Source organism: Streptomyces sp. NPDC079020 (genome assembly GCF_044542225.1).
Classification (GTDB): Bacteria; Actinomycetota; Actinomycetes; order Streptomycetales; family Streptomycetaceae; genus Streptomyces.
The window spans coordinates 110665-168335 of the sequence record NZ_JBITUB010000013.1; the positions used below are offsets into that span (position 1 = coordinate 110665).

At 71.8% G+C, this 57671-nt stretch carries 45 protein-coding genes and 1 tRNA gene (1 of these 46 running past the window's edge); 25 read left to right on the forward strand and 21 right to left on the reverse strand.

The genetic code is table 11. The features are described 5' to 3' along the window. The 5 genes from ACIGJO_RS25925 to ACIGJO_RS25945 form a co-directional block, all read left to right on the forward strand. Positions 1–1620, forward strand: a 1620-nt coding sequence (locus ACIGJO_RS25925) for an Ig-like domain repeat protein (RefSeq protein ID WP_399961890.1), incomplete at its 5' end; no start/stop codon positions are given. A 420-nt stretch (positions 1621–2040) separates the two neighbouring features. Beyond that, positions 2041–2225, forward strand: a tRNA-Ser gene (locus ACIGJO_RS25930). Between the two features lie 297 nt (positions 2226–2522). Then, entirely contained in the window at positions 2523–3509 is a 987-nt protein-coding gene (locus ACIGJO_RS25935) for a hypothetical protein (RefSeq protein ID WP_399961892.1), read from the forward strand. A 60-nt stretch (positions 3510–3569) separates the two neighbouring features. Further along, the gene (locus tag ACIGJO_RS25940; protein ID WP_399961894.1) at positions 3570–5417 is read left to right on the forward strand and encodes an HSP90 family protein; all 1848 of its coding nucleotides are present in this window, start codon (positions 3570–3572) and stop codon (positions 5415–5417) included. 2 nt (positions 5418–5419) lie between these two features. Then, a complete protein-coding gene (locus ACIGJO_RS25945; protein ID WP_399961896.1) occupies positions 5420–8356 on the forward strand; it encodes a hypothetical protein in 2937 nt (978 codons plus the stop codon). Positions 8357–8472: 116 nt separating this feature from the next. On the opposite strand, the gene ACIGJO_RS25950 is transcribed toward ACIGJO_RS25945, so the two are convergent. The 8 genes from ACIGJO_RS25950 to ACIGJO_RS25985 all read right to left on the reverse strand — a co-directional run bounded on the left by ACIGJO_RS25950 (position 8473) and on the right by ACIGJO_RS25985 (position 19236). Beyond that, complete coding sequence (locus ACIGJO_RS25950; protein ID WP_399961898.1) at positions 8473–9837, reverse strand: cryptochrome/photolyase family protein; 1365 nt, start codon at positions 9835–9837, stop codon at positions 8473–8475. A gap of 126 nt (positions 9838–9963) precedes the next feature. Then, the gene (locus ACIGJO_RS25955) at positions 9964–10368 is read right to left on the reverse strand and encodes a GntR family transcriptional regulator (RefSeq protein WP_399962091.1); all 405 of its coding nucleotides are present in this window, start codon (positions 10366–10368) and stop codon (positions 9964–9966) included. A gap of 45 nt (positions 10369–10413) precedes the next feature. Continuing rightward, the gene (locus ACIGJO_RS25960) at positions 10414–11382 is read right to left on the reverse strand and encodes an ABC transporter permease subunit (protein ID WP_399961900.1); all 969 of its coding nucleotides are present in this window, start codon (positions 11380–11382) and stop codon (positions 10414–10416) included. Next, positions 11379–12323, reverse strand: a complete 945-nt coding sequence (locus tag ACIGJO_RS25965; RefSeq protein WP_399961902.1) for an ABC transporter ATP-binding protein — start codon at positions 12321–12323, stop codon at positions 11379–11381. The genes ACIGJO_RS25960 and ACIGJO_RS25965 overlap by 4 nt, the downstream gene beginning before the upstream one ends. 294 nt (positions 12324–12617) lie before the next feature. Continuing rightward, positions 12618–16058, reverse strand: a complete 3441-nt coding sequence (locus ACIGJO_RS25970) for a M28 family peptidase (RefSeq protein ID WP_399962093.1) — start codon at positions 16056–16058, stop codon at positions 12618–12620. Positions 16059–16470: 412 nt separating this feature from the next. Further along, positions 16471–17115 carry a LuxR C-terminal-related transcriptional regulator gene (locus ACIGJO_RS25975; protein WP_399961904.1) on the reverse strand — a complete coding sequence of 215 codons (645 nt, stop codon included), beginning with the start codon at positions 17113–17115 and terminating at the stop codon, positions 16471–16473. Beyond that, complete coding sequence (locus ACIGJO_RS25980; protein ID WP_399961906.1) at positions 17115–18401, reverse strand: sensor histidine kinase; 1287 nt, start codon at positions 18399–18401, stop codon at positions 17115–17117. Before ACIGJO_RS25980 ends, ACIGJO_RS25975 begins: the two co-directional genes overlap by 1 nt. A gap of 73 nt (positions 18402–18474) precedes the next feature. Further along, positions 18475–19236 (reverse strand): thioesterase II family protein, encoded by a 762-nt coding sequence (locus ACIGJO_RS25985; protein WP_399961908.1) that lies wholly within the window; start codon positions 19234–19236, stop codon positions 18475–18477. Between the two features lie 242 nt (positions 19237–19478). Between ACIGJO_RS25985 and ACIGJO_RS25990 the strand changes: the two genes are divergently transcribed. Next, complete coding sequence (locus ACIGJO_RS25990) at positions 19479–20213, forward strand: ABC transporter ATP-binding protein (RefSeq protein WP_399961910.1); 735 nt, start codon at positions 19479–19481, stop codon at positions 20211–20213. Beyond that, positions 20207–22708, forward strand: coding sequence for an FtsX-like permease family protein (locus ACIGJO_RS25995; protein WP_399961912.1), 2502 nt, complete (start codon positions 20207–20209; stop codon positions 22706–22708). The genes ACIGJO_RS25990 and ACIGJO_RS25995 overlap by 7 nt, the downstream gene beginning before the upstream one ends. A gap of 619 nt (positions 22709–23327) precedes the next feature. On the opposite strand, the gene ACIGJO_RS26000 is transcribed toward ACIGJO_RS25995, so the two are convergent. Continuing rightward, the gene (locus ACIGJO_RS26000; RefSeq protein WP_399961914.1) at positions 23328–23537 is read right to left on the reverse strand and encodes a DUF397 domain-containing protein; all 210 of its coding nucleotides are present in this window, start codon (positions 23535–23537) and stop codon (positions 23328–23330) included. A 29-nt stretch (positions 23538–23566) separates the two neighbouring features. Further along, complete coding sequence (locus ACIGJO_RS26005) at positions 23567–24430, reverse strand: helix-turn-helix domain-containing protein (protein WP_399961916.1); 864 nt, start codon at positions 24428–24430, stop codon at positions 23567–23569. A gap of 4 nt (positions 24431–24434) precedes the next feature. On the opposite strand from ACIGJO_RS26005, the gene ACIGJO_RS26010 reads away from it, so the two are divergent. The 5 genes from ACIGJO_RS26010 (at position 24435) to ACIGJO_RS26030 (ending at position 30904) form a co-directional block, all read left to right on the forward strand. Beyond that, complete coding sequence (locus ACIGJO_RS26010; RefSeq protein ID WP_399961918.1) at positions 24435–24830, forward strand: ATP-binding protein; 396 nt, start codon at positions 24435–24437, stop codon at positions 24828–24830. Between the two features lie 654 nt (positions 24831–25484). After that, entirely contained in the window at positions 25485–26408 is a 924-nt protein-coding gene (locus ACIGJO_RS26015; protein ID WP_399961920.1) for a TauD/TfdA family dioxygenase, read from the forward strand. Continuing rightward, the gene (locus ACIGJO_RS26020) at positions 26405–28585 is read left to right on the forward strand and encodes a B12-binding domain-containing radical SAM protein (RefSeq protein ID WP_399961922.1); all 2181 of its coding nucleotides are present in this window, start codon (positions 26405–26407) and stop codon (positions 28583–28585) included. The genes ACIGJO_RS26015 and ACIGJO_RS26020 overlap by 4 nt, the downstream gene beginning before the upstream one ends. 50 nt (positions 28586–28635) lie before the next feature. Continuing rightward, complete coding sequence (locus ACIGJO_RS26025) at positions 28636–29790, forward strand: UDP-N-acetylglucosamine--N-acetylmuramyl-(pentapeptide) pyrophosphoryl-undecaprenol N-acetylglucosamine transferase (RefSeq protein WP_399962095.1); 1155 nt, start codon at positions 28636–28638, stop codon at positions 29788–29790. 277 nt (positions 29791–30067) lie between these two features. Then, positions 30068–30904: a sulfurtransferase gene (locus tag ACIGJO_RS26030; protein ID WP_399962097.1), complete on the forward strand. Its 837-nt coding sequence runs from the start codon at positions 30068–30070 to the stop codon at positions 30902–30904. Between the two features lie 58 nt (positions 30905–30962). Here ACIGJO_RS26030 and ACIGJO_RS26035 read toward each other — a convergent pair whose 3' ends face one another. Both ACIGJO_RS26035 and ACIGJO_RS26040 read right to left on the reverse strand, forming a co-directional pair. Beyond that, positions 30963–31763, reverse strand: a complete 801-nt coding sequence (locus ACIGJO_RS26035) for a DUF899 family protein (protein WP_399961924.1) — start codon at positions 31761–31763, stop codon at positions 30963–30965. Between the two features lie 303 nt (positions 31764–32066). Further along, positions 32067–32843, reverse strand: coding sequence for a phosphotransferase (locus tag ACIGJO_RS26040; RefSeq protein WP_399961926.1), 777 nt, complete (start codon positions 32841–32843; stop codon positions 32067–32069). Between the two features lie 296 nt (positions 32844–33139). On the opposite strand from ACIGJO_RS26040, the gene ACIGJO_RS26045 reads away from it, so the two are divergent. Both ACIGJO_RS26045 and ACIGJO_RS26050 read left to right on the forward strand, forming a co-directional pair. After that, a complete protein-coding gene (locus tag ACIGJO_RS26045; RefSeq protein ID WP_399962099.1) occupies positions 33140–34504 on the forward strand; it encodes a carbohydrate-binding protein in 1365 nt (454 codons plus the stop codon). A 98-nt stretch (positions 34505–34602) separates the two neighbouring features. Next, the gene (locus ACIGJO_RS26050) at positions 34603–35433 is read left to right on the forward strand and encodes a carbohydrate-binding protein (protein WP_399961929.1); all 831 of its coding nucleotides are present in this window, start codon (positions 34603–34605) and stop codon (positions 35431–35433) included. A 198-nt stretch (positions 35434–35631) separates the two neighbouring features. Here ACIGJO_RS26050 and ACIGJO_RS26055 read toward each other — a convergent pair whose 3' ends face one another. Further along, a complete protein-coding gene (locus ACIGJO_RS26055) occupies positions 35632–37356 on the reverse strand; it encodes a bifunctional 3'-5' exonuclease/DNA polymerase (protein WP_399961931.1) in 1725 nt (574 codons plus the stop codon). 179 nt (positions 37357–37535) lie between these two features. Between ACIGJO_RS26055 and ACIGJO_RS26060 the strand changes: the two genes are divergently transcribed. From ACIGJO_RS26060 to ACIGJO_RS26070, 3 genes are all read left to right on the forward strand, one after another. Next, entirely contained in the window at positions 37536–38459 is a 924-nt protein-coding gene (locus ACIGJO_RS26060; protein WP_399961934.1) for an NADP-dependent oxidoreductase, read from the forward strand. 72 nt (positions 38460–38531) lie between these two features. Continuing rightward, the gene (locus ACIGJO_RS26065) at positions 38532–39719 is read left to right on the forward strand and encodes a DUF2786 domain-containing protein (RefSeq protein ID WP_399961936.1); all 1188 of its coding nucleotides are present in this window, start codon (positions 38532–38534) and stop codon (positions 39717–39719) included. Between the two features lie 36 nt (positions 39720–39755). Next, on the forward strand, positions 39756–41954 hold the full coding sequence (locus ACIGJO_RS26070; RefSeq protein ID WP_399961938.1) for an FUSC family protein: 2199 nt from the start codon (positions 39756–39758) through the stop codon (positions 41952–41954). 9 nt (positions 41955–41963) lie between these two features. On the opposite strand, the gene ACIGJO_RS26075 is transcribed toward ACIGJO_RS26070, so the two are convergent. Beyond that, positions 41964–42455 (reverse strand): hypothetical protein, encoded by a 492-nt coding sequence (locus ACIGJO_RS26075; RefSeq protein ID WP_399961940.1) that lies wholly within the window; start codon positions 42453–42455, stop codon positions 41964–41966. 265 nt (positions 42456–42720) lie between these two features. On the opposite strand from ACIGJO_RS26075, the gene ACIGJO_RS26080 reads away from it, so the two are divergent. Then, complete coding sequence (locus ACIGJO_RS26080; RefSeq protein ID WP_014155487.1) at positions 42721–42963, forward strand: DUF397 domain-containing protein; 243 nt, start codon at positions 42721–42723, stop codon at positions 42961–42963. 89 nt (positions 42964–43052) lie between these two features. Here ACIGJO_RS26080 and ACIGJO_RS26085 read toward each other — a convergent pair whose 3' ends face one another. Continuing rightward, entirely contained in the window at positions 43053–43595 is a 543-nt protein-coding gene (locus ACIGJO_RS26085) for an ATP-binding protein (protein ID WP_399961942.1), read from the reverse strand. Positions 43596–43933: 338 nt separating this feature from the next. Between ACIGJO_RS26085 and ACIGJO_RS26090 the strand changes: the two genes are divergently transcribed. The 5 genes from ACIGJO_RS26090 to ACIGJO_RS26110 all read left to right on the forward strand — a co-directional run bounded on the left by ACIGJO_RS26090 (position 43934) and on the right by ACIGJO_RS26110 (position 49028). Then, a complete protein-coding gene (locus tag ACIGJO_RS26090) occupies positions 43934–44815 on the forward strand; it encodes a helix-turn-helix domain-containing protein (RefSeq protein WP_399961944.1) in 882 nt (293 codons plus the stop codon). Positions 44816–44873: 58 nt separating this feature from the next. After that, entirely contained in the window at positions 44874–46331 is a 1458-nt protein-coding gene (locus ACIGJO_RS26095; protein ID WP_399961946.1) for an aldehyde dehydrogenase family protein, read from the forward strand. Between the two features lie 169 nt (positions 46332–46500). Continuing rightward, positions 46501–47142 carry a PadR family transcriptional regulator gene (locus ACIGJO_RS26100; protein ID WP_399961948.1) on the forward strand — a complete coding sequence of 214 codons (642 nt, stop codon included), beginning with the start codon at positions 46501–46503 and terminating at the stop codon, positions 47140–47142. A 72-nt stretch (positions 47143–47214) separates the two neighbouring features. Continuing rightward, complete coding sequence (locus tag ACIGJO_RS26105; RefSeq protein WP_399961950.1) at positions 47215–48165, forward strand: ATP-binding cassette domain-containing protein; 951 nt, start codon at positions 47215–47217, stop codon at positions 48163–48165. Next, the gene (locus tag ACIGJO_RS26110) at positions 48162–49028 is read left to right on the forward strand and encodes an ABC transporter permease (protein ID WP_399961952.1); all 867 of its coding nucleotides are present in this window, start codon (positions 48162–48164) and stop codon (positions 49026–49028) included. Before ACIGJO_RS26105 ends, ACIGJO_RS26110 begins: the two co-directional genes overlap by 4 nt. Before the next feature lie 61 nt (positions 49029–49089). Here ACIGJO_RS26110 and ACIGJO_RS26115 read toward each other — a convergent pair whose 3' ends face one another. The 4 genes from ACIGJO_RS26115 to ACIGJO_RS26130 form a co-directional block, all read right to left on the reverse strand. After that, positions 49090–50514, reverse strand: a complete 1425-nt coding sequence (locus ACIGJO_RS26115; protein ID WP_399961954.1) for a glutamate decarboxylase — start codon at positions 50512–50514, stop codon at positions 49090–49092. A 16-nt stretch (positions 50515–50530) separates the two neighbouring features. Further along, positions 50531–51154 carry an NAD(P)H:quinone oxidoreductase gene (wrbA, locus tag ACIGJO_RS26120; RefSeq protein WP_399961956.1) on the reverse strand — a complete coding sequence of 208 codons (624 nt, stop codon included), beginning with the start codon at positions 51152–51154 and terminating at the stop codon, positions 50531–50533. Positions 51155–51355: 201 nt separating this feature from the next. Next, positions 51356–52651 (reverse strand): ion channel protein, encoded by a 1296-nt coding sequence (locus tag ACIGJO_RS26125; protein WP_399961958.1) that lies wholly within the window; start codon positions 52649–52651, stop codon positions 51356–51358. Between the two features lie 70 nt (positions 52652–52721). Beyond that, entirely contained in the window at positions 52722–53087 is a 366-nt protein-coding gene (locus tag ACIGJO_RS26130) for a YbjQ family protein (protein ID WP_399961960.1), read from the reverse strand. A gap of 145 nt (positions 53088–53232) precedes the next feature. Between ACIGJO_RS26130 and ACIGJO_RS26135 the strand changes: the two genes are divergently transcribed. Continuing rightward, positions 53233–53949: a DedA family protein gene (locus ACIGJO_RS26135; protein WP_399961962.1), complete on the forward strand. Its 717-nt coding sequence runs from the start codon at positions 53233–53235 to the stop codon at positions 53947–53949. Positions 53950–54079: 130 nt separating this feature from the next. Here the strand turns inward: ACIGJO_RS26135 and ACIGJO_RS26140 are convergent, their stop codons facing one another. Further along, positions 54080–55810, reverse strand: a complete 1731-nt coding sequence (locus ACIGJO_RS26140; protein ID WP_399962102.1) for a threonine/serine exporter family protein — start codon at positions 55808–55810, stop codon at positions 54080–54082. 203 nt (positions 55811–56013) lie between these two features. After that, positions 56014–56508 (reverse strand): inorganic diphosphatase, encoded by a 495-nt coding sequence (locus ACIGJO_RS26145; RefSeq protein WP_003968257.1) that lies wholly within the window; start codon positions 56506–56508, stop codon positions 56014–56016. 86 nt (positions 56509–56594) lie between these two features. Between ACIGJO_RS26145 and dacB the strand changes: the two genes are divergently transcribed. Further along, positions 56595–57671, forward strand: partial view of a D-alanyl-D-alanine carboxypeptidase/D-alanyl-D-alanine-endopeptidase gene (gene dacB, locus ACIGJO_RS26150; RefSeq protein WP_399961964.1) — the 5' portion only. It continues 432 nt past the right edge of the window; only the first 1077 of its 1509 coding nucleotides appear in the window; the start codon lies at positions 56595–56597; its stop codon lies off the right edge, out of view.

Here is a 57671-nt window from a genome sequence, read left to right on the forward strand (position 1 = left end):
ACCTTCACCATCGACGGAGCCGCCCCCGTCAGCGCGACGCTGAACGGCTCCGGACAGGCCACGGTCACGACCAGCACGCTGGCGGCCGGCAGTCATTCTGTGACGGCGGTCTACGGCGGTGACGCGAACTTCGCGTCCTCGACCGGGACCGACACGCAGACGGTCAATCCGTCCGCGACCACCACGACGGTCACCTCTGCGCCCGACCCTTCCGTGGTGGGGCAGACGGTGACCCTCAGCGCGGCGGTCGCGGTGGTTTCGCCCGGCGTGGGCGTCCCCAGCGGCTCCGTCACCTTCACCATCGACGGAGCCGCCCCCGTCAGCGCGACGCTGAACGGCTCCGGACAGGCCACGGTCACGACCAGCACGCTGGCGGCCGGCAGTCATTCCGTGACGGCGGTCTACGGCGGTGACGCGAACTTCGCGTCCTCGACCGGGACCGACACGCAGACCGTCAACGGGACAGCTCCCACGGTGAGCTCACTCGCCCCCACCTCCGGCACCAGCGCGGGTGGCACCGCTTTCACCCTGACCGGAACCAACCTCACCGGCGCCGCTGTCACCTTCGGCGGCACCCCCGTCATCCCCGTCACCGTCAATGCCGCGGGAACCGTCCTCACCGGCACCACGCCCGCCCATGCCGCTGGCAACTCCATCGTCCGGGTCACCACCCTCGCCGGAACCACAACTGTCCCCGGCGGGTACACCTACACCCTGCAACGCGTCTATGTCACCAACCAGAACTCCAACAGCGTGTCGGTCATCAACGCACTCACCAACCTGGTGATCGCCACCCCCATCACCGTCGGCACCAGTCCGCAGGGGGTGGCGATCACCCCGAACGGCGCCACCGCCTACGTCGCCAACTTCGCCTCGAACAGCGTGTCGGTGATCGACACGGGCAGCAACACCGTCATCAAGACCATCGTTCTGGGCGCCGGCCACGGCCCGCAGGGGATGGCGGTCACCCCGAACGGAACCGCGGTCTACCTCACCAACCAAAGCTCGAACACCGTGTCGGTGATCGACACGGCCACCAACGCCCTCATCGGCTCCGCCATCACTGTGGGCACCACCCCGAGCGGTGTGGCGATCACCGCGGACGGCACCCGCGCCTACGTCACCAACTTCAACTCGGCCAACGTGTCCGTGATCGACACGGCCACCAACACGGTCATCGGCACCCCCATCACCGTCGGTACGAGCCCGTACGGTGTGGCGGTCGCCCCGGACCGCCCCCGTGCCTACGTCACCAACCAGAACTCGAACAGTGTCTCGGTGATCAACACGTCCGCCAACACGGTGATCGGCGCCCCCATCACCGTCGGCGCCAACCCGCGTGGTGTGGCGATCACCCCGGACGGCACCCGGGCTTATGTCGCCAACTTCAACTCGGGCACGGTGTCCGTGATCGACACGGGCCCCAACACGGTCATCGGCGCCCCTATCGCCGTCGGCGCCAACCCGCGTGGTGTAGCGATCACCCCGGACGGCACCCGCGCCTACGTCACCAACAACGGCTCGAACACCGTGTCGGTGATCAGCACGGCCACCAACCTGGTCATCGGCACCGTTACCACCGGCACCGCCCCGGCCGGCGTGGCGATCACTGCTTTCTGACGACTTGCCGATCGGGGAGGACGACCCGCAGCCGGTACTGAGGCCGAGGCCTTGGTACCGGCAAGCCCTCACCATCGACCGAAGCCCTTGCAACCGCCACGACATGGCCAGCGCCTACGGACAGCTCGGCCTCCTGGCCGGAGCCCGCAAACAGCCGACCCTCGCCCTTGAACGGGTCGTCCGGAGTGCAGCCCCTTTTCACGCAGTACTCCCCGTCCCCCTCACAGCGACAGAGGCAGACCCGCGCCCGGAAGTACATTTCCCCGAGTTCCCTTGGAGCGCTGGTCTCGGCGACGGGATGCTGAGGGAGATATTTGTGGGAGCTCGACAAGTACCTTTGCTTGCTGTTTCGGCGTCTGTCGGCCTCGACCACAGCTGAACCGGTTGCTCGGCTCACGTTCGCGTACTCCTCTTGGAGACGCCGCCGGTGGACAGCCGGTGGACAGACGCCTTTGGACAGTGCATCCCGAGGCAACACGGGATATCGAGGCACACCTGTTCTGATCAGGCAGAACATCACCGGACAACATGACTCGGCACCACGCAACACGATCGCTCATGGTCTCGTAATGCGTAGGTCTCGGGTTCGAATCCCGAAGGCGGCTCTTTGAAAGCCCCAGGTATCACTCACCGTGACCTGGGGCTTCTTCGTGTCCGGGGGCGGGACGGGGCGCGTGGCGGGACGCGGGACGGGGCGCGTGGCGGGGGTGCCGGGCGTCGGGCGTTCAGTGGCTCCGGCCCGACCACGATCCCGGCGCGCGGCCGCCGAGGAGTGGGGGCGTCAGCCGCGGCAGGCCGGGAAGGCGAGGTGTGAAGTACCCGTGAAAACCCTGTGGAAGCGATGTCGGCAGAGCCGCTTATGCTGCACCCGACGATCATGCGGGACCAGGGGAGGGCGCAGTATGTTCGGCAAGTTGTTCGGTGGGCGTGAGGAGAGACCGGAGACGGATCCGTACGCCCTTCCTGTTCCGCGCAGGCAGAGGAACGGGATGTACACGCTGCGCGCGCTCGGGGACCGGCGGGTGCTCGCGCTGGTGGAGGCGGCCGATGCGGGGGACTGGGAGGCGGTCAAGGCCGCGCTGGCTCCCTTCGATCTCGGCCGCGACCATCAGGTCCTGGGCGAGTTCGCCGACCTGGACGGGGTGCAGGACTGGATCGGCCGGGCCGTCGAGGAGGACAAGGAGCACCGGGCGGAGGCGCTGCTGATATCCGGGACGCGCTACATCAGCTGGGGCTGGGAGGCGCGTACCGACGACCGTGCCGTCAACGTCAGCAAGGAGCAGTGGCGGGTCTTCCACGAGCGCCTCCGTATCGCCGAGGAACAGCTCCTCGAAGCGGCCGAGCTGCGGCCGGAGTGGATCACGCCGTGGCGCCGTCTCCTCACCTCCGGCCGGGGCATGTCGCTGGGGCCCGCCGTCAACAGGACCCGGCTCGACGCCGCGCTGCGCCGTGACCCGCTGGACCTGGAGACCCACCTCGAATGGCTGTCGCAGTCGCAGCCCCGCTGGGGCGGCGAGCCGGGCGAGGCCCTGGCGTTCGCCCGCGACGCGCTCGCCCGCGCCCCGCAGGGGCACCGGCTCGGCTGTGTGGTCGCCATGGCGCACATCGAGGAATGGGTCGAGTCGGACGGCGAGGACTGCCTGCGTACTCCCGAGATCCAGGCGGAGCTGCGGGCCGTGGCCGACCACAGCATCCTCCACCCCGCCCATGTGCGGCGTCCGGGATGGCAGCACGACTTCAACACCTTCGCCATGGCCTTGTCGCTGGCCGGTGAGCGCCATACGGTCAGGCGCGTCTTCCAGGCGCTCGACGGCGCCTACACCAGCTGGCCCTGGGTCTATTTCGCGGAGCCCGAGAAGCAGTTCGCGCGCCGCCACCGCCGCGGCTGAGCGCATGCCGGTCCCGGTCCCGCCCCGCCATCCGCCGTTCCTACTGCCCCGGACTGCCCGATGACTCTGCCCGACACCGCCGCGAACCCGCCCGGCGCCGATCGCACCTTCCAGGTGGATCTGCGCGGCCTGGTCGACCTCCTCTCCCACCACCTCTACTCCAGCCCCCGTGTCTATCTGCGCGAACTCCTGCAGAACGCGGTGGACGCGCTGACCGCCCGGCGCGGCCTCGAACCGGACGCCCCCGCCGACGCCTTCGGCATCCGCCTGTACGCCGACGGCTCGGCCGTACGCGTCAAGGACGACGGGGTCGGTCTCACCGAGGCCGACGTGCACACCTTCCTCGCCACGATCGGCCGCAGCAGCAAGCGCGCAGAACGGATCGCCGAGCAACGCGGCGACTTCATCGGCCAGTTCGGGATCGGGCTGCTGTCCTGCTTCCTGGTCGCGGACGAGATCCACGTCCTGAGCCGGTCCGCCCGCACGCCCGGCGCGCCCGCCGTGGAGTGGCGGGGGCGCGGCGACGGCAGCTACACCGTCCGCACGCTGCCCGCGTCCGCCCGCCCCCGGCCCGGTACGACCGTCACGCTGACACCGCGCGCCGACGCGGGCGAGTGGACCCGGCCGGCCCAGGTGCACGCGCTGGCACGGCACTTCGGCTCCCTGCTGCGCCACCCGGTGACCTTCGACGACGGCGCGGGCGGTCCGGGGGCGTCCGTCAACCCCGAGCCCGCACCCTGGGCGCGTACGTACCCCACCCCGGGCACCCGGTCCCGGGCGCTGGCCGCGTACGGCGAGGAGGTCTTCGGGTTCACGCCGCTGGACGTCATCGAGCTGGACCTGCCGGCCGTGGGTCTGAAGGGCATCGCGTGCGTGCTGCCCGAGGCGGTGCCGGCCGGGCGCCGCCACGGCCACCGCGTGCACGTCAAGGGCATGCTGCTGTCCGAGAAGGCCGAGGAGATCCTGCCCGAGTGGGCGTTCTTCGTCCGCTGCGTGGTCGACGCCGAGAGCCTGCGCCCGACGGCCTCCCGCGAGTCCCTGTACGAGGACGACACGCTCGCCGCGGTCCGCGACGCCCTCACCGAGCGGCTGCGCGCGTGGATCGCCCGTGCCGCCGCCAGCGATCCGGACCTGCTCGCCCGCTTCCTCCAGGCCCATCACCTGGCCGTGAAGTCGCTCGCGGTGCACGACGACGAGATCCTGCGGATGCTGCTGCCCTGGCTGCCGTTCGAGACCACCGACGGGCACACCACCCTCGACGAGTTCGCGCGTACCCACCGCACCGTGCTGGTGACGTCGAGCGTGGAGGAGTTCCGGCAGGTCGCGGCCATCGCCTCGGCCGCCGGGCTCGGCGTCGTCAACGGCGGCTACACCTTCGACCGTGAACTGGTCCACCGGCTGCCCGAGATCAGGCCCGAGGCCAGCGTCGCCGACCTCGACCCGGCGACGCTGACCGCCCATCTCGACCCCGTCGACCGCGAGACGGAACTGGCCGCCGCGGCCTACCTCGGCCTGGCCCGCGACGCCCTCGCCGTCTTCGACTGCGATGTCGCGCTGCGCACCTTCCATCCCGCCTCCGCACCCGCCCTGCTCGTCGACAGCCGCGAGGCCCGGCACGAGCGCACCCGCTCGCAGCTCGCCCGTGAGCAGGAGGGCGGGCTGTGGGGCGACATCCTCGGCGCGCTGCGCCAGGAGGCCCCGCGGGCCCAGCTGATCCTCAACCAGCTCAACCCGCTGGTGCGCACCGCCGTCGCCATCGACGAGCCCGAGCTGGCCCGCACCAGCGCCGAAGCCCTCTACGGGCAGGCCGCGCTGCTGTCCCGGCGCCCGCTCCGGCCCGCCGAATCGAGCCTCATCAACCGTTCCTTCCTCGACCTTCTCGCCCACGCCCTGCGCAAGGACAGCTGACGATGCCGACCGCACCCCAGACCACCGACGAGCTGTACGAGGCGCTCCAGGAGAACGACCGTCGCCCCTACGGCCGGACCCGCACCGTCACCGCCGAGGAACTCGTCGACGCCGCCGAGCAGTTCGCGGAGCCCGTACCGCTCGTCCACGCGCTCTTCGAGCTCCAGGAGGCGTACACCTACGGCTCCGAACCCCGGAAGTCGCCCGTCGTCTTCGCCCGCCTGCTCACCCTGTTCGACGAGCAGCCCGACGTCTTCGACGAGCGCCGGCGCCATCTGCTGTTCTGGCGGTTCAAGTGGGTGGCCAACGCCCTGCTCGCCCTGCCCGAGATACCGCTGGCCGCGCTGCGCCAGTGGCTGACGGAGATGCGCGACCGGTACGAGAAGGCCGGCCTGGGCCTCCAGCCCTACTACGGACAGGCGTACCAGCTCGCCGCCCACATCGGTGAGGGCACCACCCTCGCCCATGAGCTGTGGGCGGGCCGCTCCCGTACCCCGCTCAGCGACTGCGAGGCCTGCGAGATCTGCGAGCTGGCCCGGCACCATCTCGCGGCGGGCGACGACGAGCGGGCGCTGGACATCTGGGAGCCCGTCCTGGCCGGGAAGGAGTCCTGCCAGGAGGAACCGGCCCGCTCCGTCTCGTACGCGCTGCTGCCCCTGCTGCGCACCGGCCGCACCGACCGGGCCCGCGAACTGCACCTCGCCGGCTACCGGGGCTGCCGCCGCAATCCCTCGATGTCCGCGGAGATCGGCCGGCACCTGGAGTTCTGCGCGCTGACGGGCAACGAGGCCCGCGGTCTGGAACTGCTCGCCGAGAACCGGAACCTGTTCGACGAGGTGGAGTCGCCGCTGGAGCTGTCCGGCTTCCTCACCGGTGTGGAGGTCCTCCTCCAGCGCGTCGAGCTCCTCGGCCACGGCGACCTGCCCGCCGCCGGATACGCGGGCCGCACCTGGACGGTGGCGGGCCTGCGTGCCGAGGTGCGGGGCCGCGGTGACGACCTCGCCGCCCGCTTCGACGCCCGCAACGGAACCACGGCCCACACCGACCGCCGACGGGCCCGCCTGGAGCGTGCCCCGCTCCTGGACGCGCTGGAACTGACCCTGCGCACCCGCCGTCTCGACGACGTGGCCCCGGCCGTCCCGGTGGCCGCGCCCGCCGCCCGCGCGGACGCCGGCGTCCCCGAGTCCCTGCCCGAACTCATCGTCCGGGCACGGGCGCTGGAGGAGCAGGGGCACCCGGACGCGCGGGCCTGCTGGGCGCGGCTGCGCACCCGCGCCGCCGCCCGCGACTACACCCACCCCGAGGACCCGGCCGTGGGTCCGCTCGTCCGGCTGCGCGCGGACCTGCTGGCCGACGAGGCGGGCCGGGCGGGCGAGAAGGACGAGTTCGCCGAATGCGCCGCTCTCCACGAGGAGGCGGCGGGCCTGTACGAGGACGCCGGGGCGCCGGGTGACGCGGCGCTCGCCCGCGCGTGCGCGCTGCTGGCCACCGCCGAGATCCCCGCGGAGGGCGCCGACGACGCCGCCGGGGCGAAGGCAGCCGCGCTGAGCGCCGCCCACGCGGCCATGGTCCGCCTGCACGAGGGGACGCCCGGCCTCGCCCCGTACCAGGAGGCCCGCCTGCTGCGGCTGCGGGCGACCGCGCTCGGGTTGCGGCTGCAGACCTCGGGGAGCGAGGAGCACGCCGCACCGGTCTTCGCCGAGGCGGACCTGCTGCACGCGTTCGCCATCCGGCACGACGTCGGCAGCCAGATCTCCGGCGCCCTGCTGCTGCGCGCCAGCACCCACGCGCTCACCGGCGACCTGCCCGCGGCGCTCACCGCGACCGATGTCCTCCTTGACCGGCTGAGGGCTTCCGGACCCGCCTGGCACCTGCCCCGTACGCTCGGACTGCGAGGCCGGCTCCAGCTCGGCCTCCGGGACGCGCAGGCCGCGCACGCGGACCTGGCCGAAGGACTGCGGCTGGCCGCCGACTGGCCGGCCGGCTCGGTCGACACCACCGGCATCCACAGTGATCTGGCCGAGGCCTGCATGCACCTGGGCCGCCCCGACGAGGCACTGCGGCACCTGACGCGTTCGGCGGAGCTGGGCCTGCGCGACGGCAGCCGGACGGACGCGTACTGCTCCTACAGCAACGCGGCGCAGCTCTGCCTCGACCTGGGCCGGGTCGAGGACTGCATCGCTCTGCTGGACTCCCTCCTGGCCGGACCGGACGTCACCGGCGGGGAGCTGGACGAACGGCTCGTCGCCCAGCTGCGGCTGACCCGCGCCCGCGCGCTGCACGCGGGGGAGGACCTCAAGGCCGCCACGGCGGAACTCCTCGTCCTCTCCGCCGAGTCGGCCGGCTGGGAGGACGACCCGGGGAGCCACGCCATGATCGCCGCCGAGACCGCCGTACTCCTCGGCGAGTCCGGCGAGTTCGGCCGGGCCCGTGAGGCCGTGGAGCAGGCGCTCGCCGCCCATGCCCGCGCCCCTCGCTACGAGCAGCTCAGCAACTGCCTGCGCGAACTCGCCCGTCTCCAGGCCCAGCAGCAGGGCCCCGACGGCCTGGCCGACGCCCTCGCACAGCTGGCCGACGCGGGCAGGATCGCCGACGAGGCCCGCGCCGCCGGGTACGAGGCCCAGGGACGGTCCCTGGACACCGCCCTGGCCTACGAATGCGGGCGGGTCCAGGCCCATGCCGGTGAGTACGAGGCCGCCGTGTCCGCCCTGGACAAGGCGCTCGCCCTGATCGGCGAGCCGGGGCCGGAAGAGGACAGCGCCGAGGAGTGGGCCGAGTGCGTCCGGCTCGCCGGTGCCGTGGAGGGCATCTACCTGGAGCGTCCCGCTCCCGCCCTCGCCCGCCTCGACGCCGCGGTCTCCCGGCTGACCGCCCTGGGCCACACCGAGGAGGCCGGGGAACTGGGCTCCCTGGCCGCCCGGCTGCGCGACGAGGAGTGAGACCGGCGCGGTGAACGGGCGCGGTGAACCGGCGCGGTGAACGGACGCGGTGAACGGACGCGGGGCGGTGTGCCGGAGCGTGGTGCTCCGGCGCACCGCCCCTCGTTCTGCCGTCTCTACGCGAGGCCGCGGGCGCGGGTGAATCTGGCCAGGGCGGCGGGGAGTTCGACGAGCGGGGCCGGATAGTCGTAGCGGGCCCGCTCCCGGGGCGGGAGCTTCCAGGGTTCATGGACCGCGGCGCCCTCCAGACCGGCCAGTTCGGGCAGCCAGCGGCGTACGTAGTCGCCCCGCGGGTCGTGGCGGCGGGCCTGGACGGTGGGGTTGAGGACCCGGTTGGGCCGGGTGTCGGTGCCGGTACCGGCCGTCCACTGCCAGTTGAGCTGGTTGTTGGCCACGTCCCCGTCGACCAGCAGGTCCAGGAAGTGCCGGGCGCCGACGCGCCAGTCCAGGTAGAGCGTCTTGGTGAGGAAGCTCGCGGTCAGCATGCGCGCCCGGCCCGGCATCCAGCCCTCGTGGCGCAGCTGGCGCATCGCCGCGTCGATCACCGGATAGCCGGTGAGGCCGTCTCGCCAGGCCTGCGCCTCGGCGTCGTCGTGCCGCCAGCGGTCGAGCCGGGGCCGGTAGTCGCTGTGCGCGGCCTGCGGCCGGGCCGCCAGGACCTGCTGGTGGAAGTCGCGCCAGGCCAGTTGGCGTACGAAGGCCTCGGCGCCGGGGTTCGCGCGGCGCCCGGCCCGGTGGACCAGCTCGGTGGCGGACAGGGTGCCGAAGTGCAGGTGCGGGGAGAGCCGTGAGGTGGCGTCGGCCGCGAGGTCGGAGTTCCGGTCGGCGTAGGCGTCCAGCGACGTGCGCAGCCAGGAGGTGACGTGCCGGCGGGCCTCGTGTTCGCCGCCCGTCGCGAGACCCGGTGACACTCCGGCGACACCCGCGCGCCGGGGCAGGTCGGGCGCGCCGATGTCCTCGGGGACCGGGACGGACCGTGGGGCGGCCAGGGGCTTGCGCGCGGCCGTCCCGTGCCAGCGCCAGAAGTACGGGGTGAACACCGCGAAGTGGTCCTTGCCCTGCGGGACGTGGGCCCCCGGCGGAGCCACCGTGACCACCGCGTCGTGGACCCGCAGCGTGCGGCCCCGCCGGGCGAGCGCCGCGCCCAGCCGCTCCTCGCGCCGTTGCGCGTAGGCGCTGGAACCGGCGGCCACGTGGACCTCGCGGGCGCCGTACCGGTCGGCCACCGCGCAGACCTCCGCCACCACCCCGCCGGACCGCAGCACCAGCCGCCCGCCGCGCTCGCGCAGACCGGCGTCGAGGCCGGCCAGGCAGTCGGCGAGGAAGGCCCGCCGGTTGGGCGCGTCGAAGCCGGCCGCGCGCACGCCCTCGTCGAGCACGAACAGCGGGACCACCCGCTCGGCGCCGCGCAGCGCGGCACGCAGGACCGGGTTGTCGTGCAGCCGCAGATCGGCGGTGAACAGACAGACGGCGACGCTCACTTGTGCGCTCCGGTCGTCCGGCAGGTGTCCGTGTCGGTCATGTGACCGGCCTTTCTCGCGGGTCCGGGGTGCGAGAGGGAACGTAGCGGACGGCCGGCGGCGGCGGACGGAGCCGTGCCGGTGGGATCAGGCGTCCGACCCGGACGGGTACGCGGCTTCGAACGCGGCCCGGAACAGGGCGTTGACGTCCTGGCCGCTGAGTCCCTCGGCCCGCGCCTGGCGCATCCATTCCGACAGCGCGCCGTGCAGCGGGGAACCGGGGCCCGTCAGGGGCTGGGCGAGGGAGCGGGTGATGAAGGTGCCCGCGCCCTGGCGCACCTCGGCCAGGCCCGCCCGTTCCAGCTCGCGGTAGGCCTTGAGGGTGGTGTTCGGATTGACCTTGGTGGTCGCCGCGACCTGCGCCGCGGTGGGCAGCCGGTCGCCCTCCTCCAGAGCGCCCATGCGCAGGGCCTGTTCGACCTGCCGGACGATCTGGAGATACGTTGCCACTCCGCTGCGCCGGTCGATGCGGAATACGACCACGGACTTCACCTTCCGCTCGATTGCCGACACTTTACGAATACGGGTGCGGGTGCCCTACAGGGGGCGCCGGGAGACCCGCCACAGGGTGAACGCCGTCAGCAGCGCCGTACCGGCGAGCAGGATGCCCGCGCCGGTCCACTGCATGGCGGCCATCTGGCCGTAGTCGAGGTACTCGATGACGCTGTTGACGATGCCCTTCTCCTTGATGCACGCGTCGGTGGCCTTCTCGGTCGCCTCGGCGCAGGAGCCCCACCCGTAGAGGGTCCCGTCGGCGCTCCCGACCCAGCGGTCCACCTCGTACGACTCGGAGAGCCGGGCGGGGAGTTCGCCGTTCAGCGGGTAGGTGAACACATGGGTCGGAGCCAGGTGCAGCCGGAGCTCGTCCCAGGCGATCTGCGCGACCGCGGAGAAGACGAAGGTGACCACCATCGAGGCCAGGACGCGGCGCAGCAGGACGCCGATGGTGATGCCGGCGGCGGTGAGGAAGAGACAGAGCGCCGGGAGCACGGGGCCGGTGCTGTCGAAGACCGAGCCCTCCACCCAGCTGCTGGGGAAGACCGAGCGGTAGGGCTCCCACCACCAGGTGAAGAGCGCGGAGAGCACCGCGCCGGCCGCCAGGGCCACGGCCAGGCACCAGGCGAACTTCACGGTCAGCCAGCGCAGTCGGGTCACGGACTGGGTGGTGACCAGCTGGGCGGTGCCGTGCTCCTGGTCGGCGGCGATCAGGGGGGCGCCGAAGAACACGGCGAGGATCACCGGCAGCCCGCCCAGCAGGGTGGAGAGGTAGTCGTACTGGTCTCCCAGGGGCTGATCGGGGGCGGGCTTCCCGGGCCAGCCCGCGTCGTCCAGCAGCTGGATCAGCTCGGCGCGCTGGTACACGATCAGGGCCGAGCAGGCGAGCACCAGCGCGAGGACGGAGGCCAGCGCGGCACGGTGCTGGCGTACCACGAGCCAGCTCAGCCCGCGCAGTATCCGCGGCCGGGCGGTCCGTTCGGTACGGGAGTCGGTCGGGGTGGTGCTCATGCGGTCCTGTTCCCTTCGGCCTCGATACGGGCGCCGGGTGTGTACAGCGAGGGCGCGTCCGGTGAGCGGAGATGGGCGAGCAGTACTTCTTCCAGACTGGGTTCGGAGATCTGCCAGCCGCCGGAGAGGGGGCCCTTCGGCCGGACCAGGGCGTGGAACTGCCGTCCCTGGATCTTCGCCTCGACCACGGTGTGCGGGGCGAGCGCGGAGGGCAGCGCCCCGTCCTCGGTGACACCCGTGACCAGACAGTGGGCCGGGACCAGCGCGTCGGCGTCACCCGCCATCCTGATCCTGCCGTCGGCGAGGACCAGCAGGTAGTCGCACATGTCCTCCAGCTCCGTCAGCATGTGGGAGGACATCACCACGGTGGTGCCGCGCTCGACGGCCTCCGCCATCAGCAGGGTGCTCATCTCGTCGCGCGCCAGCGGGTCGAGGTCCGACATCGGCTCGTCCAGCAGCAGCAGATCGGGCCGCTTGCCGAAGGCGAGCGCGAAGGCGACACGGGTGCGCTGACCGCCGGAGAGCGTGCCGACCCGGGCGTCCATCGGGACCTGGCCCGAGCGGACGATCCGTTCGGCCGCCGCCTTGTCCCAGCCGGGGTTGAGCTCGCTGCCCATACGCAGTGTCTCGGCCACGGTGAACCGTTTGAACAGGGGCTTGTCCTGCCCGAGGAAGGCGAATCGGGGCAGCACGGCGGGGTCGTGCACGGGGATGCCGAAGACCCGGAGCTCACCGTCGGTCGGCTGCACCTGCCTGGTGGCCAGACCGAGCAGGGTGCTCTTCCCCGCGCCGTTGGGGCCGACGAGACCGCAGATCCGTCCGGCCGGCAGCCGGAAGGAGCAGTCGCGCAGGGCCCAGCCGCGCCGGTATCGCTTGCTCAGGCCGCGGGCCTCCAGGGCCCACGTACCCGAAGTCCCGTTCGGGGTGCTCGTGTCCGCCACGCGCCTCGCCTCGATTCCACTAGTCAACTAATGGAATCATGGAGTCTTGCGTGAGAGTGTGTCAAACAGTGGGCAGGACACGCGCGAGGCGCCGGCCGAGGACCCTCCGGGTACCTTCTCGCCGACGCCTCGCGCGGTGGTTCTTGCCGGTGGTGCGGTGGTGCTGTGCTGCGTTGCCGGGTCCGGGGCGGGCCCGGGTCCTGCCCGTCCGTGTCCGCACCGGTGGCGGGGACGGGCAGGAGGCATGCTCACCGCCTTGGCGGATGAGCGGGCCCGCCGGTCAGCGGAACCTGGTCAGTTCACCTCCAGGGTGACGTCGTCCACGACGAAGGAGGTCTGGAGGGACTGGTCCTCCACACCCGTGAACTTCAGGACGACCGTCTGGCCCGCGAACTCCCCGAGGTCGTGGGTCTTTTGCGCGTACCCGGTGGCGCTGTCCGTGTTCGACAGGGCGGCCAGCGTCTTCCCGCCCGCCGTCACCGTGAAGGTGTCGTAGGCGGTGGCCTCCGTCTCGGCGGTGTCGATGTGCACGTAGTACGAGAGCCGGGCCGAGGTGCAGCCGGCCGGGATGGTCACGCTCTGGGCGGCGCTGTCGGTGCGCGGGGAGCCCCAGCCGTTCAGCCAGGCCGTGAACGAGCCGCCGTGCGGTGTCTGGCCCTGCTGATCGGTGATCACGCCGGACGTGGTGGTCCACGGCGAAACGCCGTTCTCGAAGCCGCCGTTGACGACCACCTGTGCCGGGGTGCAGCCGCCGCCGCTGCCGACGGTCAGGGTGTACGTGGTGCTGTGGCTGACGTTTCCGGCGGCGGTGACCTTCAGGCTGTACGTGCCCGGCGTCACCGTGGCGCCGACCTGGACGGAGAGGGTCGCCGTGTCGCCGGTGCGCACCGAGGACGGGCTCACCGCGGCGGTCACCCCGGCGGGCGCGCCGCTGACCGAGAGGCTCACGGTCTGGGCGGCGCCGCTGACCGTCGTGGTGTTCACCGTCGCGGTGGCGGTGCCGCCCGGCTCGGCCTTCCCGGCGGCCGGGCTGACGGCGACCGAGAAGTCCTGCGCCGGGGTGTCGCCGCCGACGGCCTGCTTCCAGATCGTGTAGGCCACGCCGTCGGCGCTGCGGTCCAGCACCGTGGCGTTGATGTTGTTCGTCGTGTCACAGGCGCTGTGGTAGCAGGAGTCGTACGCGACGTTCGCCGAGCCGCCCCACTTGGCCGCCTGCGCCGAGGTCTTGCGGGCGCCGGCCCCCGCCGCGTACCCGGAGGTCGCGATGCCGGCCTGCTGGAAGGAGTAGTCGTCGCTGCGGCCCTGGCCCTCGACGTTCTCCTCGGGCGCCAGGCCGAGCGAGGTCCAGTACGCCTTCATCGGGGCGGCGGCGGCCGAGTTGACGTTGTTGATGAAGTAGCCGCCGTTGGTCGAGCCGACCATGTCGAAGTTGTAGTACGCCTTGATGGCCGTGCGCTCGGAGCTGGTCAGCCGGTTGACGTAGAACTTCGAGCCGTTGAGCCCCTGCTCCTCGTCGGTCCACCAGGCGAAGCGCACGTGCTTCGTCATGGTGGGGTTCTTCTGCGCCAGCACGAGCGCGTTCTCCAGCAGGGTCGCCGAGCCGGAGCCGTTGTCGTTGATGCCGGGGCCGGCCGAGACGCCGTCCAGGTGGGAACCGAACATGACCGTCTGGTCCGCGGGGCCGCCCGGCCAGTCGGCGATCAGGTTGTTCGACGGGTAGGTGCAGCTGGTGCAGGTCTGCTCGGTGACCGTGTAGCCGGCCGCCTGGAGCTTGGCCTTCACATAGGCCAGCGACTGGGTGTATCCGGCGCTTCCGGCCCGGCGGTTGCCGCCGTTGGCCGTGGCGATGGAGCCCAGCTCACCGAGGTGCGCACGGACGGCGGCCACGTCGATGTTCGGCGGGTCGGTGCCCGGCTGGGTGCCGCCGACGTTGAGCGTGTAGTCGACGGTGTGCGACAGGCTCGCGCCCTGGCCCTTCACGACGACGGTCGTGGAACCGGGTGCGGCGTTGGCCGAGGCGGTCAGCGTCAGTGTCGAGGACTGGCCGGACTGCACGGTGGCGGGGGAGAACGAGGCGGTGACCCCGGACGGCAGCCCGGTGGCGCTCAGTGTGACCTGCTGGGCCTGCCCGGTGGTGGTGCTCGTGGTCACCGAGGTGCTGACCGAGGCACCCTGCTGGACGCTGCCGGAGGCCGGGTTGAGGGCCATCGAGAAGTCGTTGTTCTGGCCCGAGGGCGTACAGGCCGGGTCGGCGGTCTGGGCGGGCACGCTGATCGCGTCCCAGGCGGCCCTGGTCTTCGTGTGCAGGCCACAGGTGGCGTCGAGCGCCTTGGCCGAACTCAGCGTCGCCGTGCGGTACTTCTTGTACGACATGCTGCTGGTCTTGAGCAGCATGCCCCCGTAGAAGATCTTGCCGGCCGTGGTGACGCCCACACCGGTCAGCGAGGTGCCGTTGCAGGTGCTGCTGTTGGGCTTGCCGCCCCCGGGGCTGGTGCCCTCGGCGAGCAGATAGAACCAGTGGTTGAGCGGACCCGCCGCCGCGTGCGTCTCGGTGCCGGGGATGGAGGCGCTGTAGCAGGCGGGGTCGTTGTTGACGGCCGGCGGGTTGTACATGTTGCGTATCGGGCCGCGGCCCTGGAGGTCGACCATCTCGCCGACGGTGTAGTCCGGGACGTCGTACGGCGCGGGCTGGCCGGCGTACGACTCGGTGAGCGCGCCGAAGATGTCACCGGTGGCCTCGCCGAGACCGGACTCCTGGCCGCTCGTTCCGCCGGGGGTGTTGGTGTCGATGGCGTGCCCGTACTCGTGGGCCACCACGTCCATGCCGGCTATCCACTGGTTCGTGCTGTTGCGGCCGATGGTGACCTGGCTGCCGTCCCAGTAGGCGTTCAGCTCGTTCAGGCCGACCTTGCCGGGGAAGGAGCGGCCGTTGCCGCTGACGCCGTTGCGCCCCAGCCAGTCCTTGAGCATGTCCCACTGCTTCTGCGCGGCGAACATCAGGTCCACGCAGCCGGTTTCCTTGGAGGTGGGGTTGCCGGTGCCCCAGGAGTCGGAGGACTTCGAGAAGACCTGGCCGGTGCTGTAGTCGGCACAGCTCAGCCCGGTGCGGTTCGGGTCACGCAGCGAGTAGGAGCCGCCCGACGCGGTGGTGTCGATGGTGAGCGGGGCGGGGCCGTTCCACTTGCTGTTCCCGGTGCCGGCCACCACCTCGTCATGGGTGTCGAGAACCTTGCCGGTGCGCGCGTCCACATAGACGTGCAGCTTGCTGGGCGCGCTCCTGGTACGGCCGGCCACGACGGTCTCCCAGGCCAGCGCCTGCCGCCCGTCGTTGATCTTCACCACCAGCCGGCTGTCCACGACCTTGTCGACCCGGGCCAGCCTGGCGCGGGCGACCGTCTCGGCGCGCTCGGCGCTGATCCTCGGATCGGTGGCCACGTCCACCTGCCGGGCGCTGGCGGACCGCACCGCGCGGACATCGCCGTCGCCGTCGGCCAGCACCACCGCGTCACCGCCCACGACCGGCAGGCCGCGGTAGCTGCGCTCGTAGGCGACCGAGTAGAGGCCCTTCAGCCAGGGGGTGACCTGCCGCCGTTCGTACTGCTCCTGCGGCGCGTTGACCAGCGAGTCGAGGCCGCTGCCTACGGCCTTGTCGGCGGCCTCGACAGCCCGTGCGGCCGGATCGGCGGCGGCGGTGGATCCGGACCGGGGGGCGGCCGCGGCGGCCGTGTGCGTCATGACGCCGGCGAGGCCGGCCGTCAGTGACAGCGTGGCCGCGACGGCCGTGAGTCTGATGGATCGCACGGGTTCACTCCAAGGGGGAGGAGGACGGGTGGGGGAGCGGTGCGCTGCCGAGTATGAGCGTGAACATGGCAAAGGGGCCCATCTCTCCCGGCCATAAAGCGCGAGTATGGGGCGGGCCGAACCTTCGGCGCCCGTCGGTCTCCGGCGGCGCGCGGGCGCGACGGCGTGGGTGCGGCGGCGTGGGTGCGGCAGTGCGGCGGAGCGCGCGCGACGGTGCCGGCGGCTCGCCGTTCTCCCGGCTGCGCTCGGCCCGTCCCGGGCAGTCAACTCCCGTACTCAGAAGTGGTGTTGAGGGCGTTGCGAACGCCGCCCGCAGGCGTCGTACTCACCTGCTGGGCCTGCGGGTTCAGCCGCGCAGGTAGGCCAGGACCGCGAGTACCCGGCGGTTCGTGGAGCCGGACAGGCTGAGGTCGAGCTTGGTGAGGACCGAGCCGAAGTGCTTGCTGACAGTGCCTTCGCTGACCGTCAGGGCCGCCGCGATGGAGGCGTTGGACTTGCCCTCGGCCATCAGCGCCAGCACCTCCTGCTCACGGGCCGTCAGCCGCGACATGGGGTCGCGGCGGTGCCGGATCAGCTGTCTGACGACCTCCGGGTCGACCACCGTGGCGCCCTCGGCCACCCGGTGCAGGGCGTCGATGAACTCCTCGACGTTGCCGATGCGTTCCTTCAGCAGATAACCGACGCCCGTCCCGTCCGACGAGTCGAGCAGATCCTCGGCGTAGGTGCGCTGCACATACTGGCTGAGCACCAGGACGGGCAGTCCCGGCCGCTGCCGGCGCAGCTCGACCGCGGCCCGCAGCCCCTCGTCGGAGAAGCCGGGCGGCATCCGTACGTCCGTCACCACGACGTCCGGGCGGTGTTCGATCACCGCCGCGGTCAGCTCCTCGGCGGTGCCCGCTCCGGCGACCACCTGATGACCGAACCGCTCCAGCAGGCCGACGAGGCCCTCGCGCAGGAGCACACTGTCCTCGGCCAATACGATGCGCAGCATCAAGTCCTCGATCGGGCGGGTGAGCAGGGGACGTGAAGGCGGAACACGGTAGGGCCCCCGGGCGGACTGGACACTAGCAGGTGACCGCCGAGCACCGAGATGCGATCGGCGACACCCTGGAGGCCCGTGCCGTCGACCGTGCCGGCACCGCCGATCCCGTTGTCCTCGACCTCCACGGTGAGCCGGCCCCTCTCCGCCCGTCCGGTCACCTTCGCCCGGGTCGCGCGGCTGTGTTTCGCCACGTTCGCCAGTGCTTCGCAGATCGCGAAGTAGACGGCGGTCTCGATGGCTTCGAGCATCCGGCCGGGCAGATCGAAGTTCACGTCCACCGGAACCGCGGAACGGTCGGCGATGTCCTCCACCGCGGCCTCCAGGCCCCGGTCGGTCAGGACCTGGGGATGGATTCCCCGGATCAGCTCCCGGATCTCCACCAGCGCGACCCCCGCCTCCTCGTGCGCCTTGGTGAGCAGGCCGCCGAGTGGCTCGGCGGGGTTCTCCAGCCTGGCCAGGCCCAGCGTCATGGACAGGGCGACGAGCCGCTGCTGCGCCCCGTCGTGCAGATCCCGTTCGATACGGCGGCGTTCCGCCTCGAAGGCGTCCACCAGACGCATCCGGGAGCGGCCCAGCTCCTGGATGCGGGAGTCGAGCCCCGGCTCCGGGATGGAGAGCAGTTGCCTGGTCAGTACGGCGCGGCCGGCGGCCAGCACCCCCAGCGGATAGGCGAGCAGCGGGAGGAGCAGCACACCGGCGAGCAGCGCGGCGAAGGCCTCCGGGTAGGAGTCGGCCAGCCAGAGCTTGAGTACGCGGGCCTCCTCGTCGCCCCCCGCGGCCATCATCACGGGTGTGGCGATCAGACTGCCGCAGACGGTGAGGACCGTGCCGACGGCTAGCCCCTCGAGGGGCCACAGCAGACAGGCGAACAGCAGCGCGTAGCCCATCTCCCGCCAGGTGGCCCGCTCCTGGAGCCGCGTACGCAGCCAGGAGGACAGCCCGGTGCTCGGTGGTTCGCGATGCGGGCCGGGGACCGGTTCGCGGTCCAGGAGCCGGAGCCTGCGGCGCTCCAGGGCGGCCAGCGGGATGCCGGTGAGGACGAGCGTGAGGAGCAGGGGCACGCCGATCAGGACCACCGTGAGCACGCTGCCCGCGATGGCCAGCAGAAGCAGCGTGAGCAGCGTGGCGACACCGAGCGGCACGCTGGTCAGCAGATAGAGCGCCGCGCGCCACGGCCAACCGCTGAGGACGTAGCGGCGCTGTTGGAGTGCCTGCCAGAGGCTGGGGGAGTGCATGGGGGCACGCTATGAGGCCCCGTGCCCGCGGACCACCCGGCCGGCTCCACCCCCGGGGTGGGCACGGTCTCCTTCAGAGGCGTCCGCTGATGAACGCCAGCAGTTCCGCTTCCGCCGGCACCAGGTAGAAGTGGTCGCCGGGGAAGACCCGGCTCTCGAAACCGGCCGTGGTGAGCGCCGACCAGGAGGCCAGTTCGGCCACGTCGCAGCCCGGGTCGCTCTCGCCGCCGACCGCGGTGACCGGTGACCGCAGCGGGGGCGTGTCCGTGGGCCGGTAGGACTCGATCAGCCGGTAGTCGCCGCGCAGGGACGGCATCAGCAGCGGCCGGAGTTCGGGGTCGTCGTACACGGCGGAGGCCATGTGGCCCAGACGCCGGGCCGAGGCGATGAGCCGGTCGTCGTCCAGGGTGTGCAGGGTGCCGCCGGGCCCGGTGCGGGGTGCGCCGCGTCCCGACACGATGACGCGGGCGGGGACGATGCCGTGCCGGTCCTCCAGGCGGCGCGCCACCTCGTAGGCGACCGCGGAGCCGAGGCTGTGCCCGAACAGGAAGAGCGGCAGCCGCGGTTCACCGGTGACCACAGGTCCCAGCGCGTCGGTGATCCGGTCCGCCAGCTCGGTCATGTCCTCGACGCAGGGCTCGTCGAACCGTTCCTGGCGGGCCGGGTACTGGGTGGCGAGCAGTTCCACATCGCCGGGGATGCGCCGCGGCCAGCGGTGGAACAGAGTCGCCGTGCCGCCGGCGTGCGGGAAGCAGACCAGCCGGGCCCTGACCGTCCCCGCTCGTCGATACGTCCGGAACCAGGGGTTCCCTTTTTCGGTGTCGATGACCGTCACGCGAATTTCCACCTCTCGGGGCCCGTCCGGCCCGCCCTCGTGCACGTCATGATCCGGCCTTCATGCGGCTGACGGACATCCTCGCGCGTGCGGGGTCCTGTCCGGGCAGATTCCTGCCTTCCGGTTCCCTGCCCTTCGGTACGGGTGCAGCCATCGCGCACAGGAAGGTGGAGCCATCTCCACCACCAGGACTCCCCTCCGCTCCGATGTCCCGGAAGCGCGGGCCCTATTGAGTGGACACCATGAATCAAGCAGCCGTCCGGCTCAGTTCGGTCACCCGGTCCTACGGCAAGGACGCCGGCGCGGTCACCGCGCTGGACCGGGTCACCTTGGACATTCCTCAAGGCACCTTCACCGCCGTCATGGGCCCGTCGGGCTCCGGCAAGTCGACTCTGCTCCAGTGCGCCGCAGGGCTGGACCGGCCCACCGGCGGCCAGGTGTTCCTCGGCGACACGGACCTGACCCGGCTCGGCGAGAGGCAGCTGACGCTGCTGCGGCGCGAGCGCATCGGGTTCGTCTTCCAGGCCTTCAACCTGCTCCCCTCGCTGACCGCCGAACAGAACGTGGCGCTCCCGCTGCGTCTCGCCGGCCGCCGCCCCGAACGGGCCCGGGTGCTGCACGCGCTGGAGCAGATGGGCCTGCGCGAGCGTGCCGGGCACCGGCCCAGCGAGATGTCCGGCGGCCAGCAGCAGCGGGTGGCCCTGGCCCGCGCCCTGGTGACCCGCCCCGAGGTGCTGTTCGGGGACGAGCCGACCGGCGCCCTGGATTCCACCACCGGCCGGGAGGTGCTGTCCATGCTCCGCTCGATGGTGGACCGCGGCCAGACCGTGATCATGGTGACGCATGACCCGGTCGCCGCCTCCTACGCGGACCGGGTGCTGTTCCTGGCCGACGGCCGGGTGCGGGACGAGCTGTACGCGCCGTCCGCCGAGCAGGTCGCCGCGCGCATGACGAAGCCGGCGGTGGTCCCGTGCTGAGCCTCGCACTGCAGGGCATGAAGACCCGCTGGGTCACCTTCGTCGGCTCCTTCATCGCCCTGGCCCTGGGCGTCGGGCTGATCGCGACCACCGGGCTGGCCCTCGCGGCCACCTTCAGCGCCCCGGACCGCGGCCCCGAGCGGTTCGCGAAGGCCCCCGTCGTCGTCCAGGCCGCCGACCGGCTGCGGGTCGACACCCCGATCGGCATCCGGACCCAGCCGCTGGACGACCCCCGCCCGGTACCGGAGGAACTGGCCTCCCGACTGGCCGGTCTCGGCCGCACGGTCGAGGACCGGACCTTCCCGGTCACCGTCCGGGACGCGGACCTCGACGGCGACGGCGACGGCGAGGGAACGGTCGGTCACCCCTGGTCGGTCGCGGGCTCCACCCCGTACCGGATCTCCGGCGGACGCGCCCCCTCGGCGCCCGGCGAGGTCGTCGTCACGGCCGGGCCCGGCGCCGAGGTGCGCACGGGGGACCGGATCGAGGTCGTCACATCGGCCGGCACCCGGACCCGGACCGTCGTCGGCACCGTGGCGCCCGCGGGCTTCGAGACCGCTGTGTTCTTCACCGACGCGGAGGCCGCCAGGATCTCGCCGGCCATCGACGCCGTGGTGGTGCACGCGGACGCGGAGCGGGTGCGGGCACTGGCGGGGGAGAGGACCGGCATGGTCGTCCTCACCGGCGACGACCGGCGCCGCGCCGACCCCGACCCCGACCGCGACGACGAGGCGATGGTCTCCGTCAACGCGCTGCTGGGAACCGCCGCCGCCATCACCGGATTCGTCTCCGTCTTCGTCGTCGCCTCCACGTTCTCCTTCGCGGTGGCCCAGCGCAGGCGCGAGTTCGGCCTGCTGCGCACGGCGGGCGCCACCCCCGGCCAGGTCCGGCGGATGGTGTACGCGGAAGCCGTCGTCATCGGCATCCTGGCCTCGGCCGCCGGCTGCTGGCTGGGCGCCGCCGGAGCACCGCGCCTCGCCGCCTGGATGGTCGACGTGGAGATCGCGCCCCACTGGTTCGCCGTCGGCGACCAGACCTGGCCGCTGCACACCGCCTTCTGGACCGGGCTGTCCGTGGCCATGGCCGGAGTGCTGGTCTCCTCCTGCCGGGCCGGGAAGGTCGGCCCCACCGAGGCCCTGCGCGAATCGGCCGTCGACAGCCGGGCGATGCCGCCGAGCCGCTGGCTGATGGCCGGGATCGTGCTGCTCACCGGACTCGGGCTGCTGGGCATGGCGCTGGTCTCCGACCCCGGGGACGTACTCAAGCGCAAGACCTACATCACCCAGCCGATGCTGCTGATCGTCGGGTTCGCCCTGCTGGCACCGGTCCTGGTCCGGCCGCTGACCCGGCTGCTGACCTGGCTGCCCGCCCGGCTGCCCGGCGCCACCGGCGTACTGGCCAGGGAGAACGCGGCCGCCGGGGTGCGCAGGACCGCCGCAGTGGCCGCCCCCGTCATCATCACCGTCGCCCTCGCCGCCTCCCTCATGGGGACGACGGCCACCATCAACGAGGCCAAGGCCACCGAGGCGCGCAACCACACCGTCGCCGATTTCGTGATCGCCTCGGGCGACGAGGGCCGGGCCCTGTCCCCCCGGTTCGTCGAACGCGCCCGGGCCATCGACGGCGCCACCGTCAGCGCCTCGCGCTCCACCGGGGTGACGGTCCTCGAAGAGGGCACGGCCCTGGTCAAGTCCGAGGCGAAGGCGGTCACTCCGGCCGATCTCGCCGCCGTCTCCGACCTGCCCGTGGTGGCGGGCCGGCTCACCGACCTCGACGACCGGAGCATCGTCGTCAACGAGGAGTGGCTGACCACGACCGTGGGGCAGCGGGTCTCCGTCTGGCTGGGCGACGGCCGCAAGGTCTCGCTCAGGGTCGCCGCCGTACTCGGCACCGGCACCGGCAGCAACGGGGTGTATCTGACCCCGCGCAACGCCGCCGGCGCCGGGATCGACCGGATCGACGTCAAGGTGCGGGACGGCGCCGACCGCGCCGCCGTCGCCGCCGCCCTGCGCGAGGCGGGCGCGGACACCGGCACCGAGGTGCTGACCAGGAGCGAGTGGGTGGAGAAGCACTACCCGCGCTCCAGCGAGAACACCCGGCTCGGCCTGCTGATGATCCTGGGCATCGCCCTCGTCTGCACGGGCATCGCGCTCGCCAACACCCTGGTGATGGCCACCTCCGACCGGGTCCGCGACCTCGCGGTGCTCCGTCTCTCCGGCGCCACCCGGGCGCAGGTCCTGCGCCTGATCGCGGTGGAGGCGCTGGTGGTGGTCGCGGTGGGAGCCGTGATCGGCGGCGCCGTGGCCGCGCTGAACCTGCTCGGGGTGTGGGGTGCGCTGGGACTGCTGGACGTGTGGTCGGCGGTCGTCGTGCCCTGGGGGACCGTCGGCGCGGTCGTCGCGGCCGGCGCCGTCCTGGCCACCGTCTCCGCCGTCCTGCCCGCCTCCTTCGCCCTGCGCACCCGGCCGGTCGAACTGGCCGGAATGCGCGAGTAGTCCGGCCTCATGGAAGGGCCGAGGGCGCGCCGGGGAACTACTGAACCCCGCCGCCCGCACCGGAACCGAGTCCGTCGCCGCACCTCTTTGGTGCGGCGGCGGACGCGGTGGTGCCAGGCTGTGCGTCAGGCGGACGGCCCCGCCATCGCCACCGCGATCCTGCGCCGCGAGCATGTTGTCGACGACCCGGATGTCGTGCCGCTCCCGGTCGAACCGGGCACTGGCCTCCCGGTAGCACTGGCGCAGATGCGCCACCACGTCTTCCGGACGGCGCCCCGTCCCCGTAGGTACGGGTTGGTCGGCAGGTCCTCGGGCGCGAAGATCTCCTCCCGGCCCTCCCTGACGTCCGCGCCTACGGGACAGCCCTTAGCGTGCTGACGTGGAAGAACGTGATGTGGTTGAACCACACCGGCCGGCCCGCCCGTCACCGGGTGGCTGTGCGCTGGTCGACGTCGCCTCCACGCAACAACGCCGATGCCAGGTCTCGGAGAACGCCAACGTTGCAATGTGGCAGGGGAGATGACTGTCCGACGTGTGAGGCAGGGCAGAGCGAGAGAGAGGCGGTCTCCCGCAATACGCGTGCGGGGGACCATCTCTGCCCGGGCGGCCGGATACTCGGCTAATCCACTACACGGAAGGAGCCGGGCGAACCAGATCGCACGGTGGTAATGAAGGCCGAGAAGGCGGACGAGGGGACGACCAGCGAGGGCCCTTGGGCCTGCTTGGAATCCCGGATGCCGACCTGTCCGTACAGATCGGCAACCTCGACGCAGTTCCCCTCTGCCCCGCTGCTGTAGGACGACTTGAACCAGGCACCGGCAGGTGCCACGTTGGTGGACTGCTCGTTGGCGTTGATAGCTATGACTTCCGTTCTTCCTGTTCTTTCCTGGCTTCCGAGAGGATGCGCGGGGTCTCGTGAGGCGCCCGTGCCGACGCCCGCAGCGCGTCGAACCGGCGGCTGAACCGGCCCACCTCGGGCTTCTTGTCGGTCACCCACGCCTGTCCGTTGACGTGGTCGGCCTGCACCATTTTCGGTAGAGGCTCTGGAAGCTCAAGGAGTGCGAAGTTCTGGCTCGCGCGGTAACCGGCTGAGGAGGACGGCAGTATCTGCACGGTGATGTGGTCGAGCTCTGCCAGTTTCTCGATCTCGTCGTACTGCTCGACCATGATCTCCTTCCCGCCGATCGTGCTGCGAATCGCGTCCTCGGACAGGATGACCCACAACGGCCGAGGCTCGTCTTCGATGATGATTTTCTTGCGGCTCATCCGCAGTTCCACGTTCGCGTCGATGAACTCGGTCGTGATCTCATCGACAGTTTTCGCGCTCTCCAGGAGCGCGCGGGCATACTTCGGTGTCTGGAGCAGACCGAAGATGAGATTGGGTTGCCACGAGCTGATGGAGAGTGCGTCAGCTTCCAGGCCGACGTAGTCACGCATGCCCTTTTGGAGATGTGGGTTGTACGGAACCCACCATCCCTGGCTCAAGGACTCTCGGTGGATTTTCAACAACTCTTCGACGTTCTCCTCGTCAGTCTCCCCATAGTGATCGAGGAGCGCCTTGAGGTCGTTGGAGTTCGGCAGACCGGTGCGTCCCTTCTCGAGTCGCCACAGCTTTTCTGCGGAGAAGCCGAGGCCAACGATGTGCCAGAGCACCACTGCACGTATCAGTCCGGACCGGTCGGACCGGCCGAACAAGTCCGTTCGATCGACCTGCGTGGACATACCGGTGGAGCAGCACGTCTACGAGGTCGCGTTCCTGCCCGACCCGATCCGGGTGCCCGAGATGCGGCGGGCGGCCACAGCCTTCCTGCGCAGGTCGGGGATCTCGGGCCCCGTGGTTGACGATGTGGCTTTGGCCGCCACTGAGTTGGTGACCAACGCAATCCGCCACGGCGACGGCGCGGTGCATCTCTGCGTCTCGGCAGTGGGTGGTGAGCTGCGGGTTTCGGTGACCGACCAGAGTCCGGATCGGGCTGAGGTCAGGCATGCCGACGTCGAGGAAGTGTCCGGTCGTGGGCTGTTTCTCGTTGCCGCCTTCGCGCACAGCTGGGGAAGCAGTGGCCAAGAGACGTGGTGTACGTTCCGCTACCCGCTGGGGGATGACGGGGCGGTCGCGGCATGACCAACGTATCCAGCCGTCTCCCAAAGGCGGAGTACACGTCGAATGCGCGGAGAGGGATCGCGTCGCTCAGCGATGCCTTCCACCACGACGAGGACCTGGCGAACGATCTCGACGTCATTCTCGGGGCTTCGGCGGGGCCGGTGGGCCTGGCCGGTGCTCGCCGCAGTCGGCGGAACAGGTTCTGGTGCCACGCTGCTCTGGAGGGGGCGGATTCCGATGCGCGCTGGTCGACGGACATACCGCGGTCACGCCCGAGGATGCCGTCCACTGGGTACACGAATCCGTCCGGAAGATCAGCCCCAGCCTCGACCGCAGTGCGTTCCACGGCGTCTGAGGGTGGCTCGGTGACCACCGTGCCGTACAGGCGGCCGTGACCGCGCGGCACCACGGTGAGCCATAACGAGATCGCCGCCGCGCATGTCCACCCAGTGGGCTACTCCGTATCCCGCCGTACCAGCCGCAGGCGTGGTCGGCCTGCTCCAGGACTCCGCCTCCCGGCCCGCTGCTTCTCAGGGCGTGGGCCGGGAGACGGCTCCAACAACCCGGCGTCGGGGGAAGCGGCACCACCCGCCTCCTCCAGCGGTGTGCAAAAGCACTCCGCGCCGGTACCTCCATCCGATCCGTGAAGCCTCGAAGGCATTGGAGACAGCCAGTATGACCACGGCACCCAGCACCTTCCGTGTCCCTCTCCCCGAGACCCTGATCAACCTCCTCGGCAGGAGGGGCATCGACCTCCCGGCCGCCGAACTTGACGGGGGCGGCCTGCTGCGCAAGGACGTCAGCGCGGCCTACGACCGCCTTCGCGCCGAGTCGCCCGAGGCGCAGATCGTCGTGCGCCGCTGCCGCGATCTCCTGAACGACCCCGACGGCGACGGTTTCGCCGTCCTGGAGGTCGGCCCTCTGCTCGACCGCTACGGCCTGGACGACGGGCAGAAGGCGGCGACCATCCTGCTGTCCTGGTTCGGCGTGCCGCTGCGGGCGTTCGACAAGTGGCCGTTGTGGAAGCCGCTGGGTACGAATCTGACCATCGACCCGATGCGCGCCACCGGGTCCGGGTACAACCCGCTGCACATAGACGTGGTCAACGCGACCGAGCCGCCGGACTACAGCGCCCTGCTGTGCGTGAGGCCCGACCCGCGGGGCGAGGGGCGCAGCATCGTCTCCCAGCTTCGCCGGGCCGTTGACCGGCTCAGCGACGGCGAGCGCGCGTTCCTCGCGGAGCCGGTGTTCCGTGACGGCGCGTTCTATGACCTGACCGGTGTCGGTAAGGAGTACGGCCCTTTCCCCGTGCTCGACGGCCTGCCGGCGTCCGAGGGCTTCGTGCGATTCACCGCGAAGATGCTGCCGGACATGGATCTCCGCGACCCGCACACCAGCGCCGTGCGGGCCCTGGAGCGGGAGCTGATTGCCGGGCAGAAGAAGTTCCTCCTCGGCTTCGGTGACCTGATCGTCGTCAACCAGCACCTGTGCGTGCACGGCCGCGAGGCCCTGGGCCAGGGCCAGGACGAGGTATCCGAGGTGCGGCGCCGCCTGCTGTGGCAGATGTTCCTCCGCTCCGCAGAGGCCGACGCCCGATGACGGTTGTCGACCTGGGGATGCCGCTGGCCGCAGGGGCATCCCCGGCCACCCCCGAGAAGCGGCCGATGATGGACCTCCGGCTCTGGCTGTGCGACCTCACTTACACGCAACAGGCAGTGTCCGCCGAGACGATGCCGCAGGCCGTCGCCGGGCTGGCGACGCACGCTGCGACCGTCATGGACTTCAAGTGTGTCCCGCAGATCTTCAAGTTCCCCGAGGATCTGGCGAAGGCCCTGGAGATCCATGGGGCACCCGACGTGATCGGGTTCTCCCACTACATCTGGAACGCGCACCTGTCGATCGGCTTCGCCCGCGTCATCAAGGAGAAGTTCCCGAAGACGGTCGTGGTCATGGGAGGCCCGCACTACCCATTGCTGCGCGCGGACCAAGCACAGTTCTGGTACCAGCGCCTTGCCGGGGCCGTGGACTTCTACGTCGACGGAGAGGGCGAGATCGCGTTCGCCGGCCTGCTGCTGCTCCTGGGCAGCAAGCCGGCCGGCAAGGTCCTCGACACGATCCCAGGCGTGCACTCCATGTCCTCGGACCGGCGTGACGTGTACACGCCCCGGCCCCGCAACCGCATCCGGGACCTGGCCGACGTGCCCTCGCCCTACACGGCGGGGCTGCTGGACCCGTTCTTCGAGCGCGGTGGCGTACCGACGATCACGACCACCCGCGGCTGCCCCTTCTCCTGCAACTTCTGCACCGAGGGCCAGCACTACTTCTCGAAGGTGGCGAAGCGCCCGCAGGCCGAGGTCGAAGCCGAACTGCACTACATCGGCCGGAGAATGGCGCCTCTCGTCAGGGTGGGCGCGGCGCGCAACGAACTGCTGATCACCGACTCGAACTTCGGGATGTTCCCGGAGGACAAGCACACCTGCCAGGTACTCGCAGAGTGCCAGAAGCTCTACGGCTGGCCGCGGGTCGTCAACGTGACGACCGGGAAGAACCAGCGCGAACGGGTTCTGGACGCGGTCGCCCAGGTCCCGGGCACCATCAGCCTGTCCGGGTCGGTGCAGTCCCTCGATACGGACGTGCTCGCCGCCGTCGAACGGAAGAACATCTCGGCCGAAAAGATGATGGAGATCGCTCTCCAGTCGGCCCGGGCCGGGGCCCAGTCGTACAGCGAGGTGATCCTCGCCCTGCCGGACGACTCGAAGAAGAAGCACTTCGACACCCTGCGCGGCCTGATGGACGACCGGCTCAACATGTTCCAGCTCACTTTGCTCCCCTCTTCCGAGATGTACGCCCCGGCGTACCGGAAGCGGTGGGGGATCGGCACGAAGTGGAGGGTCATGCCGCGCTGCTTCGGCCGGTACACCGTCCTGGGCCAGGAGGTCCGCGCGGCCGAGCTGGACGAGGTGAGCGTCGAGCTGCCGAACCTCTCGTACGAGGAGTACCGCGAGTGCCGGGTGATGGACCTGCTGGTCGCCTCCCTCTACAACGGCGGCGTGTTCGGCACGATCCTCGCCGTGCTCCGCGCCCACAGGATCTCCCCCATGACGTGGCTGGCGGAATGCCGCAGCCAGTGGCACGGCGAAGATCTGACCCGGGTGATCACCGAGTTCCTGGCCGAAACGAACGAGCAGCTGTGGGCCGACCGGCAGGACCTCATGCGTTTCGCCACGGCGAACGTCGACCGGTACATCGACGGCGAGTTGGGCAACAACCTGCTCTACACGTACCGGATGCGGATGATCTCCGAGGCGCTGGAGGACCTGGCCGACGTCGCCGTGCGGGCCGCGCTCGCCGTCCTGCGCCGTACCGGGGCTGCGACCGGCAGTTCCGCACTGGTGGCCCGGATCGTTCGCGAAGGCGCCGCGTACCACCGGCTGAAGCTGTCGCAGGTCTTCACTACCGAGCCGCCCGGTGTGCTGGAGCAGGTCGCCAACTTCGACATCGATCACCTACTGGAGGACGCACGGGCCGGTCAGGAGTCACCCGACGCGCGACGCTACCGGCTGCCGGAGCCGATGACGCGGACCTTCGTGCTCACTGACCGGCAGCGGGCCACTCTGCGTACCTATGTGGGCGAGATGGGCTCGACGGTGGCCGGGTTCGGATGGCTCCTCACCAAGGTCAGATTGCCTGATATCGTCCGGCAGGTTCGCATGACCGCCGCTGGCTCCGGCTCGTCGGATGCGGAGCCCACACGATCGGATGTCGTCACGCCGTGACCGACGCTCTCGCTGCCCGTTTCGCCTCCTTCCGCCGTCCGTTCAAGTTGATGGTGACGGGAGGCGGAACGGGTGGGCACACCTATCCCGCATTGACCGCGGTCCGTGAGATGGAGACCGTCATGCAGGCCCACGGCGCGAGCGTGGACGTGCTGTGGGTCGGCACGGCCCAGGGACTCGAAGCCCGCGTCGCTCCCGCTGAGGGAATCCCCTTCGAGACCGTGCCGACCGGCAAGCTCCGCCGGTCCAGCAACCCGCTCAAGATGATCAACACCGAGAACATGCGGGACATGGGCCGCGTACCGAAGGGCGTGATGGAGGCCCGCACCATCGCCCGCCGCTTCCAGGCCGACGTGATCCTCTCCACCGGCGGGTACGTCGCCGTGCCCGTAGGGTTCGCCGCCCGCGCGACCAGGACCCCGCTGGTCATCCACGAGCAGACTGTACGGCTCGGCCTTGCCAACCGGGTCCTCGCCCGCTCCGCGACCGCCGTTGCCCTGTCGTCGGAGAACTCGCTGAAGCTCCTGCCGGACTCCGTGGCCGCCTCCGCCGTTGTTACCGGCAACCCGGTCCGCCCGGCCGTGTTCACCGGCGATTCGGCCAAGGCGATCCCTGCCCTCGGCATGACCGGTTACAACCCGGCTCTTCCCACCGTCTACATCACCGGCGGCGCGCAGGGAAGCGAGCAGATCAACGGCATGATTCGCGACAACCTACCGTGGCTGCTGGCCGTCGCCAACGTGATCCACCAGTGCGGCCCGACCTGGGTCGAGAAGTCTCGGCTGGCCGCCGCAGAGCTGGCGCCCGAGCTGCACGCCCGGTATTGGGTCGACGGATTTGTCGGTCCCGAACTGCCCGATGTGCTCGCGCTCGCTTCCGTTGTCGTCGCCCGCAGCGGCGCGGGCACCATCTCGGAGCTGACGGCGCTCGGCAAGCCTTCCGTCCTCGTACCCCTCGCTTCCGCCGCCGGTAACGAGCAGGAGCACAATGCCCTGCACCTCCAGCAGGCCGGGGCCGCTGTGGCTCTCACTGGGGACGGCGCGAACGCCCTCGCGCTGCGGGCCGTTCTGGAACCGGTTCTGTCCAACCCGCAGCAGCGGGACGTGATGGCGCAGGCGGCCCGCGCGATGGGAAAGCCGGACGCCGCTGCCCGGCTGGTCGAGGTGCTGTTGAGCGTCGCGCTCGGTGCGGAACGCCGAAAGTAGCAAAGGGCACTGGCCGCGCCCCAGGAACAGCGGCTGGATCTGGGTGAACGATCGGGCGTCGCGTCCGGGGTGGAGGGCGTTGTGGCGACGCGCGAGGTATCTTCCTGGCCCCGGGGCCGGTCGTTCGGATCAAGCCCGGACCGGTACGCCTACGGGGCAGCCCTGAGGAGTGACTGTCGCCGAGGACGAAGCAGAGTACGCCCGCCCGGACGGCCCCGCCGTATCCCGGCCGCCGGGGTCACGGGCCGGTGGGCCGCCTGACGCGTCGCCCGGTCCGCTGGTCGCCGCCGACTGGCTCGCGTCCCGCCTGGGAAGGCCCGGCCTGGGGGTGCTCGACGCGTCGGTGGGCGCGCACCGGGGGGCGGCCCTGCGGATCCCGGGCGCCCGGTCCTTCGACATCGACGGGGCGCTGTCCGACCCCACCTCGCCGTTGCCCCACACGATGCCCGGCGCCGCACGGTTCGAGCGGGAGATGCGCGCCCTCGGGGTCAGTGACGGGGACACCGTGGTCGTCTATGACGCGGTGGGCATCTACTCCGGTGCCCGCGCCTGGTGGATGCTCCGGGCGGTGGGCTTCGACCGGGCTGCGGTGCTCGACGGCGGGCTGCCCGCCTGGACTGGCGCCGGACTGCCGGTCCAGGAGGGCGGCCCTGGGCCCGCGCCGGCCCCCGGCGACTTCACGGCCCGGCCGCGCGCCGGTCTGGTCGTCGGCAGCGGGGACGTGGTGGCGGCCCTGGCCGACCCGGGCACGCTGGTCCTGGACGCCCGGTCCCGGGAACGGTTCTCCGGCGTGGCCGCCGAGCCCCGCCCCGGGCTGCGCGGCGGCCATATGCCGGGTGCGGTGAACCTGCCCTTCGGGGAGGTCCAGCGCGCGGGACGGATGCTCCCGGCCGGTGAACTGCGGTCCGTGTTCGGCGCGCTGGCCGGGAAGCGGGAGCGGCTGGTCCTCAGCTGCGGGTCGGGGGTGACCGCCTGTGTGCTGGCGCTGGAGGCCGAACTGGCGGGCTACCGCGAACTGGCCGTGTACGACGGTTCCTGGAGCGAATGGGGCCTGCCCTCCCCGCTGCCGGTCGTCCGGGGCAGGGGCGGGGAGGCGCAGACGTACGGGGCGTGAGCCCGCGCCCCTTCACGTACCGGCGTTTCCGGCGCAGGTCCCGTCAGTCGGGATCGCCTTACCGGCCGAGGGTCGCCACGGGGGTCGCGCCGGGGCGGGTCCACTGCGGCACGGGCCGGCCGGTCGGGCCCCAGGTGGCGACGCCGTCGGCGTCCGAGCGCCAGTACCAGCAGACCGGCGAGCCGTGCCCGCCGACCGGCGAGCCGGCCCGAGGGGGCTCGGGCCAGCCCTCCGGGGTGTCCTGCCACTCCTCGCGGCGGCCGTAGGGCGTCATGTCGAGCAGGCCGAGCGACCCGTTGACCGTCTCGTTGCCGCGGCCGGTCGTGGAGTAGGTGAGGAACACGCGGTCGCCGTCGCGCAGGAAGCAGGCGATGTACCCCATGTCCCCGCCGATCGGCTCCTCCAGGCCCCGTACCGAGTACCAGGGCTGGGTGTAGCCCATGAACTCGACAAAGGGGGCCACCTCGTCCCACGGGCCCGTCGTCAGGATGGCGAACGAGACCCCGCGGGCGTCGAGGTAGACGGCGTCCTTCATGTGCCAGGCGGTGGTGGTGCAGCCCTCGCACTGCCCCTGGTGCGGCGCGCCGTCGTACCACATGTGCTTGTAGACCATGAGTTCGTCGTGGCCCCGGAACAGGTCCAGGAACGGGACCGGGCCGTCGGGTCCGACGACCTCGGCCGTTCCGTCGAACTCCACCATCGGCAGCCTGCGGCGGGCCGCGGCGATGGCGTCGCCCTCGCGGGTGTGGGCCTTCTCGCGGACCAGGAGCTCGTCGCGGGCGGCCTGCCAGGTGGCCAGGTCGACCACGGGCGGGCGCCCGTGCGGGGTGCCGGCCGGCTCTTCGGGTGTGGGCGTCACGGTGTCCTCCGTCGTGCGGTCAGGTGCGGGGCGGCGCTGTACGACGTCCTACGACACCAGAGACGTCCCGCGATGCCCGGAGCCGACGCGCGACCCGGCCGAAACTCCTCGCGGATGGCCCCGGCCGAGCCGTTACGGACCACGGTCGGCCGACACCCGCACGGATGGGCGCCGCGGCCGGGCTCCCCATCACCGGCTCCCCATCACCGGCTCTCCGTCACTGGCTCTCCGTCACTGGCTCTCCGTCACCGGCTCCCCGCCCCGGCTCACGGCACATGCCGCGTACCGCGCGCCGCGCCCCGCTCACGGCACATGGCTGCGGACCAGCGCCACCGCCTCGTCCAGCACGGCCGTCTCGGTCTCCGTCAGCCGTGGGTCGGCCGCCCGGCGGGTCCGGGCGAGGGTCAGGTCGGCGACGCCCACGCCCCCGTCCGCGGCCATCTCCCCGAGCAGCGCCGTGAGCAGCGCGCGGACGGCCGCCGCCGGTGTCCCCGTTGCTGCCGGGGAAGCGGGGGACGCCGGGGGCGCGGCGGATGCGGCGGACGCGGGGGACGGCGGGGACGTGGGGGACGGCGGGGACGCGGGGGACGGCGGGGCCAGCGAGGCCTGGGCCAGGATCAGGGCCGACATCGCGCGGTCGAGCCCCGGCGGGCCCTCCGCGGTGTTGCTCCAGTCGATCACCACCGGTCCCCCCTCCGTCAGGATCACGTTCTCCGGATGCAGGTCGAGATGGAGGATGTGCTCCTCCGGGTCCGGGGAGAGGCGGGCCGGGACGGCGTGCAGTTCGCGCAGCAGCCCGGCGAGCAGCGCGCCGCCCTCCGCCGCCCGCAGGGTCCCCGCCGACAGGGCCTCGGCCATCGTCGGGCCGGTCAGCCGTTGCAGCACCAGATCGGTGGCGCGGGCCCCTCGGGCGGGCGGGCCGATGCGGGGGACCGGGAACCCGAAGGCGCTGAGGTAGGACATCACGGCCAGTTCGGGGGTGGCATCGGTGCTGTCGCGGTAGCGGCGAAGGACCCAGGAGCCGTCGAGTGCGTACACGTCGGCGGTGCGTCCCGAGCCCAGAAGTTGGCCTGTGTGCATGAGGCCGAACCTACCCGGGCGTACCCGCGAAAGGGAGCGGCGGGACGTCCCGGCGACGGCCGGGGGCCGGGCCACCGGCCGTGGCGGGGCTCCCATGCGTTCGGCGACCCGCCTCGGGGCCGCCCCATAACGCGAAGTGAGGGGGTGAACGGGATCTCCTCGGCCCTCCCGTGCCCGACTACGGTTTCGGCAATTCCCGAGTCCCGCACACTCCGGGTTCCCCACCCGGGATCCCGGAACTCCCCTTGGGGCTGCCACCCCCCGGCCCCAAGCCCCCCGAGATCGAGGAGAGTTACGTGGACAACGCCACGCTCCGCAGACGCGCACTCGCCGCCTGTACCGCCGCTGTCGCCGTGGGCGCGCTGGGTCTGGCGGGTCTGACCGGTATCGCGTCCGCCGACCCCACCGGTGCGACGCCCGCCGCCGACAGCCTCTCGCCCGGTCTGCTCCGGGCCATGGAGCGCGATCTGGGCCTCGACGCCGATGCCGCGAGGAGCCGGATAGGCAACGAGTACCGCGCCGCCGCCGTCGCCGCCGGGCTGGAGAAGTCCCTCGGCGCCAGCTTCGCCGGGGCCAGGGTCGGCGGCGCCGACGCGGCCCTCACCGTGGCCACCACCGATGCCTCCGAGACGGCCGCGATCACCGCGGCGGGCGCGCGTGCCGAGGTCGTCGGCCACAGCCTGGACCGCCTCGAAGCCGCCAAGTCCGCGCTGGACAAGGTCGCCCTGAGCAAGGCTCCCGAGGGCGTGCCGGTCTGGTACGTCGACGTGCGTGCCAACCGGGTCGTCGTCAACGCCGTGAGCACCCGGGCCGCCGACGCCTTCCTCGGCGCCGCGAAGGTCCGCCGCGACCTGGTGACCGTCGCCGAGTCCACCGAACAGCCCCGTACCTACGCGGATCTGCGCGGCGGCGACGCGTACTACATGAACGGCTCCGGCCGCTGCTCCATCGGCTTCCCCGTGAAGAAGGGGACGCAGAACGGCTTCGTCAGCGCCGGTCACTGCGGCACCCCCGGGGTGAGCACGAGCGGCTACAACCAGCAGGCGCAGGGCTCCTTCCAGGGCTCCACCTTCCCCGGCCGTGACTACGCCTGGGTCGCCACCAACGCCAACTGGACGCCCCGCGCCCTGGTGAACGGCTACGGCAACGGCGATGTGACCGTCACCGGCTCCACCCAGTCGGTCGTCGGCTCCTCCGTCTGCCGCTCCGGTTCCACGACCGGCTGGCACTGCGGCACGATCCAGCAGCTCAACACCAGTGTCACCTACCCGGAGGGCACCATCTCCGGCGTGACCCGGACCAACGTCTGCGCCGAACCCGGCGACTCCGGCGGCTCGTTCATCACCGGCAGCCAGGCGCAGGGTGTCACCTCCGGTGGCTCGGGCAACTGCTCCCAAGGCGGTACGACGTACTTCCAGCCCCTCAACCCCGCGCTCCAGGCGTACGGGCTGACCCTGGTCACCAGCGGGACGCCGACCGACCCGCCCACCGACCCGACCGACCCGCCGACCGAGCCGGGCGGGACCTGGGCGGCCGGTACGACCTACGCCGCGGGCGCCACGGTGACGTACGGCGGATCGACGTACCGCTGCCTCCAGGGCCACCAGGCGCAGCCCGGCTGGACCCCGCCGAACGTTCCGGCGCTCTGGCAGCAGGTCTGACCTCCCGCGCCGCCCACGCCCCCGCTCCTCCTGATCTCTCCGCTCCTCCCGCTCCTGTCCCCCCGTCCCTCCCGTTCCGAGGACCCCGAGGATCCGACATGAATCCAGAAGCAAGCGACGACCTCCCCAACAGTCGCCGGATCAGCCGCAAGAGCATCCTGAAGGCCGCGCTGGTCGCGACCGCCGCCCCCCTGCTCGCCGGGGGAGGGGTCGCCCTCGCCCGTGACGCCGGCTCCAACGGCGCCCCGCTCACGCCGACCCCGGCGTGCGACGACGGCGACGACCCGACGCCGCCGCAGATGGAGGGCCCGTACTTCAAGCCCAACTCCCCGCTGCGCACCGGCCTGGTGACGCCGAGCACCCCCGGCGTCCCGCTCACCGTCAGCGGCTATGTCTTCGGCCGTGCCTGCAAGCCCATCCCGGGAGTGCTCCTCGACTTCTGGCAGGCCGACACCAACGGCGGCTACGACATGAGCGGATTCGGCTTCCGCGGGCACCAGTTCACCGACAGCAAGGGGGCGTTCAGCCTCACCACGATCGTGGCGGGCCTCTACCCCGGCCGTACCCGGCACATCCATGTGAAGGTCCAGGCCCCGGGGCGGCCGGTGCTCACCACGCAGCTGTACTTCCCCAACGAGCCGCGCAACAACACGGACGCGCTGTTCGACCCCGAGCTGCTCATGAACGTGCGCAACGTCGGGAACGGCCGGGAGGGCACGTTCGACTTCGTCCTCGACATCGCCCAGACCCCCGGCCCGACCGATCCGCCCACCGATCCGCCCACGGGTGGCACGTGGGCGGCGGGCACCTCCTACCGCGCGGGAGACCGCGTCACCCATGGCGGGGTCGCCTACCGCTGCCTCCAGGCCCATGTGGCCACGGCGGGCTGGGAACCGCCGAATGTCCCCGCGCTGTGGGAACGCGGGTAGACACCGGCAGCGGGGCGCACCACCGCCCCAAGGCCCCGCCCACGCGGAGATCCGCGTGGGCGGGGCCCTTCCGCCGTTCGTCGGCGCCGTTCATCGACGACCGGGCGGCCGACCGGGCGGCCGACCGGACCGGCTGCCGGCCCCGAGTGGCTGGAGCTGTGGCGGAAGCGGCGCGTCCACCGGCCCACGGCCCCCTGCTCACTTGGCGTCGGAATACCGCTCCACGACCGCCGTGGTGAAGGGGAACCGCACCGGCGTCGGTCCGAAGGCGGTCCGCCCGGCCAGCTCCCCGGCGGCGCGGATCGCCTCGACGACGGTGCCGGTCTCCTCGGCCGGGCAGTGCACGATCACCTCGTCGTGCTGGAAGAACACCAGCTCGGCGCGGAGCCCGGCCGTGAACAGCGTCCGCCGCAGGGCCGCCAGCAGCAGCAGTGCCCAGTCGGCGGCGCTGCCCTGCACCACGAAGTTGCGGGTGAAGCGCCCGCGGGCCCGGGAGTTGGAGGAGGCGTACCCCGGGATGAACTCGCCGCCCCGCTCGCCCGCGCCCTCCCCGTCGCCCGCCGTTCCCCCGCCGTCCTCCTGCGGAAGCCCGGCCTCGCCGCCCGCGTCGTCGTCCGCCCCGGTGGCGGGCGGGCTGGTGCGGCCCAGCCAGGTCCGGACGAGCCGCCCCTCCTCACCGGCCTTCGCCGCGTCGTCGACATAGGCGACGGCGCGCGGGAAGCGCCGTCGCAGGGCGGCGAGATTCTTCAGGCCGTCCCCGGACGTCTGGCCGTAGACGGCACCGAGCAGGGCGATCTTGGCGTCGTCGCGGTCGCCGTGGAACGCCCGGTCGGACAGGCTCTTGTAGAGGTCGCCGTCATGCCCGGCCACCTCCATCAGCCCGGGGTCGCGGGAGATGGCGGCCAGGACCCTGGGCTCCATCTGATCGGCGTCCGCGACGACCAGCCGCCATCCCTCGTCGGCCACCACGGCCCGCCGTATCACCTTGGGGATCTGGAGCGCCCCGCCGCCGTTGGTCGTCCAGCGCCCGCTGACCGTGCCGCCGGGCTGGTACTCCGGGCGGAACCGGCCCTCGCGCACCCAGTCCTGGAGCCAGCTCCAGCCGTGCGCGGTCCAGATCCGGTAGAGCTTCTTGTAGGCGATCAGCGGCTCCACGGCCGGGTGGTCCAGCTCCGCGAGCTCCCAGCGCCGGGTCGACTTCACCTTGATCCCGGCCTGTGCGAACGCCCTGATCACATCGGCGGGCAGATCGGGGCGCACCCGTCTGCCGAAGGCCGCCGACACCTCGTCCACCAGCTCGGCCAGCCTGCGCGGCTCGCCGCCGCCCGCGTACCGCTCGCCCAGGAGTTCGTCGAGCACGTCCCGGTGCACATCGGCCCGCCAGGGCAGCCCGTCCCGGTACATCTCGGCGGCCACGAGCATGCCGGCCGACTCGGAGGCGGTGAGCAGACGCATCCGCCCCGGGTGGGCGCACGCGTCATGGCGCCGCACCTGATCGGCGTAGACGGCGAGAAGTCCCTCGAACGGCACATCGGTCCCCGACGCCGGCTCGAAGAGCGAGGACTGCGAGCCCGGCTCGGCGGAACGGGGCGGGGGGTCGGGGGGTACGGGGGCATGGTTCAGCCGGGCCCAGGCGGCGGCCGCGGACCGGGGCTCACCGAGCCGTCCCTCGTGCCCGAGCAGCAGCAGTTCGGCGCACTCGATGTCGTAGCACCGCTCGACCCGGACCCCGGCGGCGAGCAGCCGGGGATAGATCTCGGCGGTCGACCGCCACACCCAGCGCGTCACGTCGGGCCGGGACCTGACCGCCTCGGCGAGGTCGGGCTCGGCGAGGACCGGACCGGCGGGCGTGCCGTCCCGTTCCAGCGGCACGAGCAGCGCACCGCCGCCCTCTGCCGTGGCCAGAGCCCAACGTTCGGTCATGGCTCCGAGTCTGACACCCACCACTGACACCGCCCGGGACCCCGCGCCCCGGCCCCTCGGCCGGCCCCGGCCGGCTCCCGGCCCCTCCACCGCCCCCGAGCAGCCCCGCACCCCCCGGCCGGCCCCGCCGCCCCGGTCCCCGGGTCGCCCGAGCGGAGCCGGGCCGCGAGGATCGACGCATGGAAGCGATCGTGTACGAGGAATTCGGCGGCCCCGACGTCCTGCGCCTGGCCCGGGTGGACGAGGTGCGCCCCGGTCCCGGCCAGGTCCGGGTGAAGGTCCGCGCGGCCGGGGTCAACCCGATCGACTACAAGATCCGGCACGGCTGGATGGAGCAGGCCTTCCCCACCCCGCTGCCCGCGACACCGGGCACCGAGTTCGCCGGGGTCGTCGAGGAGCTGGGCGAGGGCGTCACCGCCTTCGCGCCCGGCGACGAGGTGCTCGGCTGGAGCGCCACGGGTTCCTACGCCACCCACGCCCTGGCCGAAGCGGCTTCCCTCGCCCGCAAGCCGGAGGGGCTGGCGTGGGACGAGGCCGCCGCGCTGCCCGTCGCCACCGAGACCGCCTCCCGGGTGCTGGACGAACTGGAGGTGGCCGAGGGCGACACCCTGCTGCTGCACGGCGCGGCCGGAGCGGTCGGTTCCGCCGCGGTCCAGCTGGCCGCGGCCCGGGGCGCCACGGTCATCGGCACCGCCTCCCCGGCCAACCACGACTACCTGCGGGTGCTGGGCGCGGTCCCAGTGGCGTACGGGGACGGTCTGGTCGCCCGGGTCCGCGAGCTGGCACCCCAGGGCGTGGACGCGGTGTTCGACGCCTCGGGCCGCGGCGCGCTGCCGGACTCCATCGAACTGCGCGGCGGTACGACGGACCGGATCGTCACCATCGCGGACCCGGACGCGGGGAAGCTGGGCGTCGCGTTCTCGGGGGGCGGCGGCGGGCCGTCGGCCGAACGCCTGGCCCGCAACGCCCGCCGCGCGGCCCTGGGAGAACTGCGCGTACCGGTCGCCCGGACCCTGCCCCTGGCCGAGGCGAGGACCGCCCATGAGCTGAGCGAGGCGGGCCACGTCCGGGGGAAGCTCGTCCTGCTGCCGCCGGAGGACTGACCGCCGCCCGCCGCCCGCTGCCGGCCGGAGGTGCCCCGGTCACCCCGGGGCGCCCCCGCCTACGCTGGCCGGATGGAACCGGTGATCGACCAGGCATGCGCGGCAGCCCTCTACTCCGACGACGACCGCGCACTCGACACCGGCGCCTCGCTCCTCGCCGCCGACCCGTCCTCGGACGACGCCCTGCACGCCCGCGGGGAGGAGTTCGTCCGCCGCGCCTGGGACCGCGGCTGGCACCCCGCCGACCTCGTCCGCTGCGTACGGCGGGAGCTGCCCGACAACGGCGAGCGCGGTGCGGCCCTGGTGGCGGGATTGATCGTGGCGGAGACCGCCCGGTACGCCGCACTCCCGCCCCGCTGGGCGGACCAGATCGCCGCACTGCCCGCCCCCGCCCCGCGCAACCGCCCCGACCGCTTCACCTACGCGGCCGGTCTGCTGGAGCTGTACCGGGTGCTGCTGCGGCTGCCGTCGATCGAGCCGGCCGGCCCGCCGCCCGGCACGGTCACCGGCCTGCCGCACCTGCCGCCCGCGCACGACGAGCCCCGGATGCTCACCCGGATCCGGGCGCTGCTGGCGAAGGCGGAGGCGACCGGTTTCCCGGAGGAGGCCGAGGCGCTGACCACCAAGGCGCAGGAGCTGATGGCCCGGCACAGCATCGACGAGGCCCTGCTCGCCGCCCGGACCCACGGCGGCCGGGCGCCCGGCGCCCGCCGGATCGGGGTCGACGCCCCGTACGAGACGGCGAAGGCGATCCTGCTCGACGCCGTCGCCTCCGCGAACCGCTGCCGCGCCGTGTGGAACAGCGACCTCGGCTTCACCACGGTCGTCGGCTTCGAGTCCGACCTGGAGGCGGTGGAACTGCTCTTCACCTCGCTGCTGGTGCAGGGCACGGCCGCGATGACCGGGGCGGAGGCGGGGCAGCGGGCCCGCGGCCGCAAGCGGACCAAGACGTTCCGGCAGTCCTTCCTGATGGCGTACGCCCAGCGCCTCGGCAGCCGGCTCGCCGCGGACACCGAACGCGTCACGGCGGCGGCGGACGCCGGCACCGCGCCCGGCGGCAGTGGGAGCGGCACTCCCGGCGGCCTGCTCCCCGTGCTCGCCGCCCGGGACGTCGCGGTCACAGAGACGGCCGAGCGGATGTTCCCGCGCACCACCACGACCCGCGTCCGGGGCGCCGTGGACGAGGCCGGATGGACCCATGGCGCGGCCGCCGCCGACCGTGCCCGGATGGGCGGACGCGAAGGTGAAATCGCCCGGTAAGGGCTGGTTGTCCGCTATCCCGGCTAGGCTCGGACCATGAGCTGGCTCCGGGCGCTGAAGGAGACCGCCCGCGAGGGGCTGACGATCGAGCGGAGCAGTCCCGAACCGCTCATCGCGCTGCGCGGCGCGGTCGGTCTCGCCCTCGTCATCGGCGTGAGCCTCGCGCTGTTCGGGCCCGTGATCGCCGCCAGCTCCGCGTTCGGCGCGTTCCAGGCGGCCATCGCCACCTTCGAGCGGAGCTGGCGCCCGCGCCCCGTGCTCGCCCTGGTCTCCGGTGCCAGCCTCGGCGTGTCGACGTTCCTCGGCTATCTCGTCGGCTCGCAGACCATCCCCTTCATGGGCCTGCTCGCCCTCTGGACGTTCGCCGCCGGGATGGCCTGGGCGGCGGGCACCACGGGCGGCATCATCGCGGCGTCGAACGTCGCGATCATGCTGGTGACGGTCACCCTGCCGACCTCCGTCGCGGACGCCGCAGCGCACGCCGGGATGATCGCGGTCGGCGGGCTGATCCAGGCATCGCTGGTCGTGCTGTTCCCGGTACGCAGATGGGGCGCCCAGCGCGACGCGCTCGCCGACGCCCTGGCGGCCGAGGCCGACTATGCCCGCAGGCTGCGGCAGGACCCGGTGGCACCCTTCGACCCGCTGCCCCTGATGACCGCCCGCAACGCCGCCGCCGTCACCCCCCGCGAGGCCCGCCGCCGCCCCGCCGAACTGCACGGTGCGCGGGGCGTCGCGGAGCGGCTGCGCCCGGTGCTGGCCTCCCTGGCGGACCCGGCGCTGGGGGTGCCCGCGGAGGGGCTGGAGCGGGTCTGGGTGCGCGAACTGCTGGGCGCCGCCGGTTCCGTACTGGACGCGGCGGCCCGCGCGGTCCGGCAGGGCGACCCCGTCCACCTCGCCCCCACCGACCTCGGTGTCCTGCGCACGCCCGACAACGAGGTGATCCTCGTCGGACCGGCCCGCCGCGCGGCCGACCGGCTCGACGCGCTGCTCTCCGACGTCATCGAGATCGCCGAGGGCGCCGGCACCCGGGCCGCGGCCGAACGCCTCGGCTCCCGCCCGTCCCAGCCGCCCGACCCCTACACCGCCGCTCATCCGGCCCATCCGTCCGACCTCGCCCACACCGGGGTGGAGACCCGGCGCCGGCCCACCCTCCTGCGGCTGGTCCCGGTGATCCTGAAGGCGATGCGCCGGGAGCTGCACCACGGCTCCCCGATCCTGCGCCACGCGATCCGGGTCTCCGTGGTGGCCGCCGTCGGATTCCTCTTCGGTGCCGCGCTGCCGTACGGCCACGGATACTGGGCGCCGATGGCCGCCGTCATGGTGATGCGGCCGGACTTCTCCCAGACCTACTCGCGCTCCGTGGCCCGCTTCGGCGGCACCCTGATCGGGGTGGGGCTCGCGAGCGGGATCGTGCAGGCCGTGCACCCCGGCGTGACGCTCTCCGCGGTCCTCGCGGTGTTCTGTGCCTGGCTGATGTACCTGCTGATGGGCACCGGCTACGTCGTCGGCCAGGTCTGCATCTCCGCGTATGTCGTCTTCCTGCTCGGCATGGCGGGCGACGACTGGTCCCAGACCGTCCTCGAACGTGTGGTGCTGACCCTGGTCGGCGGAGTGCTCGCGATGGTCTCGTACGCCCTCTACCCGGCCTGGGAGACCCCGCGGCTGCGCAACCGGCTGGCGGACTGGCTGGCCTCGGACGGGCGGTACGCGGCCACGGTCGTCGCGCAGTACGCCGATCCGACGGCCGACAGCCACGAGGACGTACGGACCGCGCTGCTGGCGACCCGTGAGGCCCGGGTCGCCTGGCAGGAGGCGCTGGCGACCGCCCAGCACGAACCCGTGCGCCACCGCGGCATCTCCCGCTCGGCGGCCGCCGACGCCCAGCACGCGCTGGCCGAGCTCGGCAGGTCCGCGATGCTGCTGGAGGCCCACCTCCCGGCCGCCTCGGCCGCCCCCGTGCCCGGCGCGGCCAACCTGGCCGAGGCCCTGCACCGGGCGACGGAGCAGGGCGCGAGGGCGGTACGGGAGCGACGTGTCCCGGACTGGCGGCAGGTCACCGAGGCGGTGGCGCACTGGGACGTGCCGCCGGACGGCACCGCGCCCGCCGCCGACCCGGTCGTACGCAAGGGCGCGGCGCTGCTCCTCGAAGCGCTGGAGGAGTTCTCGCAGGCGCTGGACGAACGGGGCGGCAGCAGACGTAGTGATGTGACCAGGTCCGGGCCGCCCCGGGGCTGAGCCGGTCCGTCAGGGAGTGGGCATGCCCGGCAGGCCCGTCGGCATCTTGCCCGGCTCGGTCTTGGCGAGGGTGTCCTTGGCGCCGCCCTCCCAGGAGACGACGAGGGTCTTGCCGTCATTGGACTCGATGGAGCCCATCGTGCGCTCGGTGCCGCCGTCGCCGCACTTCAGGGACAGCATCGGCTCGCCCATGTCCTTCACCTCGCCCTGGCAGACGGCCTGGTCGGCGACGAGCGCGGCCTTGCCGGAGGCGACGGAGAGGGCGACCGCCTTGCCGTCGGTGAGCCCCGCCCAGGTGCCCTCCAGCGAAGCGGCGTCCTTGCCGGCGGAATCCCCGGAGCCGTTCTCCGCACCGCTGCCGGGAGTCTCGCTCTGTCCGGCGCCCGAACCGGCGGCCTTGTCCTTGTCGCCGCTGTCCTTGTCGCTGCCGCAGGCGGTCAGTGCGAGCGCGGCGGCCAGACCGGCGGCGACGACGGCGCCGGTGCGTACAAACCTGATCACGTGGAGTTCCCCCTTGTGGATTTCACGGTCGAAAGTCTGCGCCAAGCTACCAGGGGTGATGGGATCAACTCCGTTAACCGGGAGCGGAATAGACGTGCTGTACGTCTCTCTCTTCGGGTCTCTCTTCGGGGGAGCGCGATCAGGCGTAAAGCTGTAGTCAAAGGAACACCCCGTGTGCACGTGCATCTGCTCATGCATTGGCATATGAACACAGCTATGATCCGAGCTAGTTGACACTTGCACCTTGCAACTCGGGGAGCGTCCTGTGCACGACGTGTACAACGGCATGGCGGCCACAGAGCTTCGCGGAGTCGTCTGGCAGAAGAGCAGACACAGCAACTCCCAGGGGTCCTGCGTGGAGTTCGCGAAACTGCCCGGAGGGAATGTGGCGATGCGGAACTCGCGCCACCCCGACGGGCCCGCACTCGTCTATACGCCCGCCGAGATAGAGGCGTTGCTGCTGGGCGTCAAGGACGGGGAGTTCGACCATCTGGCGACGGGCGGCTGAGGCCGCGCGTTCCCGGCCGGGCGATACCGCTCCGGCCGTCGCTCGCCGTACCCGCCGCCCGCCGTACCGCCGCAGCCGGCCACCGCTTGCTACTCCGCATGAATTCCGGCGGTTTCCTGCGGTTTCGTGCTGTCCGTCAGTTTGTTGTCCGTGAGCCGGAACAGCGCCCAGACCACCTTGCCGCGCAGCGCCGCGCAGGGCGGCTCACCCATCGGTACGGGTGAGGGGTGCCAGCCCCAGCTGTCGCTGAAGGACTCCACCAGGAACAGGCCGCGGCCCGACTCCGCGGAGTCCGGTGCCTCGCCGGCCACCGGGCTCTCCTGGCTGGGGTCGCGCACGGCGCACACCAGGCGTGAGGTCCAGCGCATCAAGTGCAGCCGTACCGGCGGTTCCTGGGGGTCCCGGAGCGCGTCGTCGGGCAGCGCGTGGCGCAGGGCGTTGGTGACGAGTTCGGACACCACGAGTGCGACATCGTCGAAACGGTCGGTCAGCTCCCACTGACTGAGCGTCGTTCGGGTGAACTTCCGCGCCCCGCTGACCGCTTCGTAGCGGGCGGGAAGCGTGCACGATGCCGATCCGGCGACCGCTGAGGGGTCGATGGGGGGAAGCCCCTGCCTTAACGGCTCGAGCATCGTCGATCCATTCGTCCCCATACGAGGCACTCCCGGGATTCGCGGCTGTAGCGGCACTGCCTGTAGCGGTACTGCGGGGGGTACAGCGGCACAACACGAGCACGCAGGTGCGCAAGGACCATGGTTCCGAATGCGCAGGGCAGATGCAAGGGCAGATGCACGTGCACGCGCCGGACCTGCCCGAAAGCGTGCCGATTCTTACTCATTTCTTCCGTCGGTCAGTTTCGGAGCTTTCAGGACGGCTTCTCATTTCCGTAATCGAATGAGTACGGGCTGAAGCGTTTTGGTGGCAGAATCCGGCACCGGGGTTCAGGGGGGACCCCGGTGCCCGGTAAGCGATGGGGAGGGTCGGACCAGTGTCGGCAGGCGAGTCGAGTGGATCTGTGGTGCGGCGCATCCTGCTGGGCTCTCAGCTCAGAAGGCTGCGGGAGTCGCGCGGCATCACCCGTGAGGCGGCCGGCTACTCCATCCGCGCCTCCGAATCGAAGATCAGCCGCATGGAGTTGGGACGGGTGAGCTTCAAGGCCAGGGACATCGAGGACCTGCTCACGCTCTACGGTGTCGCGGACGAGGCGGAGCGCGACTCCCTCCTCGGGCTGGCCCGGGAGGCCAACGTGGCGGGGTGGTGGCACAGTTACGGAGATGTGCTGCCCGGCTGGTTCCAGACATATGTGGGTCTGGAGGGGGCGGCCTCGCTCATCCGTATCTATGAGGTCCAGTTCGTCCACGGTCTGCTGCAGACCGAGGCCTATGCCCATGCGGTCGTCTCCCGGGGCATGCGCGGTGCGCCCGCCGCGGAGATCGACCGCCGCGTGGCACTGCGCCTCGAACGCCAGAAGGCCCTCGTCTCCGAACGCGCTCCCCGCTTCCACGCCGTGCTCGACGAGGCGGCGCTGCGCCGTCCGTACGGCGAACGCGAGGTGATGCGCGCACAATTGCGGCATCTGATCGAAATGTCGGAGCAGCCGAACATCACGCTTCAAGTGATGCCCTTCAGTTTCGGCGGGCATGCGGGCGAGAGCGGTTCATTTACGATGCTGCGTTTCCCGGAATCCGATCTGTCGGACATTGTCTATTTGGAGCAGCTGACCAGCGCCCTCTATGTGGACAAGCCCGAGGAGGTCGCCCAGTACGAAAAGGCCATGGCGCGGCTGCACGAGGACAGCCCCGGCCCGGAAGAGAGCCGGGATCTCCTTCGCGGACTCCTCCAACTGACATGATTTGTCAGTACGATGACGTCGCATCAGGAGTCTGCGAACGCCTGCAGTAAGGGATTGCATGTCCTACTTCCACGCCTTGGCCCACCAGTACATCGACGGCGAGTGGCTGACCGGAAGCGGCTCGTGGGACATCATCGATTTCAATCCCTACAACGGTGAGAAACTCGGTTCCATCACCGTCGCCACGGCGGTGGAGGTCGACCGGGCCTACCGCGCGGCCGAACGTGCCCAGCAGGAGTGGGCCGCCACCAATCCGTACGAACGCCGTGCCGTTCTGGAACGCGCCCTGCGCATCACCGAGGAGCGCACCGGCGAAATCGTCGACGCGGTCATCGAGGAGCTGGGCGGCACCCGGATCAGGGCGGAGTACGAGGTCCGCAGCGGCCGGGAATTCCTGAGCGAGGCGATCCGGCAGGCGCTGCGTCCCACGGGGCGGCTGCTGCCCTCCGTGACGGACGGCAAGGAGAACCGCCTCTACCGGCTGCCCGTCGGCGTCATCGGAGTGATCAGCGCCTTCAACTTCCCCTTCCTGGTGACGATGAAGTCGGTCGCGCCCGCCCTGGCGCTGGGCAACGCGGTCGTCGTGAAGCCCCATCAGAACGCACCGGTCGTCGGCGGATCGCTGATCGCCCGGATCTTCGAGGACGCCGGGCTGCCGGCCGGGCTGCTCAATGTGGTGGTCACCGACAGCGCCGAGATAGGTGACGCCTTCATCGCCCACCCCGTGCCCAAGGTGATCTCCTTCACCGGCTCGGACCGGACGGGCCGCCATGTGGCCGCCACCGCCGCCGGGCTCTTCAAGCGGACCATCCTGGAACTCAGCGGCAACAGCGCCCTGGTGGTGCTGGAGGACGCGGATGTGGAGTACGCGGTCCAGGCGGCCGTCTTCAGCCGCTTCCTGTACCAGGGGCAGGTCAGCATGGCGGCCAACCGCATCCTGGTGGACCGGCGGGTGGCGGAGCGGTTCACCGAGCGGTTCACCGCCGAGGTGGCCGCGCTCAGGGCGGGCGACCCGCGTGACCCGGAGACCCGGATCGGCCCGGTCATCAACACCTTCCAGGCCGACGCCCTGGCCGCCCTGGTCGAGCAGGCGGTCGCGGACGGGGCGACGGCCCTCGTGCGGGGCGGTGTCCGGGGCAATGTCGTCGGGCCGACCGTCCTGACCGGAATCCCGGAGGAATCGCCGCTGCTGGCCCAGGAGATCTTCGGCCCGGTGGCGCTGCTGATGACGTTCGACGGCGAGGACGAGGCCGTGCGGATGGTCAACGCCAGCCCGTACGGACTGAGCGGCGCCGTGCACACCGCGGACGCCGAACGCGGGGTGCGGTTCGCGCGGCGCATCGTCAGCGGGATGTTCCACGTCAACGACTCCACCGTGCAGGACGATCCGCTGGTCGCCTTCGGCGGCGAGAAGATGTCCGGGACGGGGCGGCTGAACGGTGAGGCGGTCGTGGAGGCCTTCACCACACAGAAGTGGATGTCGATCCAGCACGGCCGGACGGTCTTCCCCCTCTGACGTCCGCCCCCGGCGTCCCCCGCTGACGTCCGCCCCGGCTCTCGCTCCGGCCTCCTGCCCCGGCTCTCGCTCCGGCCTCTCGCTCTGCCTCCCGCTCCGGCGTCCCCTCCGGACGGCCCGTCCGGGCGCGGGATACTCTAGTCAAAGTTGATGAGGAAGGAAGGGCGGTATGTCCGCGATCCGGCTGCTCGTCCTCGGCGCCGTACGGCAGCACGGCCGCGCGCACGGCTATCAGGTCCGCAACGACCTGGAGTACTGGGGCGCGCACGAGTGGTCCAACGCCAAGCCGGGATCGATCTACCACGCCCTGAAGCAGATGGCGAAGCAGGGACTGCTGCTCGCGCACGAGAGCGCCCCGTCCACGGCCGGCGGCCCGCCCCGCACCGAGTACGAGATCACCGACCGGGGCGTCGAGGAGTACCGCACCCTGCTGCGCTCCGCCATCACCTCGTACGACCAGAAGATGGATGTGCTCTCGGCCGCCGTCGGCTTCATCGTCGATCTGGAGCGGGCCGAGGCGGTGGCGCTGCTCCGGAAGCGGATCGCGGTCATCGAGGCGTGGCGGTCCTCGGTCACGGAGTACTACACCCCCGAGGAAGGCCCCGAATCGCTCGGGCACATCGGCGAGATCATGAACCTGTGGGTGCACTCGGCGGACGCGGGTGCCGAGTGGACGCGCGGGCTGATCGGGCGGATCGAGGGCGGGGCGTACACCTTCGCGGGCGAGGGCGAGCCGTTCGTCGGGGTCCTCGCGGAGGGCGAGGAGAACCCGTACGCGACGGGGGTCCCCGATCCGGGGGACGACCACTAATCAAGTTTGACGAATACCTTCGGGCCGATTATCTTTGCCCATCTAGTCAAGTTTGACTACAAAGGGGGAGTCTTGACCGACGCGATCGTCATGGAGGGCGTGCGCAAGCGGTACGGGGACAAGCGCGCCCTGGACGGGCTGGACCTCACTGTCGCCAGGGGCACCGTGCACGGTGTGCTCGGCCCGAACGGGGCCGGCAAGACCACGGCCGTACGCGTCATGTCGACGCTCCTGGGGTACGACGCGGGCCGGGTGGAGGTGGCGGGCCTGGACGTCCGCGACCGGGCGGGCGAGGTGCGGCACAGGATCGGTCTGCTCGGGCAGCACGCGGCGGTGGACGAGGAGCTGAGCGGCCGGCAGAACCTGGAGATGTTCGGGCGGCTGTACCACCTGGGCGCCCGCCGGGCGGGTGCGCGGGCGGACGAACTCCTGGAGCGGTTCGGGCTCGCGGACACCGGGCGCAAGGCCGTGGGGCAGTACAGCGGGGGCATGCGCAGACGGCTCGACCTGGCGGCGTCGCTGATCACCGGTCCGCAGGTGCTGTTCCTGGACGAGCCGACGACCGGCCTCGACCCGCGCGGCAGGGCCGAGGTGTGGAACGCGGTCCGTTCCCTGGTCGGCGGCGGCACCACGGTCCTGCTCACCACGCAGTATCTGGAGGAGGCGGACCAGCTGGCGGACCGGATCTCGGTGATCGACAGCGGCAGGGTGGCCGCGGCGGGCACCGCCGACGAGCTGAAGGCACTGGTCGGCGGCGACCGGATCGATGTGATCGTGCGCGACGCGGCACGGCTGGGGGAGGCGGCGGCGCTCCTGTCCGGGGCGGGCGCCGTCGTCGACGAGGACCGGCGGCTCCTCAGCGCCCCGGCCCCGGACCGGATGGCCGCCCTGACCCGGACGGTACGGGCGCTGGAGGAGGCGGGCATCGAGGCGGAGGACATCGCGGTGCGCCGCCCGACCCTGGACGAGGTGTTCCTGTCCCTCACGGACCGGAAGGCGGACCACACGGAGGTGGCGGCATGAGCGCGGCGACGATCGGCGCGTCGGACCGCGGCGCGGCGGACTCCGGTACGCCGGACCCCGGGGCGGGCGCGTCCCGTACCGGAGGGATCGGCTGGGCCCTGGCCGACTCCTGGACGATGACCCGGCGCGAACTGGCCCACTGGGCGCGGCAGCCGGTCCAGGTGGTCGTCGGCCTGGTCTTCCCGGTGATGCTGCTCCTGATGTTCAACTACCTGGTCGGCGGCGGCCGGGGCGTCGACGGCGACAACACCGAGTTCCTGGTGCCCGGCATGCTCGCGCTCACCATGGCCTTCGGCCTGGAGGCGACGATGCTCGCGGTCACCCAGGATCTGGGCAAGGGGGTCATCGACCGGTTCCGCTCGATGCCGATGGTCCCGGGCGCGGTGCTGGTGGGCCGGAGCGTCGCGGACATGCTCCAGTCGGTGGCGGCCCTGGCCGTGATGCTCGGCGTCGGCTACGCGGTCGGCTGGCGCTGGCACAGCGGACCCGCCGCGGCCCTGGGGGCGGTGGGCCTGCTGCTCCTGCTGAGGTTCGCGATGCTGTGGGCCGGCATCTACCTGGCGATGGTGGCGGGCAGGCCGGAGATGGTGCAGGCGGTCCAGATCCTGGTCTGGCCGGTGGGCTTCCTCTCCAACGTCTTCGCCTCCCCCGAGTCGATGCCCGGCTGGCTGGGCGCGGTGGTCGAGTGGAATCCGATGTCGGCGACGGCCACGGCGGTGCGCGGCCTGTTCGGCAACCCGGGCGGCGCGACCGGATCCTGGGCGGCCTCGCACGCCGAACTGCTGGCGGTGCTCTGGCCGGTGGCCCTGGTCGCGGTGTTCCTCCCGCTCGCGGTACGGAGGTTCGCCCGGCTCGGCCGCTGAGCCGCCGCCCGCCGGGCCGCCGCCCGCCGGGCCGCCGAACGGCTCACCGGGCGCCGTCGCCTCAGTGGTGGAACGAGGTGGCCGGACTCCGGTCGTGGCTCAACGGATGGCGCTGCGCCCGGAGTTCCGGCAGCAGCAGCCGCAGATCCTCGATCAGGAGTTCCGCCAGATCCGCCGAGAACCCGTTGCGGCACACCACGCGCAGGACCGACAGATCCTGCCGGTTGGCGGGGAAGGTGTACGCGGGCACCAGCCACCCGTGCTCCCGCAGCCTGCGGGACACGTCGAACACGTCGTACGCCCCGGTGTCCGTCGTCGTCACGGCGAACACCGGCAGCTCGTCGCCCCGGGTCAGGAGCCGGAAGTCGCCCAGCTCCTCGATGGCTCGGGCCAGGCCGCCCGCCACGTCCCGGGACGCCTGATGGACGGCCCGGTAGCCCTCCCGCCCCAGCCGCAGGAAGGTGTAGTACTGCGCCACCACCTGGGCCCCGGGCCGGGAGAAGTTCAGGGCGAACGTCGGCATGTCGCCGCCCAGGTAGTTGACCCGGAAGACCAGCTCCTCCGGCAGCTCGGCCGCCGAACGCCACAGGGCCCAGCCGACCCCGGGGTAGACGAGCCCGTACTTGTGCCCGGAGGTGTTGATGGACGACACCCGGGGGAGCCGGAAGTCCCACACCAGGTCCTCGTCCAGGAAGGGCGCCACCATCGCGCCGGACGCCCCGTCCACATGGACCGGGATGTCGAGACCCGTACGCTCCTGGAGCTCGTCCAGGGCCGCACACAGCTCCGCGACCGGCTCGTACGAACCGTCGAACGTGGAGCCAAGGATGCCGACGACGCCGATGGTGTTCTCGTCGCACAGGTCCGCCGCGGCCTGCGGGTCGAGATGGAAGCGGCCGCCCTCCATCGGGACCTGCCGCGCCTCGACCTCCCAGAACGTGCAGAACTTCTCCCAGCAGACCTGCACATTGATGCCCATCACCAGATTGGGCCGGGCGGTGGCCGGGTAGCGGCCGGTGTTCCGGGCCGCCCAGCGCCGCTTCAGCGCCAGTCCGGCGAGCATGCACGCCTCGCTCGACCCCGTGGTCGAACACCCCACGGCTGTCGCCGGGTCGGGTGCGTTCCACAGGTCGGCGAGCATCGCCACACAGCGCCGTTCCAGCTCGGCGGTGCGCGGGTACTCGTCCTTGTCGATCATGTTCTTGTCCCGGCACTCGCCCATCAGCACCCCGGCCTGGGGTTCCATCCAGGTGGTGACGAACGTGGCCAGGTTGAGGCGGGAGTTGCCGTCGAGCATCAGCTCGTCATGGACGAGCCGGTACGCCGTCGAGGGCGGCAGCGGCCCGTCCGGCAGCCGGTGCGTGGGCGGTGCGAACTCCATCCCCGCCGCCGGGTCCGCCTCTCCGAAGAAGGGGTTGAGGGCGAGCCGGCGCCGCTCCTCGGTGGGTTCGGTCCGGTGCGGATGGGCACCTCGGTGGAGCGCCATGGTCGGGCCCTTCCTCTCAGCTCTCGGCGGCCAGGCCGGCCTTGATGGCCCGGGTGAACTTCACGACCCGCTCCGCCTGGACGCGGGCGGCGGTCAGAGTCTGTTCGCCGACCGGGATGTCGCCCTGTCCCGCGACGTGCGAGGTGCCGTACGGGTTTCCGTCGACGAACTTCGTCGGGTCCGTGTAACCGGGCGCGACAAGGATTCCGCCGAAGTGGTGGATGGTGTTGTAGAGCGCGAGCAGCGTGGACTCCTGGCCGCCGTGGGCGGTGGCGCTGGAGGTGAAGCCGCTGTACACCTTGTCCGCGAGCCTGCCCGCCAGCCACAGGCCGCCGAGCGTGTCGATGAACTGCTTGAGCTGCGCCGTGATGTTCCCGTACCGGGTCGGCGAGCCGAAGATCACGGCGTCCGCCCAGAGCATGTCGTCGGGCGTGACCTCGGGGATGCCCTCCGTCGCCTTCACGTTGGCGGCCCACGCGGGGTTGGAGTCGATGGCCGCCTGCGGGGCGAGTTCGCCGGCCCTGCGCAGCCGTACCTCCGCGCCGGCCTTCTCGGCGTCCCGCGCGATGGCCCTGGCGATCGTGGCGACGGTGCCGGTGGAGGAGTAGTAGATGACGGCGACATTGACGGGCGTGGGCATACAAGGGACCTCCGTCGAACCGATCCGGCGCTGAAACCGGGCATGACTGGAGCGAGGCGTAGCTCTACGAAGGGGACGATACGGATATTCGTGACGTACGGCTCGCCGGGGGGCGCACTCGGGGGCGTCCGGCCCGCCGGGCGGCGCGTGGCGCGTGGCGCGCGGCGCCCTGCGCGTGGCTCTGGGGGCCGTGCGCCCTTTTCACCTCAGCGGCGTGCCGTCCTCGTGCAGCTGCATCTGGGGCCGCCCGGTCACCAGCAGCCAGGCGGGCAGCGTGGCCACGCACAGCAGGGGGAGCACGGCCATGTCGCTGACCAGTACCGCGGCCGTGAACAGGCTCAGCCAGCCCTGCCGGGTGATGGCGAGCAGGACGCCCAGTACCGCGCAGGACACCGCGACGGCGGGCGGCACCGCGTCGACCAGCGCATGGGCGCAGAGCCCGAGGGCCACCCCGGCGAAGACGGCCGGGAAGATCCGGCCGCCCCGGAAGCCGCAGGTCGCGGCGACGGTCAGGGCGGCCGTCTTCACCACGGCCATCACCGCGAACTCCCCGGCCGACCACCCGTCCGGGTCGGCGGAGAGCTCCTTCACCTCCTCAAGCCCCTTGAAGAGGGTGAGATGCCCGCCCAGTGCGCCCAGCAGCCCCAGCACCAGCCCGCCCGCCGCCAGGGCGAGCACGGGATGCCGCAGGGTCCGGAACAGCCGGTGCACCACGGGGAAGGCGTACACCGCCAGCAGTCCGAGCAGCGCTCCCGCCGAGGCGATCACGAGCGAGGCGAGCAGATCGCCCCACTTCGGATGTGTGTAGCCGGGCAGCGACAGATCGAAGCTCGGGTGGGCGATCAGCGTCATGGTCAGCGCCCCGGCCGCACCCGCCGCGAGCGGGGCGAAGAGCCGGTCCCAGAGCGCGCCCGGGGCGGCCTGCGAGGCGAGGGTCTCCGAGAGGATCAGGGCCGCGGCGACGGGGGTGCCGAACAGCGCGCCGATGGTGCCGGCCGCGGCGAGGGCGACCCAGAGTTCGGCCGGTGAGCCCGGCGCGGCCCGGCGGCCGAGCCAGAAGGCGAGCGCGATGTTGGCGGCGGTGATCGGGTTCTCCGGGCCGAGGCTCACCCCGCCGGCCAGCGCCAGCATGGTGACCAGGAGCAGTCCCGGGACGACACCGGGCTTCATGGGGGCGTCGACGAGGCCTGTGGTGGCGGGATCGGGGCCGCCGTGGCCGTGCACGGTGTGGACGACCAGGCCCACGGCGAGGCCGGTCGCCGTGAGCATCACGATCATCCACAGCGAGGAGTACCGGCCGATGCCGAGCGCGTCGGGAAGGGTCTCCCACAGCACGTCCTGGAGCTGTTCCGCGACCAGGCTCACGCCGAGCAGGACGAGGGCCGAGGCCACGCCCACGGCCAGCGCGGGCAGCACGGCCGGCAGCAGCCGCCGGGCGGGCGTGGGCGCGGGGGGTACGGGTGCGGGGGGCGCGGAAGCGGGGGAGTCAGGGGCCACCGGCTCACCATAACGGCGTAAAAGCCCCATAACCCTCATAACGCGGCGCGTGTGCCCGCCCCGTATCGCGCTACGTCTTGCTGATCACCGCCGCCGTCCCGTACGCGCAGACCTCCGTGCCCACATCGGCCGCCTCGGTGACGTCGAACCGCATCATCAGCACCGCGTTGGCGCCGCGCGCCTTCGCCTGCTCGACGAGCCGTTCCATCGCCTGGTTGCGGGTCTCGACCAGGGTCTTGGTCAGCCCCTTCAGCTCGCCGCCGATCATCGACTTCAGCCCGGCGCCGATCTGGCTGCCGAGGTGGCGGGAGCGCACCGTCAGCCCGAACACCTCACCGATCACCTGTGTCACCTGGTGGCCGGGTACGTCGTTCGTCGTGACGACGAGCACGTCCGCCTGGGCCGCCTGGCCGCCGCCGAAATCCTCAATGCCCATGGGTGGCACCTCCTGAGGACAGCTTTGCCCCGGTTCGTGCGGTGCGCATTTCCGCGTACGCCACTGGAACGCGGAGCCGTGCTCCGGCGTTGATAGCTTGGGGCGGCCACGCAGCCGCCATCGAACGATCCTGGAGCCCGGACCCTTGAATACGCTTGCGCTCGGCCCGAGCTGGCTGGACCCGGACTATCTGCTCAACACCTTCGGACTTCCCGGCCTTCTTCTCATCGTCTTCGCCGAGTCCGGACTGCTGATCGGTTTCTTCCTGCCCGGCGACTCCCTGCTGTTCACCACGGGCCTGCTGGTGACCACGGGCGATCTGAAGTACCCGCTCTGGCTGGTCTGCACCCTGGTGGCGCTGGCGGCGATCATCGGCGACCAGGTGGGCTATCTCTTCGGCCGGAAGGTGGGCCCGTCCCTCTTCAAGCGCCCCGACTCCCGCCTCTTCAAGCAGGAGAACGTGGAGAAGGCCCACGACTTCTTCGAGAAGTACGGACCGAAGTCGCTGGTCCTGGCCCGCTTCGTGCCCATCGTGCGGACCTTCACGCCGATCATCGCCGGTGTCAGCCGGATGAACTACCGCTCGTTCATCACGTACAACATCATCGGCGGCATCCTCTGGGGCGTCGGTGTCACGCTGCTCGGCGCCATGCTCGGCAAGATCGACTTCGTGCACGCGCACATCGAGCTGATCCTCATCCTGATCGTGCTGATCTCGGTGGTGCCGATCGTGATCGAGTTCCTGCGCGCCCGCAGCAAGTCGAAGAAGGAGGCGGCCCGCGAGCAGCGTGACGGCGACGGCCGTCCGCCGGCCGGCGGGAACCCGTCCTCCGGCCAGCGCGGCCGGCACGCCAAGCGCTGAGCGCTGAGCCGGGCCCCCGCACCGCCGTGACACCCATGCGAACGGCGCCCCCTCCGGCATCCGGAGGGGGCGCCGTTTCGCGTACGGGGCCCGTTTCGCGCCCGGGGGCGCCGCACCGCGTACGCGGGGCTCAGAAGCCGCGTGTCCGCTTGGCCGCGCGGCGGGTCGCACCCTCGACCGTGCCCGGCACCCGCATGAACAGCCGGGAGATCTCGCTCCCCAGGTTCACTCCGATCGCGATGGACAGCGCGGTCGCCACCGCCGTCGACAGCGAGGCCAGCCCCGTGTCCAGCTCGCCCTGTGCCACACCCAGCAGTCCGAAGTACGTCGCCGAACCGGGCAGCAGGGGCCCGATCGCCGCCGTGATGAACGGCAGCGAGGACGTGTACCGGTAGCGCGAGAACAACTGTCCGAACAGGCCCACCAGTCCGGCGGCCACCGCCGTGGCGGCCACGGGGGAGACGTCACTGGTACGGGCCATCGCCCCGTAGATGATCCAGGCCACGCCCCCGTTGAGCGTCACCATGAGCACGGTGGAACGTTCCTGCTGGAGCAGGACGGCGAACGCCAGGCTCAGGGCCATCGACGCCAGGATCTGCAGCACCGGCCGGTCGTTGGGCACGAACCGTGCGTCCGGATTCAGCCCGACCCCCAGCTGCACCCCCAGATAGAGGATGAGCAGCACACCGGTGACGATGCCGATGAAGAAGTACATGACTTCGAGCAGCCGGGCCGCGGCGGTGATGTAGTAGCCGGTCAGGCCGTCCTGCACACCCGCGACCAGCGCCCGCCCGGGGAGCAGCGCGAACAGCCCACCGGTGATCACCGCGGACGGACGGATGTCGGTGGAATGGGTCAGGGTCAGCGCGACGCCCATCGCGGCGGGCGGCATGGCCGCGACCATGAACTGGTAGAACTCCGGCAGCCCGCGCCCGGCGCAGAGCCAGGCCAGCCGGTCCCCGAGCATCGCGCCGGCCGCCGCCACGAGGAAGACCAGCATGCCACCGCCGACCAGGACCGAGGCCGCACCGGCGAGCAGCCCGGCGGCGGCGGTCAGCACCCAGCCCGGGTACGGGTGCCGGTTGCGGCGGATCTCCGCGAGGCGCCGGTAGGCCTCCTCCAGCGAGACATCGGCCTCTTCCGTGGTGATGTCGTCGATCAGCCGGAACACGGCGGCCAGCCGGGTGTAGTCCGTTCCCCGGCGGCGTACGGTACGGCTCGCCGTCACCGGGTCGTCGACCAGCGACGGCTGGTGCGAGATGGACAGCAGGGTGAACGTGACGGTGGGCTCCGACCGGTCCAGACCATACGAACGTGTCACCGCGAACATCGCCGCCTCGACGTCCTCGGCGCCCTCGCCGCCCGCCAGCAGCAGCTCCCCGATGCGGAGTGTCAGGTCGAGCACGCGCGGCACGGCGGGGCCCACGTCGTCCGTCCGCTGCACGCTCTCGGGGGCCGGGCGCTCGGTCACCGGCATCCGCAGCATCGTGCGCATCCGGTCCTGCCAGGGGGCTTCCTTGGTCAGCCGGATCATCGGACTGCCCTGCGCCGGAGTGAACGCGGGCGGCGAATGCTGGGCGCTGTAGGTCCTGGGCGGCGCGAAAGCGGAACTCAGTGTGTCGGAGTTCGACCCGCCGCCCGAGCCGCTTCCCGTACCGCCCCCGGAAGGGGGAGCGGACCCCGCACCGGAGCCGCCGGGCGCATCGGTCTGCACACCGGGCGGCAGGGCGAACTCGGACGTCGGATGGTCGTCCTCGGGCGGAGAGGCGGGCCGGCCCGTCCCGGCAGGCGCGGAGAAGGCGCTGCGCGCCTCGTCGGACTGGGGCTTCTGGTCCTCGGGACCGCCCTGTTCCGCCACCACTCGACCCCGCTCCTCGTCGTTGCACACCCTTGGCGGCACTTGTGCCCAGTATGGCCACGGACATGGGACCCGCACGCGAACGGGCCCCCGCGCGAACCGGGCACTCCACGCGGCGGAACAGGAAACGGGCGGCACACCCACGAGGGTGTGCCGCCCGTTCCCGTACGGCCGACCGGCTCACAAACGGAACCGGAAGAGCTGCGTCAGTGCGCGCCGCCCTGGGCCTCAAGACGCTTGTACGAGGCCTCGATCTCGGCCTCCGCCTCGGCACGGCCGACCCAGTCGGCGCCCTCGACGGACTTGCCGGGCTCCAGGTCCTTGTAGACCTCGAAGAAGTGCTGGATCTCCAGGCGGTCGAACTCCGACACGTGGTGGATGTCGCGCAGGTGCTCCACCCGGGGGTCGGACGCCGGGACGCACAGCAGCTTGTCGTCGCCGCCGGCCTCGTCCGTCATACGGAACATGCCGATGGCGCGGCACTTGATGAGGCAGCCGGGGAAGGTCGGCTCGTCCAGGATGACCAGCGCGTCCAGCGGGTCGCCGTCCTCGCCCAGGGTGTTCTCGACGAATCCGTAGTCGGCGGGGTAACTGGTCGAGGTGAAGAGGCGACGGTCCAGACGGATCCGGCCGGTCTCGTGGTCCACCTCGTACTTGTTCCGCGAACCCTTCGGAATCTCGATGGTGACGTCGAACTCCACGGGTGGCTCCTCCATGATCAACACATACGACTGGTGATTAAGTGTCCCCCACGCAGAAGAGTGCTCGCGAAAGGGGCTGGTCAACGGTGGCCGATCCGGTGGAAAGACCCTCGATCAAGCCGTTGGACAAGTGGGGCGGGCTGAAAGACACGCTCAGGGACAAGCTGAGGGACCCGAAGAAGACGTTCGGGTCGGACAACTGGCCGCTCGTCACCGGCTCCGCGCTGCTCGGCCTGGTCGTCGCGGCCGGCGCCGTCATCGCCGCCGGTCCCTGGGACTCCGGTCAGCGTAAGGCCGAGCAGGAGTGGGCCGCCGCCCGGGATCGTACAGGTGGCGCACATCACGGCCGGACCGTGCCCGGCGGACCGGCCCCCGCCCCCAGCGCGCCCGCCGTGCTGAGCGCGCTCGGCACCACCGCCGGCGGGGCGGCCCCCAAGGCCCCCGAGGACGCGGCCGGTCTCCCGGACGCCCTCGGCCGGCTGCTCGACGCGCCCGCCCTCGGCGCCCGCGCCACCGCCGCGGTGATCGACACGGCCACCGGCGAGCAGCTGTACGGGCACGGGGCCGCCACCCCGATGACCCCGGCCTCCACCGTGAAGATCGCCACCGCGGCCGCCGCGCTCTCCGCCCTCGGCCCCGGGCACCGCATCACCACGACGGTCCGGGCCTCGCCCGACCTGCGCACCGTGACCCTCGTCGGCGGCGGCGACCCCACCCTGGACAAGGCCGCCCTGCGCTCGCTGGCGGCCGGTACCGCGCGGGCCCTGCGCGCGAAGGGCGTCACCACGGCGTATCTGCGCTACGACACCTCCCGCTACTCCGGGCCCGCCCGGCACCGCATCGGCCCCAACGAGAACATCGCCCCCGTCAGCGCCCTGATGGTCGACGAGGGCCGCCTCGACCGCAGCGACCGCGGCCCGGCCCCGCGCACCGAGGACCCGGCCGGGGACGCCGCCCGCGCCTTCGCGGGGTATCTCGGCGACCACGGCGTCGACGCGGGGTCCGGGCCCCGCGCCGGCCGCGCCCCCGCCGCGTCCGAGCCGGTCGCCGCCCACCGCTCCGCCCCGCTGTCCGCCCTCGTGGAACGGGCCCTGACCAACAGCGACAACGACATCGCCGAGGCGCTCGCCCGGCAGACCGCCGTCGCGGCGGGCGAACCGGCC

Bases quoted from the DNA above. Each gene is read 5' to 3' on its own strand.
- ACIGJO_RS25960 (WP_399961900.1), bottom strand. From the start codon at position 11,382: ATGAGCACCACCCCGACCGACTCCCGTACCGAACGGACCGCCCGGCCG.
- ACIGJO_RS26060 (WP_399961934.1), top strand. From the start codon at position 37,536: ATGGAAGCGATCGTGTACGAGGAATTCGGCGGCCCCGACGTCCTGCGC.
- ACIGJO_RS26070 (WP_399961938.1), top strand. From the start codon at position 39,756: ATGAGCTGGCTCCGGGCGCTGAAGGAGACCGCCCGCGAGGGGCTGACG.
- ACIGJO_RS26130 (WP_399961960.1), bottom strand. From the start codon at position 53,087: ATGGGCATTGAGGATTTCGGCGGCGGCCAGGCGGCCCAGGCGGACGTG.
- wrbA (WP_399961956.1), bottom strand. From the start codon at position 51,154: ATGCCCACGCCCGTCAATGTCGCCGTCATCTACTACTCCTCCACCGGC.
- ACIGJO_RS25990 (WP_399961910.1), top strand. From the start codon at position 19,479: ATGAATCAAGCAGCCGTCCGGCTCAGTTCGGTCACCCGGTCCTACGGC.
- ACIGJO_RS26015 (WP_399961920.1), top strand. From the start codon at position 25,485: ATGACCACGGCACCCAGCACCTTCCGTGTCCCTCTCCCCGAGACCCTG.
- ACIGJO_RS26095 (WP_399961946.1), top strand. From the start codon at position 44,874: ATGTCCTACTTCCACGCCTTGGCCCACCAGTACATCGACGGCGAGTGG.
- ACIGJO_RS26115 (WP_399961954.1), bottom strand. From the start codon at position 50,514: ATGGCGCTCCACCGAGGTGCCCATCCGCACCGGACCGAACCCACCGAG.
- ACIGJO_RS26110 (WP_399961952.1), top strand. From the start codon at position 48,162: ATGAGCGCGGCGACGATCGGCGCGTCGGACCGCGGCGCGGCGGACTCC.
- ACIGJO_RS26050 (WP_399961929.1), top strand. From the start codon at position 34,603: ATGAATCCAGAAGCAAGCGACGACCTCCCCAACAGTCGCCGGATCAGC.
- ACIGJO_RS26040 (WP_399961926.1), bottom strand. From the start codon at position 32,843: ATGCACACAGGCCAACTTCTGGGCTCGGGACGCACCGCCGACGTGTAC.
- ACIGJO_RS26100 (WP_399961948.1), top strand. From the start codon at position 46,501: ATGTCCGCGATCCGGCTGCTCGTCCTCGGCGCCGTACGGCAGCACGGC.
- ACIGJO_RS25975 (WP_399961904.1), bottom strand. From the start codon at position 17,115: ATGCTGCGCATCGTATTGGCCGAGGACAGTGTGCTCCTGCGCGAGGGC.
- ACIGJO_RS25980 (WP_399961906.1), bottom strand. From the start codon at position 18,401: ATGCACTCCCCCAGCCTCTGGCAGGCACTCCAACAGCGCCGCTACGTC.
- ACIGJO_RS26055 (WP_399961931.1), bottom strand. From the start codon at position 37,356: ATGACCGAACGTTGGGCTCTGGCCACGGCAGAGGGCGGCGGTGCGCTG.
- ACIGJO_RS25970 (WP_399962093.1), bottom strand. From the start codon at position 16,058: ATGACGCACACGGCCGCCGCGGCCGCCCCCCGGTCCGGATCCACCGCC.
- ACIGJO_RS25945 (WP_399961896.1), top strand. From the start codon at position 5,420: ATGCCGACCGCACCCCAGACCACCGACGAGCTGTACGAGGCGCTCCAG.
- ACIGJO_RS26020 (WP_399961922.1), top strand. From the start codon at position 26,405: ATGACGGTTGTCGACCTGGGGATGCCGCTGGCCGCAGGGGCATCCCCG.
- ACIGJO_RS26065 (WP_399961936.1), top strand. From the start codon at position 38,532: ATGGAACCGGTGATCGACCAGGCATGCGCGGCAGCCCTCTACTCCGAC.
- ACIGJO_RS26005 (WP_399961916.1), bottom strand. From the start codon at position 24,430: ATGTCCACGCAGGTCGATCGAACGGACTTGTTCGGCCGGTCCGACCGG.
- ACIGJO_RS25940 (WP_399961894.1), top strand. From the start codon at position 3,570: ATGACTCTGCCCGACACCGCCGCGAACCCGCCCGGCGCCGATCGCACC.
- ACIGJO_RS26085 (WP_399961942.1), bottom strand. From the start codon at position 43,595: ATGCTCGAGCCGTTAAGGCAGGGGCTTCCCCCCATCGACCCCTCAGCG.
- ACIGJO_RS26025 (WP_399962095.1), top strand. From the start codon at position 28,636: ATGGTGACGGGAGGCGGAACGGGTGGGCACACCTATCCCGCATTGACC.
- ACIGJO_RS25935 (WP_399961892.1), top strand. From the start codon at position 2,523: ATGTTCGGCAAGTTGTTCGGTGGGCGTGAGGAGAGACCGGAGACGGAT.
- ACIGJO_RS26090 (WP_399961944.1), top strand. From the start codon at position 43,934: ATGGGGAGGGTCGGACCAGTGTCGGCAGGCGAGTCGAGTGGATCTGTG.